Origin of the sequence: Bartonella capreoli, from assembly GCF_902813205.1 — a bacterium.
Classification (GTDB): Bacteria; Pseudomonadota; Alphaproteobacteria; order Rhizobiales; family Rhizobiaceae; genus Bartonella; species Bartonella schoenbuchensis.
On record NZ_CADDZX010000001.1, the window covers coordinates 1 to 57671 of the forward strand.

The window sequence follows — 57671 nt, forward strand, 5'->3', positions numbered from 1 at the left end:
ACCACACAGTTCCTCCATTTGCTACCTTGACACCCTGCCCCTTACCTCCATTTCCTGTGATTGTAAGGTTTTCTGCCAGAACTTTTCCCCCTTCAACCTTGATGAAGTTAGCATTAAGACCATCACTTGTATAAGTCATATTGACCCTCCTTAAAGCAGCATATCCCCCTATAAAACTGATACTATGCTCTCCCTTAAACTCTACTGATCCTCCCTCCATGCGCACAACCCCCTTTGAGATAGTCATACCTTTTGCGACATTCCTCAAATGCGTCTCTTTCAACCACATCGCTCCACCCGACATCACCACCCCCGTTCCAACATTTGAAATATCCACCCTATCCATCACCATCTTTCCCCCCTCCACCCAAACCCCCGTCCCACCCCCACTCCCACTTCCCGTAATCGTCACGCCCGTCAAATCAGCCCTCCCTGTATCTCCCACATATACCCCATAATTCCCCACAAACTCAATCCTTGTCCCATCCTTCACCGTCAAGCTCTTACCCCCCGTCATAGCTATCCCCCTCTCCACCTCCTTTATCGCCCCCCCACTAACTGTCAAATCCCCACTTCTCGCATATATCCCATCCCCCTTCCCAGTTCCCATAATCGTCACACCCGTCAACTCAGCACTTGTCACCCCACCCCCCACATATATCCCATACCCATCACTCCCCGTAAACTCAATCCTCGTCCTATCCTCCACCGTCAAACTCTCACCTTTCTCCATCCATATCCCCCTCTCAACCTTTGAAATCCCCACCTTTGTCATCACCACCTTTCCCCCCATCACCCAAACCCCCACCCCATTTCCCCCCCTTCCCTCAATCCTCACATTCGTCAAACTAGCATTCTTCACCGTTTCCCCCACATACACCCCATACCCATCCTTGCCCGTAAACCCAATCGTCCCCCCATTCACCGTCAAACTCTCACCTGCCCTCATCTCCACTCCCATTTGGACCTTTGAAATCCCCACCCTAGTCAACGTCAAGCTCCCCTTCCCCACATATATCCCCTTACTCATCCCCACCCCATTTCCCCCCCTTCCCTCAATCGTCACGCCCGTCAACTCAGCTGTCCCTCCCTCCACCATCACCCCATAATCCTTTGTAAACCGAATCTCCCCATTCTCCACCTTCAGCTCTCCACTTCCCATCGCATATATCCCCATTCCAGCCTGTGAAATATTCACCCCAATCAACGTTCCATTTCCTGACATAGCTATCCCCCTCTCAACATTTGAAACATTCACCTTCGTCATCTTCACCGTACTCCCCGTCATCAACACCCCATACCCCTTCCCCCTTCCCACAATCTCCACATTCGTCAAACTAGCACTTGTCACCGATTCCCCCACATACACCCCATAATCCTTTGTAAACCGAATCTCCCCATCCCTCACCATCAAGCTCTCACCTGCCTCCATATATATCCCCGTTTCAACCTTTGAAATCCCCACCCCAGTCATCGTCACCGTTCCCCCCATCGCATATACCCCCGTCCCCGTATTCCCACTTCCCGTAATCTCCACATCCGTCAAAGTAGCACTTGTCACCCCTGCCCCCACCATCACCCCATAAGTCCCTGTAAACCCAATCTCTCCCCCCTCCACCATCAACGTCCCACCCGTCATATTTATCCCCGTTGCAAACTTTGAAATATTCACACTTGTCAACGTCACATTAGCACCCCCCTTCACATCCACCCCCGTCCCCGTATTCCCATTTCCCGTAATCGTCAAACTCCCACCCTCCATCATCGTCACCTCTCCCCCCGTCACATACATCCCCGTCCCATCCCCCGTAACCGTAATCTTCGTCATCCCACCCATCATCGTCACCTCTCCCCCCGTCACCTCCAACCCCTTCCCTCCTGCCCCAACCTCAATCGTTGTCATCCCACTCATCATCAACGTCCCACTCTTCGCATATATCCCCGTCCCACCCCCCGCAACCTCAATCGTCGTCGTCCCCGTCACCATCACCGTCCCCCCATCCACATTAAGCCCCATCCCAACCCCCGCAACCTCAATCGTTGTCATCCCACTCATCATCAACGTCCCACTCCCCGACACACTCACCCCCGACCCACTCCCCGTAACATCAATCGTTGAATCCCCATTCAACCTCAACGTCCCCTTACTCACCCTTGCCCCCGTTTCAAGCTGCTTCATCGTCACCCCCATCATCGTCACCATCGCATTCATCCCCGTCACCTCCACCCCCGTCCCCGTATTCCCATTTCCCGTAACCGTCGTCCCCATCATCGTCACTGTCGCATTCATCCCCGACACATCCAGCCCCGTCCCATTCCCCCCAACCGTAATCGATCCACCCATCATCATCACCGTCGCATTCCCCCCCGTCACCCTTGCCCCCGTTTCAAGCTGCTTCATCGTCACACTATTCAACGTCACATTAGCCGTCCTCCCATTAATCACCACCCCCGTCCCCTTTCCCCCACTTCCATTAATATTAAGCTCCATCACATTAGCCGTCCCCTCCACCTCCAACCCCGTCCCACTACTTGCTAAATTAATCGTCGCCCTCCCTCTTACAGTAGCTATCCCCGTCGTCCCCTTAATCTTTATCCCCGTCGTGACATTCTTAAAATCCTGCCCATCCAACGTCACCGTCCCCCCATTATTAATCACCACCTCCCCATTTACATTCCCACTAACCGTCCCCACCGTCACCCACTCATTCAACATCACCTTCCCATTATTACTTACCTCAATCACAGGACCTGCATCTCTCCCTGCCCTCACCCCAATCGTCCCCTTAACAACCATAACAGAAGACCCTCTACCATCAACCACTATCCCCTTCTTCACATCTGTAACATCAACACCCCCCACCAATGCCAACTTCCCTCCCTTTTCCACCTTAATCGCTGTAGTATTCTTACCACTCTTATTCGTAACCCTCAGCTCACTCTTTATCGTAATATTTGTACTCGGCCCCGTTACCGTCACAGCAGCCTTATCAGAGTGCTTACTCATATCTATATTTCGATTCTCACCACTCAGCACCCCCCACTCCCCACTCTTCGCCGGCCCCCCCCCACTCCCCCTCCCATCTGTCGTCCCATCACACACAATTGGATCAAACGCACTATCCTTATCACCACCCAACCCCTTACAATTCTGTGCCTGAGCATAGACTTTATTCTGAGAAGTCATAAGAGCAAGACCAGCTAGAATAGCTGTCGATAACACACAGAAACAAACATGATGATTGAACACACGACGCATAACCATAACCCACTATGCTCTTGAAACCTTTCAGATTAAAAGAGAAAAACTATTCTTTAAAAAAAAGAAAATCAAAACAAAATCATACCTGAACGTCTCAAACCCCTAAACAAAATCCCCCTGAAGGCCTTCTACTCAAAACAAGAAAAAATAAACAAAACACTCACACACAATGCAAAAAAAAACATACCTGAAAACATAAATAAGTATAAACTATAAAATAAGGTTGTGTGTGATATGAATGGTAGGTTGAATAGGAAAGTAAAGGAGTAGTATGTTTGAAGAGTTTGTTTGGATGAATTAGTGATTTGAAATAAGTTTTGGCAAGAGAGTATGGAAGGTAGTTATTTAGTGGTAAGGTGTTTTTTGTGATAGAGTTGGGTGTTGTAGTGATGTTGTTTGAGTAAAGAACACAAATCTGCCCTGTATCGGCAATCTCACCAATTGCCGATGGATTATTGATCATTTTAAAAACTTTATGATTTTATGGTGTAAACAACTGTTGTATTAATAGGGCGTGTTTCTAGCGCACCTGTTGAAGAAATCGTTTCACTATGTGTGTACCAGATGAGGCTATTGTCACTTGGGTCTATTTATTGTTACAGTCTGGTTTTGGCCAATAAAAACAAAACTATCACATTCCACCACAGAATATGTATACCCTGCGTATGTGCTCCTGCTGATTAAACGGTGCACATACGCGTATGCGCTTTCAAGCTATCTTGCTGCTTCTCGGCAAATTTTCCTACCTTGGTCTATACCGCGTTCATCATCAAAACCGCGTAAAAACACCTCCCCTAAAATCGGGAATTTTAAAAGTGGTATCGCTATCTATCCTCCAATGCTCACATGTTGCTTTGAATAACCGAGGATATTTTTTGCGCTCATAACTTACACCATCACACAAAAACCAATCATTTGGTAATGCTTGCATAGCAAATATCGCAATAAACCCAGCTGGAAAAATTTTTATCTTAGGAGGTGTTTTGGGGAATTGGGTTTAATAAATACCAATCAGCAAGATTTCTTATTAATGTGCCTTATTATAGACCAGTTCATAAATTCCGCCCTTTTGCAGCTCACCACCTTCTAAGGGTAGTAACACCTGCATCGGTTTTTTATAAAATAGATCTCTCATTCAAATTACTAACAGTTACTGTTGAAGTGCTAACGTTTACGTCACTTGCTTTAAAACGTATAATAATACTATTCTTATATGTCATTATAGAGAAACTGTATTTAGTGTGATTGATATCGTTTTTTACTATTCACAATAAACCTAGATTAGTAGGACTACCATTATAAACACAAAAACTTGTCAAAATTCAATTAAGCGAATAGTTTAACCTTCTCCACCAAAACGATGCTTTACAATGTATAATTGATCAAAAAACTCTATTTTAATAAATTTTTTTATAACTTAACATCATAAACATTAGAATTTATAAGCTATACCAACGCGGAAATCATTAGTTTTGTAGCTACGCTCAACTCCACTCTTTGCGAATTGTTTTTTACCAAAATCCGAGTAACGGTATTCTGTACGCAAAATAGTGTTACCAATCATCGCAAAATCAATACCAGCACCCAAAATATAACCAATCATTGTCCTTGCTTCTTTCACCGTTTTATCCACTATTTGACCTCGTTCTTCACTCGACCTCAATAAAACATCTTGAAGCTGCGTATAAGAAATACCACCAGCGATATAAGGCATAACACGATTAGCTGTAAAACCGACACGTATCCGTGTAGCACCAGCCCATTTCTGTTTTAAAGTATGATTATAAGTTGCAAATTTAATCTTTGAAACAACGTTTTCATTATAAATACCAGGAGCAACCATCCCTTCAGAATCTCCCGCTACGTTTTTATTTCTTAACTCTTCATTTTGACTATAATCGTTTATTTTAACAGTTTTTATGTCCTTTTTATCAGACAAAACCATATCCGTATCAAAACCTAGAATAAAACTATTCCCGAGAATAACATTGGCACCTGCATAAAAACCTCCAACAAACCCTGAAAGTTTAGGCATAAAATCTTTCCTAATCAAAGCCCATTTTTCAACATCATCATTTTTAAAATGACCTGAACTTAGATCAATTTTATTCGAAAAAAAACCAATCTGACCACCAAGATAAAAACCTGTCCAAGAAAAAGAAGGAGTAACAATAACTGATGGTGTAACGGATATTGATCCCTGAGGAATTGTACCATTTTCTGCTTGTACCGTAGAAGTTGCAAGCAAAACAAAAACAGATACTGTTATTAAATATTTCATGTACATAAATTTCCTCCTTAGTTACGATAGCTTTAACAAATAGTCTTACATTACCCTTCAAAAGAACTGTAGTAAAAATGAACAAGTATAGACAGAAATTAAAGCATAAGCCCTTTTCACAAATCAAAGACAAGCAACTATCAAGCATCTTAACATCTTTATACTTGCCCAAAACTTGTCGGTGATATTAATTCAGTGTAATAAGTAGAATTTTTCACACACAACTCATCTGTATGTGAGTTTACGCTTTGTGTAAATTTTGCCTGTGTAGAGAAAGCTTTACATTGTTAAACGCCACCGCCCTATCCTTTATAGAGTCATAATGTAAATTGTTTATCGAATAGCATTCAACAGTGATTTACAAAATCGTTATTAGGCAAAAATTGTTTCAATATTGAATATAAAAACCTAAGGAATCTATTTAAACATCTTACATATTAGATAAAAACGCACCTTGATTTCCAGCCTAAAATTATGAACTAATTTACCGTTTACGTGGAAGAATGATATATTTTAAAATATTGATACAAAAACAAAAAAGCATTAGCATTTTTGCAGACGCTAAAAAATAAAGCGATATAAATTATTCTTACTCTATAAATTATATTTTCCTTGTAATTACCCTTCTTTCCAAGAAAATAGCATAGCATGTTTTTGCATTGATCAATCCTTATAAATATCTGCATTGATTAAATTTTCACGTGTAATTTCTTTTATTGCACAAGCACCAATCAATGTCATAGCCACTTGCATTTCTTTAGCAAAAAGATCAAGCAGATGAGCAACACCTTTCTCACCCGTCGCAGCAAGCGCATAAGCAAAAGCACGGCCAATCATAACAGCATCCGCCCCTTGTGCCACCATGCGTACAACATCAAGACCAGAGCGAACACCAGAGTCAGCTAAAATAGTTAAATCACCTTTTACAGCCTCTGCAATTGCCGGCAACGCTCGCACAGTTGACAGCACTCCATCAAGTTGACGCCCACCGTGATTAGAAACAACAATACCATCAGCACCAAACTGCACTGCTTCACGTGCATCCTTTGGATCAAGGATACCTTTCAGAATTATTTGTCCTTTCCAAAAATCCCGAATCCATTGTAAATCATGCCAAGCAATCGATGGATCAAAATTTTCATCAAGCCAACCAATATAATCTTCTAGTTTAATTTTCTTTTGAAGATAAGTAGAAACATTTCCAAGATCATGTGGACGCCCCATAACACCAACATTCCAAGCCCAGTGAGGATGGACAACAGCCTGTAACATACGGCGTAACTTAGCATAAGGCCCAGACATCCCCGAATGAGCATCACGATAACGTGCACCGGGAACTGGCATATCAACTGTAAAAACCAACGTACGTACACCAGCTGCCCAAGATCGCTCTAATACATCACGCATAAACCCACGATCTTTAAGAACATAAAGTTGAAACCAAAATGCATTTCCAACTGCTGTCTGTACCTCTGCAATAGAGCAAACTGAAACAGAGGATAAAGTAAAAGGAATACCTTTTGCAATAGCCGCACGTGCAGCTTTTACCTCACCACGACGCGCATACATACCAGTTAACCCAACAGGTGCAAGAACAATTGGCATACTCAATATCTGATCAAAAATCTGAGTTGAAAGATCAACCTCTCCAACATGCTTAAGAATCCGCTGACGTAATGTAAGTGCATGAAGATCTCTACAATTACGCCGCATCGTTTCTTCAGCATAAGCCCCACCATCAATATAGTGAAATAAAAAGGGAGGTAACCGACGTTTTGCTGCTTTGCGATAATCAAAAGTTGAAGAAATAATCACAGCGATATCCTTTTTCTATATATGAAATACCAAAGCTGTTTCCTCAAAAAATGAACTTATATATTTGATCAAAATCTGTATTTTCAAACTCATTTAAAATGCTTAGACAATTTTAATCCTTGTGCTTGATAATGTGAACCAATATCATGCCCATAAAGAAGTGACGGTCGATTAAGCATATGCTCATATACCAAACGACCGATCATTTGACCATGCTCTAAAATAAATGGAACCTCATGGCTACGTACTTCTAAAACCGCCCTGGCTCCTTTCCCACCTGCCTGAGTATGCCCGAATCCTGGATCAAAAAAACCTGCATAGTGTACTCTAAATTCACCAACTAAGGGATTAAATGGTGTCATTTCAGCAGCATAAAGCGGTGGAACATGGATAGATTCTTGGGAAACTAAAATATAAAACTCATCAGGATCAAGAACCAATTCCATTTCACCACAATCATAAATAGGTTCCCAAAAATCTAAAACATTAGCAACACAACGTTGATCAACATCAATAACACTCGTATGATGTTTACCACGATAACCCACAAGCCCCTCTTCGTTTCCTTTCAAGTTAACAGAAAGCCCAATACCATCGTCGCTAATATTGGGAAAATCATCCGATATAAGCATTTCGTTTCTATGCAAAGCATGTAACTCAATTCCATTCAAATAGCTTTGCCCCTTACGAAACCGAAGCTGTGATAAACGCGAACCTGTACGTACTAAAATCGGAAATGTGCGTGGACTAATTTCAAGATAAAGTGGGCCATGATAACCTGCGCAAATTTTATCAAACTCTTGAGCATTATCTGTAATCACACGTGTAAAAACATCTAACCGTCCCGTAGAACTTTTAGGATTAGCGACCGCAGAAAAAATGTTTGGCAAATCCAAATTTTCCAAAAGAGGAACAATATAAACACAACCGGTTTCTAAAACTGCTCCTTCCTGCAAATCAAATTCATGCAACTTTAACCGTTCAAGCTTATCAAAAACTTTTGTACCCAGCCCTGGCATAAAGGAAGAACGTATACGATATGCTTTTTTTCCCAAACGTAAATCAATACTCGCAGGCTGTATTTGATCGGCATCAAATGGGCAAATAGCTTTAAGAACGCTACTATCAATTAAAGCTTGTATATCACTATCTGCGAGAATACCGTTCGTGCACACCATATATCCTGCCTTTCATTTCTATTTGCCTCTTTTTGACCTAGATCATTAGTTATCGTAAGTTTTGTTAAGAATAATAAACTCATTCTTTACCGATGTATTTAACTGGTTTATAATCGCAATTAATATAATTCAAAACTATAAAGATAGAACAGTCTTTGGTAAAGTGTGATCTAAGAGTAGAGACCTTGAACATTTCAGTTATGTATTATTTCTTCCATTGAAAGTGAACAGAACCATTCTTAAAATATTATTTTCAACTTTCTCTCATTCTTAAGTACTGAGTGAATATTACTCTTTCTATACAATAAAAACGAACCTTGTTAAATTAAACTATGATCATACGCCACCTCAGCGAAACCATTATTAACCAAATTGCCGCCGGTGAAGTTATTGAACGGCCAGCTAATGTTGTCAAAGAACTTGTTGAAAATGCTATTGATGCAGGAGCAACTCGTATTGAAATTGTTACAGCAAACGGTGGAAAAAACCTTATAAGAGTAAGTGATAATGGCTGTGGTATCCCAAAAGATCAATTAACGTTAGCGATTTCTCGTCATTGCACATCTAAACTTGTCGATGATGTACATAATATTTGCTTCCTTGGGTTTCGAGGAGAAGCCTTACCTTCTATTGGTTCTGTTGCTAAACTTAAACTCGTTTCACGGACACAAGACGCTGATAGCGCCGCTGAAATTATCGTTACAGCAGGAAAAATTGAAGGACCAAAACCTGCTGCTGCCAATTCTGGGACAACTGTTGAAGTTCGTGACCTTTTTTTTGTGACACCAGCACGGCTAAAATTCATGAAAACTGATAGCGCTGAAATGAACGCTATTACAGATATGATTAAACGAATTGCTATCGCATTTCCACATATCCGTTTTTCTCTTTCTGGTAAAGACCGAACTCTCATAGAATTACCCGCAACTGAAAACAACACCCAAGGGCAATTAGAACGTATTACACAGATTATGGGAAAAGAGTTTGGCTCCAACACTATTACACTAAATGCTGAGCGTGAAACAGCTCGTTTAACTGGTTTTGCCTGTTTGCCATCTTTCAATCGTGGTAATAGCCTTCATCAATTTGTCTATGTTAATGGGCGCCCAGTGCGTGATAAATTTTTATCGGGAGCAATCCGGGGAGCTTACACCGATGTTATGGCTCCAAATCGCCATGCTGTATCCATTCTTTTTATTGATTTGCCCCCTGCTGATGTAGATGTCAATGTGCATCCAGCAAAAGCTGATGTAAGATTCCGTGACCCCGGTTTAATTCGCGGATTAATTATTGGAGCCATTCATGAGGCATTACGCCAGACTGGCATTCGCCCTAGTTCAACAGGCTCTAAAGCGATGTTAGCTGCATTTCAAAGACAATCATTCAAAACTTTTAGAAGCCCTCATCAGCCCTTTTCTTACAGCACACAACCACAGTATGTTGCACCAGGAACTACATCAGCAGATCATAAACCAGTAGATATTCCCGACTTTTCTGGGTTAAGAGAAGATATCACCCCTATGATAGAGTATGTAAACACACCTAGTAGTGACGTAGGTTTTGTAAATACCTCTACATCAGAAGAATTATACTATCCATTAGGCGCTGCAAAAGCACAAATTCATAAAAACTATATTGTCGCTCAAACCAAAAATAGTTTGATTATTGTAGACCAGCATGCTGCCCATGAAAGATTGGTTTATGAAGCCCTTAAAAATGCACTTTACTCCAAACCATTGCCTTCACAACTATTGCTTATTCCTGAAATTGTAGAACTCTCTGAAGAAGATGCAGCGTGTCTTTTAGTACATAAAGATGTTTTGCAAAAATTTGGTTTAGGAATTGAAGCATTCGGATCAGGGGCAATCGTAGTGCGTGAAACACCTACCATGTTAGGGGAAATCAATGCACAAGCTCTTATCAAAGACCTTGTCGATGAAGCGTCTGAATATGATACCACAGATAATTTAAAAGCAATGCTCAATCATGTTGCAGCAACCATGGCTTGTCATAGTTCAATACGTTCAGGACGCCTTTTGCATCCTAAAGAAATGAATGCTCTTTTACGGCAAATGGAAGCAACACCTAATTCGAGCACATGTAATCATGGTCGCCCTACTTATATTGAGCTCAAACTAGCCGATATAGAACGTCTTTTTGGAAGAAAATAAAATCTCACTCACTATTTTAACCTGAAAAAATATTTTAATTCACTCTCGACTTTATAAAGAAAGCATCTTATGGCACTTTATATGTCTTATAAGAATAGAAAGGGTCCATAGAGAATGTTTTCTAATAACGAACGTGAAGCAACTATTCAGTATTCTAGTAATGGATACAAAATTGTGAACTACGGAACCTATACTCTTTGTGCTGTCAGCGGACAAAAAATCCCTATAGATGACCTAAAATACTGGAATCATCATCGTCAAGAAGCATATGCTAGTTGTGAATTGTCCTATCGTCGTGAACTTGAATGCAATCCACATCTTCGCCAATTATTAAAAATAGCGAATGAAAACCCATAAAGCAGAAACTAGCGCTTTAAATATAGATTAAAAAGAATGCTTACGTTTCCTAAAACGGGTCATAACCTCTTCAAGCAATATACGGCAAAAATCTGCCTGAACAAAATCGACTTCAACATCAAATATGGTAAGATTTTTTAATTCCTTTTGCAAACCATTCGCTTGTATGCGAATATAATCCTTAGCAGTTGTAGCCAGCCACAAATTATGAATTCTGGCTTCTTGTGCAAGGTTCTTTAAATCCGTACTGGTAAAAAAATAGTGGTCTGGATAAGAATGAGTTTGTATAACATGACCAGACATTTCTTTAATGGATTTGAAAAATTTATCTGGGTTTCCAATACCAGCAAATGCTAAAAAAGATTTTCCAGCAACCTCATCAGTAACCAAGGGTTTAAAACGAGCATAATGCAAGGGTTTTCCAGAAACTGCTACTAAAAAAGCCACATCATTATGAGAAGCCGCATGACCAATGATTAAAACGCTATCCATTAAAGAAAACTGAGTTTCTAATGGTGCACGCAAGGGCCCTGCTGGAAAAACAGCCCCGTTTCCAAAACCACGCATTGCATCCACCACAAGTAATGCATAATCCATATAAAGGCGACGACTTTGAAACCCATCATCCATCAAAATAAGATCACAGCCCTCCTCCTTAAGGCGTTGTGCCGCCGCATAACGATCAGGCGATACTGCAACCAAAGCATAACGTGCAAGTAAAAGCGGCTCATCTCCAACATCACGTGCATTGTCATATTTCTCATTAACAAGACGTACACCTTTAGCCGTCCCTCCATAACCACGCGACACAATGCCAGGAACAAAACCAAGCTCTTTGGCTACCTTGGCAAAAGCAATCACAACAGGTGTTTTGCCCGCTCCACCTAATGTAAAATTGCCAATACACAAAACTGGCAAATCAATAACACAGGGCTGTCTTTTCATACGACAATGTGAAAAATAGCCATAAACTTTAGCAATGGGTGTAAATAAAAAACGTAAAATGCTTTTATTTTTCCACCAAAAATGGGGAGCTCTAATAAGCATACCCACTCCGACACTGACTTAAACTCGTCTGCATTACAAGTGGCTGTAAAAATGGATCAAGAAGCTTTAATGTGCGCTCAAGTGCACCTGCCATATCTGTTGCTATTTCATAAGCTTTATTAGCCATTTCTTGCCTCAATATTTCATCTTTTAAAAGCTTCTGTACTTGAAGTGCAAGCTGTGCAGTATCTTCAACCACAAAAGCTGCATCACGAGATAAAAAATGTTCAAATATATCTCGGAAATTTGCGACATGAGGCCCCGTTAAAATAGCTACACCAAGCAAAGCCAATTCCAATGGATTATGACCACCATAACCACATAACGATTTACCAATGAAAGCAACTTTCGATAAGCGAAGAAAAAGCCCTACTTCCCCAATTGTATCTCCCAGTAAAATATCTGTATTTGCATCCGGGACAGCATGCCTGCTTCTACGAACAAAATGCAAGCCTTTATCACTACATGCCTTGATAATATCTTCTGAACGTTCAGGATGACGCGGAACAACGATTGTTAATAAATCTGGCCAATAATTTTTAAGAATTTTATGAACCTCAAAAACTATCTTCTCTTCCCCTTCATGGGTTGAAATAGCAGCCCAAACTGGACGATTGCCAATAGCATTACAATAACGTGTAACCAACGATTGGTTTACAATCGGAACAACATCAGTTTTAAGATTACCAGAAAGCGCAACAGACTTTACCCCAAGCGCGTGATAATAAGCTATATCCTTTTGACTTTGACAAATAACCATATCAATATGTTTAAAAATGTGCTTAGCAAGGGGTAATCGTTTTTGCCACGCCTTAAAAGAATGTTCAGACATACGTGCGTTAACCAGAATCTGTGGAATACGCATTTTAGCAAGTGTTTTTATACGCAAAGGCCAAATTTCTGATTCACAAGTCAAGACTAAATCAGGCTTCCAATTGCTAATAAAACGACATACAGCCGATTCTAAATCCAAAGGAGCATATTGATGAATTAACCGATCACCAAAATGCTTTTTCACAAGAGTGGAAGATGTCACAGTACTTGTTGTCAACAATACATTAATTTTTAAAGATAAGATATAATTAATAAGCGGGAAAAGAGAAAGTGTTTCTCCAATACTGGCCGCATGAAACCAAATCAATGGACTTTGAGGACGCGCTTTATGACTTTTACCCAAACGTTCCTTCTGACGGCCCCGTTCTTCCTTTCCACACATAGTACGACAAAATAAATAAAAGGGCACTATAGGGCGCGAACAAGAACCAACTATTCGATAAATTGAAAGAGCTATTCGTGCTTTTAAGTCTATCATCTAAACCTTACTCACCTATTGCAAGACGGTTATAAGCTTCATCTGTTAAGCGATTCATCATATCTGTTAATTGCATGCGTTTTTCTTCTAGCAAAGCATCACTTGCATCTTTAGAAACAAAAAATGCCTCCCCAACGAGAACAATTGAACGCCCAAAAGGGAGTGGAATTGCAGTTTTATCCCATGTTTTTTCAAGAATTTTCTCTCTTGAAAAAGCATATACACAAGGAATAATAGGACGACCAGATAATTTAGCTAATAAAATAATTCCTCTCCCAGCTTCACGTGCTTTTTTATGCGAAATATCTGCAATCATAGCTGCCGTTTTTCCAGATTTAAGAGCGTTTTTTAGCGTTAACAACGCCTGCGCGCCCCCTTTATTTACGTGATGCGTTTGACCGCGCCCCCCCGAACCACGTACAACTTCAAGCCCCAATTTTTTTGCTAATTGCGCATTTATTTCTGCATCTGCAGAACGAGAAAACATAGCCATAACCACTTCATCTCGAGAACGCAGAAAAGGCGCCATAATATGGCGCCCATGCCAAAATGTGATAATAAATGGATTATGAGCATTATATGTCTTTGTAAGATCATCTGAACTTTTTAACCGCGGATTTGTCCAATAAACAAAACGTAAATAGTTCACCAATAACCATACAACAAAAACTTGGACAAACCACGTTTTCATTAATGAATGACGATTTTTTTGCCAAAATCGCTTTAAAACACTATCCTTTTTCTTTTGAATTATTTCACTCATCTTGATGTCAAATCCAGTTAATTTAATCTGACTGCTTTATTGTAGCCGAAAAATAATGTTTGAATATTTAAATTATGCATCACTTATTTCAGGATCAAGAAGTCGGTGCAAATGCACAATATAATAACGTTGTAATGCGTTATCTACACTACTTTGCGCCTTTGCCCGCCATGCTGCATGAGCTGATTGGTAGTCTGGAAAAATACCCACTACATCCAAATCATTAATATTTTTAAATTGATTATCATCAAGATTTTTTAATTCCCCACCAAATACAAGGTGCAATAATTGCTTTTTCTTGTTGGTTTCATTCATTATTGCCTCCGTATCATTAAATTTTTAGTCTTATGTTCATTTGGTTAAACTAACTTTGCTTGACGAACAACATCTATCATATTCTGACAGCAATTATTTTCACCGGCAATTAAAAAGCCATATTGACAAGGCTCAATTCTATAAGAAATAAAAGGTGCATCAAATGATATAAAACATCCACCACATTCTTGCAAAATAAGATCAGCAGCAACAATATCCCAACCATGACAATTTGGTCCAACCAACACAAGATCGATCTCACCTTGAGCAACAAGGGCAATACGGTAAGCAAGAGAGGGAATATAACGAAAAAAACTAACCTGATTTAAAAAATCGCACGGTAATTTTTGAGCAACTGATTGATCAAGAGAAATTCTATATTTCCGATTAACACAAGACGACATTAAGCGAGGCAACTTTATACCATTTAACGTCGCCCCCTGACCAATGGCAGCAGCATAAACATCACCTTTAGCCGGACACTGCAAAACACCCACAACAGGACGCTCATTTTCAACAATGGCAACCGAAATACACCAATAAACATTTCCAGAAAGAAAACCACGCGTTCCATCAATGGGATCAACCATAAAATAGCGTTCATAAACCTGTCGTTTTTGATTTTCTTCCATTTCTTCTGAAATCCAGCCATAAGTTGGTCGCGCTTTAAGAAGTTGTTCCTTCAAAAAGTGATCAACCGCGAAATCCACCTCACTGACCGGTGAATTACCATTTTTGATCCAAACTTCTTGCTCATACCCAAAATATTTCATCGCTAAATCCCCCGCTTCTCGACAAACATCAAGCAAAAGATTAAGGTCAGAATGATAATGCGCGTTATTTTCCTGCAAGTGTCATTCCTTCAATTAACAATGTTGGAGAAGCTGTTGCATAACGTCGATCAATATCAGTGGCCGGTGTTAAATGCGCTAACATATGAAGCAAATCAGAGCCCAAAGTTACTCCGCTCACTGGATAAGCGATTTCACCATTTTCAATCCAAAAACCGGAAGCACCACGACTATATTGACCGGTAACAAAATCAACCCCATGCCCAAACAATTCTGTAACATAAAAACCATTTCGTAAAGCTTTTATCATATCATGAGGTGATGCTAAACCTGGTTCAATAGCAAAATTAGTACTCGCTGGTTGAATAAACGATCCGCAACGTACACCGTGCCCATTAGTTTCAAGCCCCAATTCACGAGCTGCTGATGATGAAAGAAGCCAAGTTTTTAAAACACCATTTTCAATAATATTCAATGTTTGCCCTTCTACCCCTTCACCATCAAAAGGATGAGAAGCATTTCCACGCAATCTCAAAGGCTGATCTGTTACATTAACATCAGGTTTCATCACCCTTGTCCCTTGTAAATTTTGTAAAAGGCTTGTTTTACGAGCAACCGATGCTCCATTAACCATACATGCAATATGCCCAGCAATTTCGCGAGCCACACGCGGATCAAAAATAACATCAACTACCCCAGTAGCTGCACGAACTGCTCCTAAACGCCGAACTGCTCTTGATCCTGCATTTTTTCCAATAACCTCTGCATCTTCCAAATCAGAAAAATGTAAAGAAGTTGTATAATCATAATCTCGTTCCATTGCTGTACTTTCACCAGCAAGTGCACTACAAGAACGTGAAAAACAGCTAGAACGATACGCCTCACAAAAACCATTGCTGGTTATAAGAACAAGCCCACTATTGCCGTAAGCCGTTGTAGCACCACCAGAATTGTTGACCCCTTTAACATCAAGAGCTGCTGCTTCCATTTTTAAAGCATCTTCTGTTAAAAACTGACTTTGCGGAACAAAATCATCAAAAAGGTCAAGATCTTTAGGATGAGTGACTAAACATCCTTTATCTACCAAACCTTCAAACAAATTATCAGGTGAAGCTTTAGCCATTGCAACAGCACGTTCTGCTAATTTTTCTGGATATGATGCCAAATTAGCAGAAACACTTGCTAGTTTTTTCCCAACAAAAACTCTTAATGTAAAATCATCACTTTCTGAAGCTTCTGTCGATTCAACTTTGCCCAGATGAACCGATACACGAACAGAATGTGAATGGACAATAACAGCATCAGCAGCATCTGCCCCAGAACGCTTTGCCGCTTCAATCAATGAAACGGCTTTATCAATTTGTTCTTCGACAGTCATTATCAGCTCCTTCAAATATTTACCATTTACAATGATAAATCATTAACAAAATCATACAAAACATCATTTTTATATATTCATAGCCAAATATGCATTATTAATGCACCATTGAATTTTCAATTAATTGAGAAATTTCTCTCTTAGCTTTTTCACGAAAAGGTTCTAAACGTTGTAAAATTTCTTTGGCTTCAAGAAAATCTAAAATATGAATCCCATCAATAGGAGGCCGTAATAAAAGATCCAAGTTTGAAAACCGCAAACGTGCTGCAACAAGCGCCTGTTGCCCTACAACACTTGCAGCAATAAGGCTTTCTGCAACCGAAACATGTCCATTTTTACAATCAACTATTGGTGGCCCGATAACATCAACACCAATTGAAAGATCAACTGGTTCAATAAAGCAATCAAAAGGTACCGGATTGCAAACCGCCCCATCAACCAACAAAATATGGTTACGCAAAACTGGCTTAAACAAACCAGGAATAGCAGAGGAAGCAGCTAAAGCCGAACGCAAATCTCCTTCTTGAATAATAGCCATTTCTGCTGTTTTTAAATTTGTAGCCACAGCACAAAAAGGAACTTTTAAAACACAAAAATCTCGTGGAAAATCACGAGGTAAAAAATTCTCTAAAATAGACTCCAAATTAAATTGCAAAAAACGCAAACCACATTCCCATAGCTCTTTCCATGAAAGAGGCATCAAAGACCATAAACGACGCAGAGCATTATCCGAATGAGAAAAAGTTGAAAGACAATAATCCTCCCAATCAGCTTGTGTCATTCCAGCAGCTAAACCCGCACCCACAATCGAACCAATGGAAGACCCAGCAATAACACTTGGTTTTAAACCCAAATCTTCAAGCGCTCCAATAACCGGAAGATGACCAAAACCACGCGCTCCCCCACTACCAAACGCTAAACCAATTTTCATTTTATCTTGCCTCTTTTACTCTTCGATTTCTAAGCAAATATAAAGCAACAACCTCCTATGATTCGTGCTATCCATATTGGATCAACTCTTTAATAACAACTACCAACGTCAGTCCTTTATTTTAAAATCTTCAGCAATTGATCTGACTTGATCAAATATAACAATACTGATTATATTTTAGTGCATCTGTATATAACTAATCAGCAATCCCCAATCTTAGTCTTCATATACTTTACCATAATGTCAGAAAGTGCCATTATATTTTTGTATCACATAAAAACCAACTGCACTTCTATTGTCTAAGTTTACTTGCTCTAACTTATACCTATTAACTATTTTTACCTTAAACAGAGGCCATAGAAAACACCCTATGTATGTAACGATTGTTACTATGATATATTATTAAAATAGCGTACCTTTTTGGGAAATTGAAAGCACATTTGTTTTCATTTTAGCAGTAATCGTTCATCATATCTACGTCTTTTAAACTATTAAAGAAAACGCACTCTCTAAAATAAGGCGACATTTCATACACTTACTAACAATCAATCACCACCACACTAAGTTCTATCCATTAAAAAATATTATTTAGAAATAAACTCATGAAAATTATGATTATCTTTTTAAACATTTAGATAAATAAGTTTAAAGGCGAATATAACCAATTATTATGAAGAATGACTTTTCTCAAAGTCAAAGATTATGATTGAAGCTTATAAATACGTATGACTGTCTCACTATAAAAACGTTCATCATCTAAACGCAATATATCAGGTAAATTAATAACTGCCTCTTTCATTTCTTCGAGCACAAAAAGTGCTCCATCTTTTGCCCATCCACCTTTAAGAACCTCTATAAAAGCTTTTTCACCCAGACAATAACCATAAGGAGGATCTGCAAAGACAACATCAAATGGAAGCATTGTTCCAATATTACCAAGTTTAGTAGCATCACGACGCAAAATTCGCCCAATTGCTTGCAATCCAAAAGATTCAATATTTTTTTGAATTAAGCCGCGCCCTTCAACTGAGTTTTCAACAAAAACAGCAGCTTTTGCACCACGTGAAAGTGCTTCAATGCCCAAAGCACCAGTGCCAGCAAACAAATCAAGAACACGTTTATTTGCCCAAAATTGTTCTTCTCGACTCACAAGAATATTAAAAAGGCTTTCGCGTATACGATCACTGGTCGGGCGAATGGATTGACCAAGAGGAGATGATAAAATACGCCCTGCAAATTTACCGCCAATAATCCGCACATCAGCCTCCAGATAATTTAGATTGTTTTTATTCCATGTCTTACAGGTTTAAACTTGCTCACATTACCACTAAAAAACTTACCTTTTCGCTTGCTATCTGAAAAACGCTTATCATAATCGCCCTTAATAACCTTCCCCTTCTTTTTAAAACGCTGATCTTCCTTGCCGCAAGCACGTGTTGCGTCATAAGGTACTTTGCTATGTTTTTTATTAAAACTAACGGATTTTTCTTTTCGTAATTGGCCCTCTAATAATTTTTCTTTTTCTCTACCTGAAAATCTTTTACCAACATAATCACTTGAACGATTATGATAACTGCCTTCATTATAGCAAAACTTCTTACGCTCAACCCGTGGACGCGCGCCAGGAGCCATCCAAACATTAGAATGGCGTGAACGCAGCGACAAATTCTTTGTTTTACCCATAGATTGTTCATCAGATTTCGTATTCAATCGTGCCCGACGACCTTCACAAAAGCCACTTTGCTTTTCATGGCGTGTATCATTTACACGAGAAACAACCTCATCATCACCTGCTAAAAAAAGCTTTTTACTGTTCTGTTTTTTTACAGAAACCACAGAGTTTGAAAATGGTTTAAGAATAGGAGAATCAAAATCCGCATTGGCTTGTGCAATCAAACGTTCACCCAATTGATCACGCAATACCCGGCCTCTTAACTCACGAACTGCCCCTTTATCTAAATCAGCAAGTTGAAATGGACCATAAGATATACGAATTAAGCGATTAACCGATAACCCTAAAGCTCCTAAAACATTCTTAATTTCACGATTTTTTCCTTCACGCAAAGCCACAGAAAGCCATATATTTGCCCCCTGCTCACGTTCAATTGACGCTTCAATCGAACCATAAAAAACACCCTTAATCGCAATACCATTTTTAAGGCTATCAAGTTTACTCTGTTTAATTTTTCCGTGGGCACGCACCCGATATTTTCGCACCCACCCCGTTATAGGGAGCTCTAATATACGTGCTAAACCACCATCATTAGTCAATAACAAGAGCCCTTCTGTATTAATATCAAGCCGACCTACAGATAAAACACGGGGCATTTCTTTCGGCAAATTATCAAACACTGTTGGTCTTCCCTCAGGATCACGGTTAGTTGTAACAAATCCTGCTGGTTTGTGGTAAAGCCATAACCGTGTCCGTTCCACAGGAGGCAAAGATTTACCATCAACTGTAATAACATCAGAACACGTAACATTAAAAACAGGCGTAGTTACAACTGCCCCATTAACAACAACACGTCCTGCAATAATCATCATTTCCGCATCACGACGCGATGCTACACCAGCACGTGCTAATTTTTTAGCAATCCGCTCACTTTCACTGTTTTCATCCATTTTCTTCTTATTTTGCTCCCCCTCAGATCGTTTAGAAAATTTATCACGTGTATCATATCGTTTATCCTGAAAAGAGGGAGTAGTACTATCGTTCATCATTTTCTATCCTTTAACAGCAACAATATGCATCTGTTTATTTTCAAATTAACTGTAAACACTTTTAAAGAAATGATAAAATCTCTTTTATCATAAATTTAAGTATAAGACGTTTAATTACTTCACAGAAAACTTCTATAACTATTTGATTACCTATTCTCTACATAGAAAGAAAAATATGACTCTTACTCCTATGGAAATAGCCCTCTTAGAAGCACAATTGGCAGCAAAGAAAGACGAAATCCCTGTAGGCGCTGTTATCATGCGCGGTAAAACAATCATTGCACGTGTTGGAAACTATACAAAAACTGCATGTGACCCTACAGGACATGCAGAAATACGCGCTATTCGTATAGCTTGTGAAATGCTCCAAAGCGAAAGAATCCCTGATTGCGATCTCTATGTAACACTCGAACCTTGTGCTATGTGCGCTGCAGCCATTTCATTTGCACGCATACGACGCCTCTATTACGCAACAAGCGACCCAAAAGGCGGTGCTATTGAACACGGACCGCGCTTTTATCAACAGCCAACTTGTCATCATATACCTGAGCTCTATTCTGGTTTCAAAGAAAAAGAAGCAAGCCACTTACTTAAAGAATTCTTCGCTCAAAAGCGAAATCAAAAACACACTTTATTTCCGCCCCAAACACCTACTCTTTAAACAATAGCCCTTAAAAAGGCCACAAGCTCTTCTTGTCACCAGATTTTGCTTTTCTTGCAGCTCGTTTCCTTTTACGCTCTTTCACTGATTCATCTTGCCCCTTTTGACCAACAGGTGCTGTTTTTGCTGGTTGACGATAAATTAAAGGCGGCTCACTGAGATCTCTCTGGTAATTTACATATCCTTCACCTGCTGTTTGTCGACGGAACAAATATTTCTTACGTCGTTGTTTCACATTCACCTGTGGGAAGCTCCCTACATTATCTGCTCGAGGCAGAGGTAGAATTGCACGCGAATCCGGTCCTGGATATACAAGCTGAGGGCGTTGCTTCATAACAGGTTTATTATTATCTGTTGAGCTAGATGGAACAAGGCGCACAATATCATGAACAAATTGTAATGACACCGCCTTATCTGTCCCATAAGTAGGAGCAGGCACACGGCACCCTGTCAAAATAAAGCATACGCTGAGGGTGCTCATTAATACTATTTTGACTTTACGCTTTTTCACTGCTTATCCATTTTTCAAACGGTATGATTTACCTATATCCACTCCGATTAACTAGGAACTAGTTATCTACGCACAAACTTGCCTATCTATGGACATAAACGTGTTTTGCACTTAACATAAAAAGCCCCTCCTCAGCAATGACAGAATTCACATGGTAAAAACTGTTTTGAATACAGATTACTTCAATTATTCCAACTTAGAGCCTTTAGCAATTTTCGTCAAGCTCCTGCAATTCCCGCAAAACAGCCGCATCACGAGCAGAGACATCAGGATAAGCTGGATCACTTCCAACATCTTGTGTATAACGCCATGACCTGGCGCATTTTGCACCTAAAGCCTTATTTGAACACACACCAACACCTTCAACATCATCTAAAATAAACGCATTCGAAGGTGGTATATCCTGAACAATTGTTAGAGCACTGGTGATACAAATTTCTGCCATATCTAAATTGTCTAACGCTTCCAATAAAACTGGATTAGAAATAAAGACAACAGGCGCTGCTTCTAAAGATGATCCAATACGCTTTTCTGCCCGTTCAAGTTCTAAGGCACCTGTAACAACTTTCCGAACTTGCCGAACTTTTTTCCAACGCTCAGCTAATGCTCCATTCTTCCACTCTTCTGGAGCAAAACGAAATTGCTCTAAATGCACTGAACAACTTTCCGGATAACGCCCCAACCAAGCCTCTTCCATTGTAAAAGGCAACATCGGAGCAAGCCATGTCACCATTCGTTCAAAAATCTCACGGACAACCTGTAAAGAAGCTTTACGTTTTTGTGATGAAGGTGCATCACAGTAAAGACAATCTTTGCGGATATCAAAATAAAATGCAGATAACTCAATGATCGAAAAATCTAATAATGCACGCATAATTTTTTTAAAATCAAACGCATCATAAGATTGATTAATCAACCGATCGAGCTCATAAAGCCGATGCAGTATGAACTTTTCAAGATCCGGCATAGCACAATAAGGTATTTCTTCCCCTGTATCATGTGCTAAAGTTCCAAGCATCCAACGAATTGCATTACGCAGCCTACGATACAAATCCACATTTGTCTGAAGGATCTTTTTGCCTAAACGCTGATCTTCCCAATAATCAGTCGTCATCACCCAAAGACGAAAAATATCAGCGCCAGAGGTTTTAATAACATCTTGTGGAACAACTGTATTCCCCAAAGATTTAGACATTTTTTTGCCATTTTCATCCAGAGTAAAACCATGTGTAATCACCGTTTTATAAGGCGAACAAGCACGTGTCCCACAACTTTCCAAAAGAGAAGACTGAAACCAACCACGATGCTGATCCGACCCTTCAAAATAAACATCAGCAGGCCATTTTAAATCAGAACGGCCTTCTAATACAAAACTATGGGTCGATCCAGAATCAAACCAAACATCTAAAATATCACGTACCTGGTACCAAGACTCATGCGCACGCTCACCTAAAAAACGTTCACGCGCCCCTTGTGCAAACCACGCATCGGCTCCTTCCGCTTCAAAAGCCTGCAAAATACGCTCATTGACTTGTTCATCTTTCAGAACAACACCATCTTCATTAGCAAAAATACAAATCGGAACACCCCAAGCTCGCTGACGAGAAAGTACCCAATCAGGACGATCTGCTATCATAGAAGCTAAACGATTTTGACCAGAAGATGGAACAAAACGCGTTATCGAAACAGCTTCTAAAGCTCGGCTTCGTAAAGTTGAACCATCACCCAAATCTTTATCCATTGAAATAAACCATTGCGGTGTATTACGAAAAATTACTGGTTTTTTAGAACGCCAACTATGAGGATATGAATGCTTTAAACGACCACGTGCAAATAATCGATCCTCTTGAATTAAAGCATCAATAACCTCTTTATTTGCATTACCCATTTTACCATTATCATCAATAATGCGGGCAGCTCCCTCTTTACGCTCTGGCCCAAAACCAGGTGCATCTTTTGTATAAAAACCAGCATCATCAACGGGAAAGGGAATAGTCGTATCAATACCAGCCTGCTCCAATGCAGGTTTATAACTATTCCAAATCTCAAAATCCTCTCGCCCATGGCTAGGTGCTGTATGGACAAAACCCGTACCAGAGCTATCCGTTACATGGGGACCATCAAGCATCGGAACTTTATAGAAATATCCTCCAGCTAAACCTTTCAATGGGTGGGAAAGAACTAGAGATTTAAGTTCATCATCTAAAACAGAGCGCAAACGCTTAAGAACAAGTTTCGCTTTTTCTGCACAACTATCAACCAAAGCATCAGCAAAAAGAAGCTTTTCACCAGCTTGGGGGCCAAAAGCATTTTCTGCACTCTCAATCTCATAAACACCATAAGAAATTTTAGAAGCATAACTAACTGCACGGCTTCCAGGAATTGTCCATGGTGTTGTTGTCCAAATTACCACAAACGCATCATGTAAATCATGAGAAGAAGAGTGTAAAATAGGATATTTAACCCAGATAACTTCAGACTCATGATCGTGATATTCAATCTCTGCCTCAGCCAAAGCCGTGCGCTCCACCACAGACCACATCACAGGCTTTGAACCACAATAAAGTTGATCTGACATAGCAAATTTTATCAATTCACCGGCAATGCATGCTTCTGCGTGAAAAGCCATTGTCGTGTAAGGATTTTTAAAATCTCCAACAATACCAAGACGTTTAAATTCTTCACTCTGAATGGTGACCCAATATTGTGCAAATTCACGACACTCTTGACGAAATTCGTTAAGGGGTACATCATCCTTATTTCTCCCCTGTGCACGGTATTTTTCTTCAACTTTCCATTCAATCGGCAGCCCATGACAGTCCCACCCGGGGACATAATTTGCATTAAAACCACGCATTTGGAATGAACGCACAACAACATCCTTTAAAACTTTGTTTAAAGCATGCCCAATATGAATATTGCCATTTGCATAAGGCGGACCATCATGGATAACATAAAGTGGACGATCTTTTGCTTGTTGACGCAAACGGGTATAAAGATCCATCTTTTCCCACCGAGCCATTAATTCTTGCTCTTTTTGCGGCAACCCTGCACGCATAGGAAAATTTGTTTTTGGTAAATAAAGAGTTTTTGAGTAATCTATTGTTTCATTTTTCACAGTCATTGTGAAACGTTCCTGTCCACTTATGATTTTATTTTTCATAATTCCCCTAAACCCTGCAACCATGGTTGTTTAATTTATGCGGAAGGCCGAATTAATAATTCGTATGAAGCAACGATTAAGAAGAAAATATCATCACGCGTCAGGGCTTTATCACAAAACCAGTAAAAAAAGAAACCCCAAAATAAATTTATCGAAAAAATAAAGGCCCTGCCAAAGACAGAGCCTTTAAAAAACTTAAATCTTACAACAAATTAGAATTTGTATGCTACACCAACGCGGAAATCATTGGTCTTAAGATCAACTTCAGCGTTGTTACTGATAAATGATTTTTTACCAAAGTCTGAGTAACGGTACTCTGCACGCAATATAACACTGTCAGTCATTGCAAAGTCAATACCGGCACCAAGAGTGTATCCAACCAATGTTTTTGAACCTGACAATTGTTCAATAACTGTTTCTACGCCTTGCTTTTCTTGTGCAACCGAAGCTTTAATCTGCGAATAAGCAATACCACCAGCAACATAAGGCATAATACGGTCAAAAGCAAAACCAAGACGAACCCGTGTAGCACCAGACCATTTATCGCTAAAAGTCACACTTTCAGTTACACGAGAAACATTATTGTCAGTTTTTTGAATAAGAGCAGGGGCTCTTGTAGATCCTCTAGCCTGCGCTACAACTCTTATCTCATCACCAGTTTCAGACAAAGAGACGCTTGATGCTTTGGCTTTAGCTCCAGACCAAATAATGTCCGTGTCAATACCCAAAATAAAACCATTGCCGAAATCAACATTAGAACCTGCGTAAAGGCCCCCTACAAAGCCTGAAAACTTAGGAAATACCTCATTGTATCCAAAAATCCCTCGTATGTCACCAGAAGTCTGCACCCAATTACTGTTACCTGAAAAACCACCGATCTGACCACCAAGGTAAAAACCTGTCCAAGAAAAAGCAGGAGCAACAACAACTTGTGGCAACATTGTTATTGGTCTTTCCTGAACTGGCATATCTGCTGCTTGAGCTACAGAAACTGAAACTAAAGCGAAAATAGACGCTGTCATTACACATTTCATATTCATAATTTACTCCATAGCTAATGTGTGAATATGGAATTTATATAAATCACATTCGCTAAATATCTGTAGCAAAAAAGACACACTTCTCAATTAAACGCTAAGAGTTCCATTAAAAATAAATTTATCAAAAGATAAAGGCCCTGCCAAAGACAGAGCCTTTAAAAAACTTAAATTTTACAACAAATTAGAATTTGTACGCTACACCAACGCGGAAATCATTGGTCTTATGATTAACTTCAATACTGTCATCGATAAATGTCTTTTTACCAAAGTCTGAGTAACGGTACTCTGCACGTAACATAACACTATCAGTCATTGCAAAATCAACACCGGCACCAAGAGTGTATCCAACCAATGTTTTTGAACCTGATAATTCTTCATCAATTTTCTCTGCGCTTGCCGCATCAACTTTTTCTGCAACCGAAGCTTTAATTTGAGAATAAGCAATACCACCAGCAACATAAGGCATAATACGGTTAAAAGCAAAACCAAGACGAACCCGTGTAGCACCAGACCATTTATCGTTAAAAGTTACATTTCTAGTTACATTAGAAGCACTATTGCCAGTTCCTAGCGTAAGAAGAGGATCTGTAGCTATCTCAGCCCGCGCTAACGCCTGTGCACCAACGGTCTGAGGCAAATCATAGCTTCCTGATACTTTAGCTTTTTCTCCAGACCAAACGATGTCTGTGTCAACACCTAAAACAAAGCCATTGCCAAAGTCAACGTTAGAACCTGCGTAAAGGCCCCCTACAAAACCTGAAAATTTAGGAAACGCTTTATTATCAACAAGAATCTCTTCTGTTTCACCATAAGTCCGTGCTGAACTGCTCTTACTTGAAAAGCCACCGATCTGACCACCAAGGTAAAAACCTGTCCAAGAAAAAGCAGGAGCAACAACAACTTGTGGCAACACTGTTGTTGGTCTTTCCTGAACTGGCATATCTGCTGCTTGAGCTGCAGAAGCTGAAACTAAAGCGAAAATAGACGCTGTTATTACACATTTCATATTCATAATTTACTCCATAGCTAATGTGTGAATATGAAACTTATATAAACTACTTTCGCTAAATATCTGTAACAAAAAAGACACACCTCTCAATTAAACGTTGAGAGTTCCACTAAAAATAGAATTCTTTATCAATTAATCTTAACAAAAAGTTACAATTTGTATGCCACACCCACACGCAAGTCATGGGTGCTATAACTAACGTTTACCGGACTCTCCATAAATTTCTTTTTACCAAAATCTAAATAACGATATTCCCCACGAAGAATAACATTATCACTTACTGCAAAATTAACCCCTGCACCAAAAGTATAACCAATCATCGCCTTTTTTTCTGTCATTAAATTTAAAGGATTCGCTGAATTAACCAAAAACCAGGGGATAATTTGAACCTTTGTATAAGCAATGCCGCCGGCAATATAAGGCATAATACGATCAACAGCAAAACCAATACGAATCCGTGTGGCACCAGCCCATTTTTCTTTACGAGTGGTATTATAAGTTACCTCATCACCCACTTTAACCAAGCCAGATTTTTTATGCCCAAAACGACTAACAAGTGCGTTATGTACAAGAGCTGATTGATCACCCACAATCACCCGCTTACCAAATTGTACATTCTTTTGGTTAGACCAAACGATGTCTGTATCAACACTTAAAATAAACCCATTATCAAGCCTAAGGTTGGAACCTGCATAAAAACCACCTATAAAACCTGCAAGATTATGCTTATCACTCGAAACTATTTGAGATTTTTTACTAACAGTATTTTTACCAGAAATAACACGAGAACTTACAGAAAGTTTGCCCAATGCCCCACCAATTTGTCCACCCAAATATAAACCTTCCCAAGAAAAAGTAGAAGGAACAAAAACCGGTATTGGTTCTTGAACAACCATATAACCCGATGCTCGCACAACAGAAGTTGAGAATAAAGTAAGAGCACATATAATAATAAGGCATCTTATCATAGACTGATCTCCATAATACGATTCAAAATGTATTTTATAATATTTTATTTCAATTATCTATAGAAAAATAATTCTCGGCTCTTCATTAACAAGAGGGCACATATTATAGAAATGAATCTAATTAAGTTATTTTTTGTTTATTATTGATAATAATCGACTTAAAGACCTGCCAACAGCAATATAGTCTAAAAAGATAGCGATAATGGAAAGATATTTCACTATTTGACAGAAAAAAGCGTGACAAGCACCCCACCTAATAAAACCATAAATAATAAATTCAGCATCTTGTTAAATACATAAAAAGTTTGATATGTTTGAAACATTACATAACACTGTATTATAATTGTTATGTATATCCTTATATTATCTAATAAATTTTTTCCCGAGGTTTCATCAACCTGTTCACTACAATACCCCACCTCCCCTTAAATAAGTAGGATAATAAAAAATATTGGCTCTTAAAATAAGTGCACCATCAAGAATAGAGACACAATCTCTTTAACGTCTCAATACATGAGATTTATAAGCTACAATAGCCCAGTAATCGTGTAGCACACTTGTAAATTTAAGCTTCTGTTCAAATGTCTACCGAAATCCAAATGCTCATTACACAAATAACACTCGTTCAGAATGAACCACTCTCACCGCCCAGCAGAAACATAAATAAATGACGCTTTTCGTGCTATCTATTAAATGACTAGAAATAATCCAATCATCCATTTCTACGGATTGACTAAGCTTAAAATAATACTCTGAAGTCCCAAATAGCTAATAACGCAAACAATACTAGATAAAGTGCACGAAAGTGCAAATACACTCACCTCACTTTCATTACTCTTGTTCAAAACATCACTGAAGCAGCTTCATTATTAATTAAAAACTCAACGAATGTATTCTACTATGTAGTCGCCGTAATTGTTTACTTAACCGTCCTGTATTTCGTCTGCTTCCACCGCTTCTAATCAAAGAAGTTGTATATCTCTGTCCATAATTTGTTTTCCATCTGTTTTGATCAGTACAAGAAATATTTAGGAAAGAACCATTCGTAGTATCACTATCCTGCTCACCAAAATGCAAATCCTTAGAAGAAGAAATGTTAGTAACATTCTGTGCTAACCCTTTCACACTCACAAGACTAGTTCCCTGAACTGAAGAAGTTGAACCAAAAGCGAAAAAAAATATAAACCCGAAATGTTTTATGTTCATAGATTGACCTCCATACAAAATATCCAAAACGGATTTTCATATATAATTATTTCACTCCAAATATCTATAGGAAAATCAAGAAAAAAGTGAAAGATTCATCAAAATAGGGTATTTTAACAATGTAATCCCCCATAAATGAGGATTGTGCATGGTGCATACCAACATAAAAAGCATTGATTTGACAACCAAACCGAAACCTTGTTTTTTGCAAATTTCTTTTTCTTGAAATTCAAATATTAATCTTTTGTACGGAACTATAATTTTATCAGTTACTGAATATTCAATACCAGTTCAAAGTTATAATCAAAAAACACCTTAACCCACCCATTACTCACAATGGACTTATAGCACCTTTAATGTATCTCAAATTTAAAATACCTTAAAACTATACATAATCACGCCTTCACGATACTAGGTATTAATGCGTGATTAGGAGTCAAATAAAGTTGCACACAAGTTGTTACTAGCCCACTTCTCTAGAAAAGTACCACTATAGCTATCATAGAGCCAACAATAACTCTTCTTGGAGATACCCATTCTGATCTTCAACGTATATCAATAGCCCCTTACTTCTATCTACTGCTATACCCTGTAAACCCTATTTTGTATTTTTTGATCTCACATAAGGGCATGTCTTATATTATCGTAAAGAGTACATATTTGTGATATAATTTTTAAATCAAATAGATTGATTTATAAAAACTGTTCTATAAAATTTTTCAAAAACAATATATTGAGAAAAATAGGAAAATAAAAAATGCCCGTAAAATACAGGCATTTTATTTTATTAACTTTTTCTGCTTAGATTAAAAACAAATTTTTAAACTCAACTATGTGCAAAAATATCAGTCTCTGGCCATCCCAAAAGATCGAGTTTTGCTCTTGTTGGTAAAAATTGAAAACACGCTTTTGCAACATTTTCTCGCTCTTCACGTTTTAAACGTGTTTCAAACACATTTTTCAAACGATGTAGATATAAAACATCAGATGCCGCATATTCAATTTGTGCGCGCGACAAAGTTTCTGTCGCCCAATCTGAGGATTGTTGCTGTTTAGAAATATTAATATTCAGCAATTCGCTACAAATCTCTTTCAAACCATGCCGATCAGTATAAGTGCGCGTAAGCTTTGATGCAATCTTTGTGCAAAAGACAACATCTGGCATAATTCCAAAAGTATGCGCTAAAATGGCAAGATCAAAACGCCCAAAATGGAATATTTTGGTAATTGCCTTATCTTCAAGTAATTTGACCAAATTAGGAGCGCTACTTTGCCCTTTAGCAATCTGTATAATATCAGCAGTGCCATCCCCAGAAGAAAGTTGAACAACACACAAGCGATCACGATATGGTTGCAACCCTAAAGTTTCAGTATCAACCGCAATAGCATCAACGTGATAATTATCTAAATTTGGCAAATCACCTTGATGAACACGAATTTCTGTCATTTATTCTCCTATTTGCAAAAGTTTCAAGAATACGCGCCCAAGACCGCTGTCCTTTATGAAATGACTTTAAATTATATTTTTCATTAGGTGAATGAGCCCCATCATCAGCTAATGCGTATCCAACCAAAATGCTTTCCATACCAAGAACTGATCGAAAGCTTTCAACAATTGGAATTGAACCACCCATAGCAATTAATAAAGCTGACTTCTCCCATTCTTGTGTTAAAGCATCCTTTGCTGCCTCAACAAAAGGTGAATCAGGAGATAACTGAATAGCTGGAGCAGCACTATGGTCCTTAAATGTAACTGTACAATCTGCTGGAATAAGGCTGCGCACATAATCACGAAAAGCCTGACGTATTTTTTCAGGATCTTGTTTATGGACTAAGCGAAAAGAAACTTTTGCACTAGCTTGAGAAGGAATAACCGTTTTAAACCCTTCACCTGCATAACCCCCACTAATACCATTGATTTCCGCTGTAGGACGAGCCCATACTTGTTCTAAAATACTACGCCCCTTTTCACCGGCAGCAATAGAAAGACCAAAGGGACGAAGCAACGCTTCTGCACTACTACTAAGCTCATTCCATGATTGCAAAACTTGTGGAGGTGTTTCCTCTACACCATCATAAAATCCAGGAAGCGTCACCCTACTATTTTCATCATGAAGCCCACCCAAAATTTTAGTTAAAATACGGAGAGGATTGGCTGCAGCCCCCCCAAAACCACCAGAGTGCAAATCACGATTAGCTCCCGTGATAATGACTTCTTCCCCTAACATTCCTCGAAGACCAATACAAACTGATGGTGTATTTGCATCCCACATTGGTGTATCGCAAACCAACGTACAATCAGCCTTAAGCTCATCAGCATTTGCTTTTAAAAAAGGAATAAGTGAAGGAGAACCACTTTCTTCCTCACCTTCAAATAAAACAGTTACCTTAACAGGAAGCTGGCCTGTTTCCTTCTTAAACGCACGACAAGCTTCAATAAAAGTCATAAGCTGACCTTTATCATCTGAAGATCCACGGGCACAAATAACCTTTTCTCCATTCCGTTCTTTTAAAGAAGGTTGAAATGGATCATCATGCCACAAATTTAAGGGGTCAACTGGTTGAACATCATAATGCCCATAAAACAGGACATGCAAACAGTCATCCGAAGGCCCTGGATGATGCCCAACAACCATCGGGTGGCCAGGTGTATCGCGGCGTGAAGCTTCAAAACCTATAGTTTTTAAATCTTCCACCAACCAATCAGCTGCTTGACGACATGCATCCTTATAAGCTGGATCTGTAGAAATTGAATGAAAACGTAAAAGAGAAAAAAGACGTTCAAGACTCTTATCTATATTTTCATCAAGATGTGTAAGCACTTTATCAAGCATAAAAATCTCTCCATTCTAATGAAAGCCATTCACGACTTTAAGCTTATTGTAAGATTTTGCAAGATGTTTATTCATTTCTGACACTTTGGGCAGTAAAAACTTGAGCGCCCAGCCTGCAAAATACGTACAATAGGCACCTCGCATTGCAAACATGCCTTTCCTTCTCTTCCATAAACCGAAAAATTGTGTTGAAAATAACCAAGTGAACCATCTGTATGCACATAATCACGTAAAGAAGACCCACCAGCAATTATCGCTTCAGAAATTACATCACGTATATTTTGTGCTAGACAATTTGCCAATTCGTATGCACACGCATTTTTTAGTGCCAATGTAAACGCACTACGCTTTGGAGATAAACGGCTACGCCAAAGTGCTTCACAAACATAAATATTCCCAAGTCCTGCGATAATAGATTGATCAAGCAAAGCCATTTTAAGAGATGTCTTTTTATTAATAAAAGCCTTTTGCAAATAAGAACCAGAAAGCGCATCCCCCATAGGCTCAACCCCTAATTTTTTTAAAAGTGGGTGCTCATTAAGCCTTATTGTGTCTATTAAAAGTATAAAACCAAAACGACGAGTATCATTATAAATGATATGATAAACGTTACCATCTTTTGCTCTAACGTCCATTATAAAATGATCATGTGCAACTAATTTGCCCATAGAAGCATACTCTTTTTTTAAAAGCTTATCTTCTATGCGCCACGTTCCTGACATTCCCATATGACCTAAAATTGTTTCATTTTGCGAAAGATGAAACAATAAATATTTTGCACGTCGATCAAGTTCTATGATCCTTCTGCCAACAAGCTTCTCAGAAAACTCTTCCGGAAAAGGGAATCGCAAATTTTTACGATTAAGTGTCACAGATATAATTTTTGCACCAGTCAAAACTGGTTCAAGACCACGACGAACTGTTTCTACCTCAGGAAGTTCCGGCATTCATCTTCCTAATATATGACACATATTCAAATAAAATACTCCTAAAATTCATCACATTAACTCAATTGTTCCTAACAAAACACTAGGAACTGCTATGCCAATTTGAGTAAGACTACCTATGTTGATTACCCCTTCCCAATTACCCAATCAACATAAAGCATATTTTACAGCTACAATACATTGCAATCTTTTTCACTATAAACAATGCGCTACTAAAAAGCATTTGAAAGAACATTCTTTAAAGCAACGTAACGTGCAGTATTTTCATCAACAAGGTATTATAAAAAACCAAACCTCTCTTTAAAATAAGCAAAGAATGCAAAACAAGAGCAATCTCATCCAATCAACTAACCTTCTTATTATTTGGAATAATTTTTTGATTTATTAAAGCATGTGCAGCAACGATACATCTCACTTCAAAACCTACTTAACATTACTAATCAATACTCTTCTGACAGAAAAGTAGTCTCATTGAATGTATATAATTTCTAGTCTTATAAATATGAGGAAAGTTTCAGCACTTCTTCAGCTAAAATATGAAGATTATAAATAACGCCATTTTGCATGATAGAAGCCTTTGTGCTCTCTTAACATCTGTTAAACAAGCGGTTAAATCAGTATTTTTTACTCTGTAAAACGCAAAGCAGCAAAATGCTCTTTTACAAAATCATAATCAAAATAGTCAGCACAAGGCCTTGCTTTTTTCGTAGCTTAAGCCACACTCCTACCATAACTTCTGTAAAATGATAAAGTATTTCACGCAAAATACCGCATGAACGCCACAACACATCATTTACAGCCCTTTTAAATTATGAAAAAATTATCGGGCTCTGTATTGTTTTTCTAACATTGCAACAACTGTATTTAACTTATCCAATGATGGCGCAGTATATGCTATAACTGGTGTAGTTTCCTGTGTCTTAGCAATACGATTAGGTGCAGGTGTAGGAATAGGGATCATGTCAGGTTGTGTAACAACAAAAGGTACAGAATTAACTTGCGCAACTTCTATTGAAGCAGATGCTATTTGTATTTCTTCTACTTTTGTTCCCTTGTTCTTTAAGCCCATATCTATGAAATTTGGTACATCGCCTTGATCTTGGGCAAAAGCAAAAGCAACATTATAAGGACGATCATTAACAGGAACTTGAAGTGATCCATCACGCGCCCGCTTTTCATAAAAAGCGTTGCCTCCGGCAACACGAACATAGTGCATATTCTTATAGGGGAAAGACAACCCAGCTGTATGAAAAAACATGGCGTTTTTACTCTTCTTATCCCGTTCACCACGTAAAACAGCATCTGCAGCCTCTTTAACGCGAGCAACAGATGCTTTCTCAGTCATAGGACGTGTTAAAACACCAGGAGCAAATTGTTTGGGCTGACCAACAACTCCACAAATCGTTTTCGGATAGGCACTTGAATTAACACGGTTCATAACGACCGTTCCAACCGCAATCATTCCCTCACGGCTTGAACGATTTGATTCAAAATACATTGCACGCATAAGACATTGACGCTCTGTCAATGAAGGTGCCGTCATTTTAGTTACCTGATTATTGGCTACCTTCTTAATGTTTAAATGATTTGATGTACAACCCACAGTAACTAGCGGTATTATAGAAACAGCGATACGTACAATCCATCGATTTTTTTTTATTTTATACAGTAGATTCATATGTTTTAAAACATTCAAATTTTAAATAAGTTTTAAATATGCAATTAAATAACACTATGCCGTTAATTGTTTACCTATCAGTAAACCCTTAACATATAATAGGTATTAAAAGAGATTTACACGAAAAAACAATAAGAAAATCTTAATTTAAAGCACATCTTATTTCTTTAACTATGCAAATCAATCAATCTTTCCATTTTTTATCATTCAATGTACTTACTGATCTGCACAGCCAAAACAAGATTATCCATTAAATATCATACTCTGCAAACATGATTTGAAACTTCAATCTGTTTTCTTATCACCTACTCCAACTGTATACGTAAGATCATCACGAGGACGATCAAAAGACATATGATGGCCCGTTATAATATAATGCAGCGTTTCAGCAATATTGGTAACATGATCACCAATCCGTTCAATACTCTTTACACAAAAAAGCAAATGCGTACAAACCGCAACATTATGTATATCTTCTGTCATATAATTTAAAAGCTCACGAAAAAGAGAAGTATATAAAGCATCAATTTCATTGTCACGCTCGCGTACCACATCAATACGATCTAACAAGCGCTTAGTATAAGCGTCCAGCACTTCCTTTAACTGATTGAGCGCCAAAATTGTAATCGTTTCAAGTTTATAGTAAAAAGCCTCAGGTTGGCGTATTTCTGAAATAGCAGCTGCCCGTTTGGCAATGTTTTTTGCCATATCCCCAATGCGCTCAAGATCAGAAGAAATGCGAATAGCTCCAACAATTTCACGCAAATCAACAGCCATTGGTTGGCGTTTACAAATAATAGTAATCGCTTTTTCATCAATGTCGCGTTCTGCTTCATCCAAAAATAAATCATCAGCAATAACCGCAGTAGCAAGCTGAAAATCATCATGAATAATTGATGCTATAGAGCGCTCGATCATTCTTTCTGCGCAACCACCCATTTCCACAATCTTTTCTGCCAAATATTTTAACTCTGCATCATAAGAACGGACAGTATGGCTTGTAGGCATATTTTATACTCCTAAATTAACTTACCCAAAACGCCCTGTAATATAGTCTTGCGTACGTTGCTCCTTTGGTGAAGTAAATATTACTTCAGTTTCATCAACTTCCACCAAATGCCCCAAATGAAACATAGCCGTGTATTGAGAAACACGTGCAGCTTGCTGCATTGAATGTGTTACAATGACGATTGTGTAATCTTGTCGTAACGAATCGATAAGCTCTTCAATACGTGCCGTTGCAATCGGATCAAGAGCTGAACACGGTTCATCCATTAAGATAACTTCAGGATTCACAGCAATAGCACGCGCAATACACAAACGTTGTTGCTGCCCTCCTGATAAACTTGTTCCTGGTCCATGGAGACGGTCTTTAACTTCGTCGAATAATCCTGCTTGCATCAAACTTTTTTCAACCACATCATGTAATTCAGTACGTGATTTTACTAAACCATGAATACGTGGTCCATAAGCAACATTGTCAAAAATAGATTTTGGAAAAGGATTAGGCTTTTGAAAAACCATTCCCACACGCGCTCGTAATTCTACAACATCAATGTGCGAATCATAAATATCTTCCTCATCTAAGGTAATCAAACCTGTTACTTTAGCACCTTCAATCGTATCATTCATACGATTAAAACAACGTAAAAAAGTTGACTTTCCGCAGCCTGAAGGGCCGATTAACGCAGTAACTTGATGCTCAGGGATATCAAGAGTAATACCATGGAGTGCTTCTTTACCTCCATAAAAAACCTTAACATCTTGACCACGCATTTTGATCTTCATTATAGACCTAACCTTATCTTGATGTACACACTTTACTGAAGTTATAAACGTCGTTCAAATCGTCGACGCAAAAGAACAGCTGAAATATTCATGACAGCAAGAAAAACCATCAATACAATAATGGCGCCTGATGTTTTTTCAAAAAAAGCACGTTCTGCTTCACCCGCCCACATAAAAATTTGCACAGGCAAAGCAGTCGCTGGATCCATTGGTGTAATAGGAATATTCGCAACAAAAGCGACCATTCCAATCAAAAGTAAAGGAGCAGTTTCACCTAGCGCTTGTGCCAAACCAATAATCGTGCCAGTCAGAATACCGGGCATCGCTAAAGGAACAACATGATGAAAAACCATTTGCGTCTTTGATGCACCTAATCCTAAAGCTGCTGTACGAATAGATAGTGGAACAGCTCGCAAAGCAGAGCGTGTAGCTATAATAATTGTTGGTAACGTCATAAGAGTTAAAACAAGCCCACCAACAAAAGATGCAGAACGTGGCATGCCTAAAAAATTAATAAAAACAGAAAGCCCTAAAAGACCAAAAATAATTGAAGGAATAGCAGCAAGGTTATTGATATTAATCTCTATAAAATCTGTAAACGTATTTTTACGTGCATATTCTTCAAGATAAAGAGCCGTTGCTACCCCTATGGGCAACGCAACTGCTAAGACAATAAACATCATATAAAAAGAACCAATTATTGCAACACCTAATCCTGAAGTTTCAGGACGACTTGAAGCACCAAATGTAAAAAAGCCGCGATTAAATGTTTTATAAAGCGTATTGTCATCAATTAAGCGTCTAATCCATTCTACCTGTCGATTAGAAACCTTGCGCTTTTCCTCTGCCATTTGCAAATTAATCTGTCCTTTATAAACTAAATCAACATCTGCCGCCGCTAAAATTTTAATTTTTTGCGTTGTACCAATCAAGTTTGGATTTTTTACTACCATATCACGTAACTGCACGCGAACATTACCCGAAAACATACGGTTAATATCGCGCATAGCTGCCCGATCATTGTAATCCACTCCAAGTTTTGTAGCCAAAGCATTACGTACAAGAAGTGGATAATTTGCAGTTATTAATACCTTTGGATTAGTTGCACGTTGACCACCCGGATCAATCACCTTTTCATCCAAATAAATTGATAACGTCATTTCACTATGAAAAAAGGCTGTATAGCCCTGACTGACAATAGACCATAAAAGAATAATTAAAAAAAACAAACTAATGAAAATAGCAACAAGACCATAAGCACGAAAACGGCGTTCAGCCCAATAACGACGCCTCAGACCAATATTACGACGATACGAGACAAAATCTCCATTCATTCATATTGCTCCCGATATTTACGCACTATATAAAGAGCAAAAATATTCATCAAAAGAGTCAAAATAAAAAGTGTCATTCCCAAAGCAAAAGCTACAAGAGTTTGCGGTGAATTAAACTCAAAATCACCTGTTAATTGATTAACAATTTTAACCGTCATTGTAGTCATTGCCTCAAATGGATTAAGAGTCAAATTGGCTGCAACACCTGCTGCTAACACAACAATCATTGTCTCCCCAATTGCCCTGGATGCTGTTAATACAAGTGCTCCCACAATACCAGGAAGTGCCGCTGGTATAATGACTTTTTTAATGGTCTCAGATTGCGTTGCTCCCAAACCGTAAGAACCTTCACGTAATGAACGGGGAACAGCAGTAATAATATCATCTGATAAAGATGAAACAAAAGGAATCAACATAATTCCCATAACCAAACCAGCGGTCAAAACACTATGGGCCATAATAAAACCGGCCCCACCAGAAAGAGAAATAGAAAGGTCGCGCAAAAAAGGCCCAACAACCATTAAAGCAAAAAAACCATAAACAATAGTGGGAATACCAGCAAGAACCTCCAATAATGGTTTTACAATTGATCGCAATTGGCTTGAAGCGTATTCTGCCATATAAAGAGCAGCAAACAACCCAATAGGAACAGCAAAAAGCATTGCCACAAACGCAATATAAAGCGTGCCAGCCAACAGTGGTATAAAACCAAATTGCCCTATCTCACCCCCTGAACCATTGGTTGAAAAACGAGGATCCCAAACTGTTCCCCAAAAAAAGTTTAAAAACGGTACAGATTGAAAAAAACTCACCGTCTGGAATAATATGGAAATGACAATGCCTATCGTTGTTATAACTGTAATCGCAGACGCACAAATTAACCCAATAATAATGAAACACTCAACCTTATTGCGTGCACGCTGTTGTGGAGAAACATGTATAATCCCAAAAATAAAACCACAAAATGAAATTATAAAACATAAACCATAACCAATAAATTGCAGTTTTTTAGAAGAAAAATACCATGATCGCGCTATCTTCAAGGCATAACCTGGTATCTCCATAGGCAAAATAAACCCTTTTTTCGACAATTGCTTGTGTAAATCTGCGTAAGAAATTGTCATCAAATCCCCTTCAAAATGATGAATAATTCTAGCCAAATCACGAATTATCTCTAAAATAAGGTCATGATTTTCTATTTCCATCGCACCTACTATAGACATCTTAACTGCCTGCGAAGCATTATATTCTAAATAAACTGCACTCCCAGCGTTCCAAAAAACTAAAAACACAAAAGCTGGGATAACAGTTATTAACAATGTCCACCAACCGTAATAATACACACGAGAGTGCATCTTGAATCTCATAAACTCAAGAAAACGAGCTCGCATATAAGAAATGCAAAAGCCAACAAAACCAAAAATCAATAAGAGAAAAATAACAAAAGAAATGGGCATATTGTCTTTCAATTTTTACAAAAAAGCAGCACAGAGAAATCCTACATCATCATTTAGAAAATTATTTTAAAGTCATCACTGTACCAGCACAAAAAGAAGCACGCTGCGCTTGCCGCTCTTCTTTAGAAGCAGCAACTAAACCATAATCCGCTAATGGACCATCTGGACCAATCATTTGATCGGAAAGAAAAAAGTCAACATATTCCCACAAACCTGGAACAACACCAAAATGCGCTTTTTTAACATAGAAGAAAAGTGGACGTGAAAGGGAATATTCACCATTAGAAATTGTTTCACTACTTGGAGCAACACCATTAATGTATGCAACTTTAAGTTTGTCAGCATTATTCTCGTAAAAAGATAAGCTCAAAACACCAATACCTGTTTTATTAGACATAAGATGAGCAAATGTTTCAGAATAATCGCCATCAATATCAATGGCCTTCCCATCCTTACGTACAGCAATACAAGTAGCATTAATCTCCTTCTCATTCATTCCCAAAGCTTCCATTGCCTCAACTGCCCCACTAGCCTTACAGCCTGCGGCTAATAATTTTTTTTCAAAAACTTCACGTGTTCCATGTTTTTCACCAGGTATATAAACTGTAATCTCCCAATCAGGAAGAGCATTATTGACTGTATTCCACTTCGTAACTTTATTTAACTGCAGTTTCCCATCAACCACAACTTGAGCAGCCAATGCTCTATATACATCTACAGAGTGTAATTCCCAGTCAGGTCCACTGCTATTTGTTGCAAAAACAATGCCATCATACCCAATGCGCATTTCTTCAATATCTTTTACACCAGCATTAAAACAGGACTGTAATTCACCTGATTTCATTGGTCGTGAACTATTAACGATATCAATCGTCTTATCTCCAATACCACGGCAAAACTCTTTAATACCAGCACCTGAACCACCAGACTCGATAACGGGAATTTTAAAATTAGGGTAAATTTCTCCAAATACCTCAGAAACGATTTTTTCATAAGGTAAAACTGTTGATGAACCCGCAATCTTAATCTGATCGCGAGCATTACCAATATCAACCAGCAACGCAGTAACGCACATCAGCCCCACTCCAACTGATAACAACTTACTCATTCATACACTCCCTAAGACCCAAATTCTAGTTTACATTTGTAGAATCACAAAATAAATTTAGTAATCTTCTTAAATAAATTAACCTGAACGCTTACGTTCAACAATGTCCCAAAAAAGAGAGGCGATATCCGCACCTCCAAAGCGTTTAATTTCACGAATCCCAGTGGGAGATGTAACATTGATTTCTGTTATATAGTCTCCAATTATATCAATTCCTACAAGAAGAAAACCTCGTTTCTGCAAAGTAGGACTAATGCGTGTACAAATTTCATAATCACGTTCAGTCAAGCCAATAGTTTCTGCTCGACCTCCAACATGCATATTGGAACGAGCATCCATTTCTGCCGGAATCCGATTAATCGCCCCCACAGGTGTGCCATCAAGTAAAATAACCCGCTTATCCCCTTTTCGAACGACATCTAAATAACGCTGAACAATAAAAGGTTCACGATAACTGTGTTCAAACATTTCTACAAGCGATGTTAGATTGCGATCATCTTGTTTTAAATGAAAAACACCCGCCCCTCCACTACCATAGAGTGGTTTAATAATAATATCACCAACCTTATTTCTAAACGATTTTATTTCTTCAATATCTTTTGTAATTAATGTTTCTGGCATTAAATCAGAAAATTCAGTAACAAAAATCTTTTCTGGACTATTACGTACCCATGTTGGATCATTTACGACAAGTGTCTTAGGGTGAATACGCTCTAATAAATAAGTTGTGGTGATATAATGCATATCAAAAGGTGGATCTTGACGTAAAAGAACTACATCCATATCCATCAACGGCGTATATACAGGCTCCCCCAATTTATAATGACTCCCCTCTTCATCACGTACAATTAATGGCTCTAACCGTGCAATCACGCAATCACCACGCATAGATAAACAATCTGGTGTATAATGAAAAAGAGAGTATCCACGTTTTTGCGCTGCTAAAGTAAGCGCAAATGTAGTATCTCCCTGGATCTGGAGCGTTGAAATATGATCCATCTGAATAGCAATTTTCATAAATAAAACCTCCTATCACTAAAAACAGACTGGCTAATGCGCCATAAATTTATTAAATCATAAAAAAACTATGACAAGAGAAAATCTATGATACAAAAAGGTGATACAAAATTAAGCAAAGAAGAAATTGAACGTTACGCACGTCATATTGTTTTACCCGAAATCGGTGGCGCGGGACAGCAAAAGCTTAAAACTGCTCGTGTTCTTGTCATAGGTGCAGGTGGTCTTGGCTCCCCTGTTCTTACTTATCTTGCTGCAGCAGGTGTTGGAACACTTGGAATTGTTGATGATGATATTGTTTCACTTTCCAATTTACAACGTCAAGTCATTCATAACACAAATACAATCAATCAATGCAAAACCATTAGCGCTGAAGCCACTATAAAAGCGATAAACCCTCATATTATAGTTGAAAAACATAGTCTACGTTTAGATGAAAATAATGTAGATAAACTGCTCAACGCTTATCATATTGTTATCGATGGAAGCGATAATTTTGCAACACGTTATCTACTTGCTGACCATGCTGCTCAATGTGCTAAACCTTTAATAAGTGGTGCTATAAACCGATTCAATGGCTCACTGACAGTGTTGATGCCTTATAAAGACAATAATCCCCACTATCGCGATTTGTTTCCTAACCCACCTGAAACTGGCGTCATACCCACATGTTCTGAAGTCGGAATTATTAGTCCTCTGCCCGGAGTTATCGGGACATTACAAGCAATGGAAGCTATTAAACTGATCACAAACATTGGTGAACCTTTAGTAGGAAAAATCCTTCTCTATAATGGATTGTCAGCGCAATTTGATGTGATTATCTATAAACGGCCAGATTCTAATGCAAATGCTGCAGCCATTAAAGCTTGCGTATAAGAATTTTGGGGACAAGAAAAAATACGATCTGCACAATCATACTCAACTACTTTCCCTTTATGCATTACAAGTACTTCATGAGCAAGCGCTTTAACGACTTTTAAATCATGGCTAATAAACAAATAACCCAAATGATATTTTTTTTGTAAACGATGCAAAAGATCAACAATCTGTGCTTGCATACTCATATCAAGAGCAGATGTTGGCTCATCAAGCATAATAAAGCGAGGCTTAAGAATAATTGCACGTGCAAAAGCAATTCGCTGTCTTTGCCCACCGGAAAATTCATGGGGATAACGATAGCGCACAGCAGGATCAAGATCAACCTCACGCAAAGCTTCAATCACGCGATCATTACGTTCACAATCAGAAAGATATGGTTCGTGAATCGACAACCCTTCAGTGATAATCTCACTTACAGACATACGTGGTGAAAGCGAACCAAAAGGATCTTGAAAAACAATTTGAATATGGCGGCGTAAAGAACGCATCTGATTGAAAGTAAAATTGCCAATATCAACACCATCAAAATAAATCTGACCTTTGGAAGAAATCATTCGTGTCAGTGCAAGCCCTAATGTTGTTTTCCCTGAACCTGATTCACCAACAACACCAAGTGTCTGACCAGTACGAACTGTAATATCAACATCTTGAACAGCTTTTACATAATCAACTGTTCGCCGCAATAAACCTTTTTTAATTGGAAACCAAACATGTATTTTCTTACCTTGCATCAAAACGGGTGCATTATCATTAGCCTGTAGGGGATAACCTTGAAACTCTGCCGCTAATAATTTCTTTGTATAGGAATGCTGGGGATTGTTAAAAATTTCACTCGTGGTACCATTTTCAATAATTTTCCCCTCTTTCATAACATAAACGCGCTCTGCAACACGACGCACAATAGCCAAATCGTGAGTAATCAAAAGCATTGACATATTGCAGCTTTTTTTAAGCTGCATTAAAAGCTCAAGAATTTGTGCTTGAACTGTCACATCAAGTGCAGTTGTTGGTTCGTCGGCAATTAATAATTGTGGCTTATTTGCAAGCGCCATTGCAATCATCACGCGTTGCCGTTGACCACCTGATAATTGATGTGGGAAAGAACCCAAACGTTTTTCCGGCTCATCAATTCCCATTTGATTCAGCAAATCAATAATACGTGTGCGTAATAATTTACCAGATATGTTTGAATGTATTTTAAGAACTTCACCTATTTGCTGTTCCACAGTATGCAAAGGATTAAGAGAAATCATTGGTTCTTGAAAAATCATAGCAATATCTTTGCCACGAACTTTACGCAAATCCTCTTCTTTCTGTTTCATTAAATCTTGATTATTAAAAAGAATTTCACCTGATTGATAAAGTGTTTTTACACAAGGTAAAAGTTGCAAAATAGATAGTGCTGTTACCGATTTTCCAGAACCAGACTCCCCTACCAGAGCAACTATCTCTCCCTTTCCAATATCGAAAGAAATTTGGTCCACAACGCATTTTTTTTCTTCCGCTTGGCAAAATGCGACCGACAAATTACGTACCGAAAGCATCTTTGTCATTGCAATGTCTTTCGTGGATCAAAAGCATCCCGCACTGCCTCCCCAATAAAAGCCAACAAAGCCAATAAAGTAGCAATAACAACAAAACCTGTAATACCAATCCAAGGAGCGTTTAAGTTAGAAGTAGCCTGCCGCATTACCTCTCCCAAAGAAGGATAACCAGGCGGAAGACCAAACCCCAAATAATCAAGTGATGTCAGTAAAGAAATACCTGATGTTAATAAAAATGGCATATAAGTTAAGGAAGCAACCATAGCATTTGGCAGTAAATGACGTATTATAATAATGCGATTAGGCACACCTAAAGCGCGTGCAGCAGTAATATAGGTAAAATTGCGCGCACGTAAAAATTCTGCACGCACCACACCAACCAATGCAACCCACTGGAAAAGAAGCATAACGCTTAACAATACCCAAAAACCCTGTGCCAAAACAGCAGCCATAATAATAATTAAATAAAGCGACGGTACAGAAGACCATATTTCAATCAAACGTTGACAAATTAAATCAACCCAACCACCAAAATACCCCTGAACTGCCCCTGCTATAACACCAATAATAGTTGAAATAGCTGTCAAAAGAATACTAAAAATTATCGATAATCGAAAGCCATATAAAACCCGCGCAAAAACATCACGTGTTAGATCATCTGTCCCAAGCCAATTCCATCGACTTATCGTGCATTCCGGATCAGCGCTTCCTTGTGCATAATTGATACAACGCTCTTCTTTACTTTGAAGCCAAAAAGGAGGTGATAATGCTACAGTTTTATTACCTACTACTGTATTATAGGAATAACGAACTAGTGGCCACACCGCCCAACCATGTTTTGCAATTTCATTTTGAATTAAAGAATCTCGAAAGTCCGCTACGGCTAAGTTCCCACCAAATTTTTCATCGGAATAATCAAAAAAAACAGGGAATAGCAACTCCCCCTTATAAGAAGCAACAATAGGGCGATCATTGGCAATAAATTCTGCTGAAAAAGAACAAAAACATAAAAATAAAAAAAGCCACAATGAACACCAACCGCGACGATTTTGTTTGAAATTACGCCAACGACGCGCACTCAATGGAGAAAAAAAAGATCGTTTTTGTAACTTCGAGTCACAAAATTGATCATATTTTACCTTTTCCATCATAAATCTTTTCTATCAAAATCAATACGTGGATCAACCAGCATATAAATGATATCAGAAATAAGGCTCACAACAAGACCAATCAGAGAAAAAATATAAAGACAGGCAAATACAACAGCGTAATCACGATTAACAATAGATGTATAACTTAAAAGCCCCATACCGTTTAATGAATACAGCATTTCAATCAATAAAGATCCGCTAAAAAATGAACCCATAAAAGCTGCAGGAAAACTGGCAATTACAATCAATATCGCATTGCGAAAAATATGACCATAAAGAATAGAGCGTTCGCTTAAACCCTTCGCGCGAGCTGTAATGACGTATTGCTGACGAATTTCTTCCAAAAAACAATTTTTCGTTAACAAGGTTGTTGTCGCAAAAGAAGAAATGACCATCGCTGTTAATGGTAAAATTAAATGGTACAGATAATCTAATATCTTGCCTCCAAAGGATAATTTATCAAAATTATCCGAAGTCAAATGACCTAATGGAAACCAATCAAAAAAAGATCCCCCAGCAAAAAAAACCATTAAAAAAATTCCAAAGAGAAAATTAGGAATTGCATAGCCAATAACAATAATAGCACTCGTCCATACATCAAAAGCAGAGCCTTCTTTAAGTGCTTTACGGATTCCTAACGGTATGGAAATAGCATAAGAAATCAGCAAATTCCAAAAACCAAAAGAAAGAGAAACAGGTAGAGCACTCTTAATCAACTCAATAACTGAACGCCCTTGTATATAAGACTCCCCAAAATCAAAACGTATATAATTGCCACACATCGTCAAATAACGCTCCAAAGGTGGCTTATCAAAACCAAATTGCCGTTCAAGTTTGGCAATAAATTCTGGATCCAACCCTTGTGCTCCACGGTATTTAAAACTCCCATAAGCAGATAAATCAGCATGCGCGCCATCAAAAACGCTATCAGAAGAAAGACTAAGATCGCTACCACCAACCATCCGTCCTACAGCATCACCACCCATTCCTTGTAATTGAGCAATAATATTCTCAATAGGTCCACCGGGTGTAAATTGCACAATGACAAATGTTACTGTCAAAATACCAATCAGTGTCGGTATAATTAGTAAGAGACGCCATAGAATATAGGCCACCATTTCCTATTTTACCTTTTGATCAAATCACACCAAATCACTTTAAATAATACATCGCTTACAATTCTTTTGATAACTCGATAAAACCCAAATCACAAATAAAGCTAACTACACATACTTTTAAAGTCAGAACTTCTGGCACAAACTAATCTTGTTTAGCATCTTCATTATCCAGTGGTAAAGGAACAGGGTGATCAGATAGACTGCGTAAATAGAGTAAAAGATCAGCACGATCTTGATCATTTTTAATCCCACGAAATGACATAGTTGTCCCTGGAAATGCTTTACGAGGTGATTGAAGATAGCGATCTAAAGTGGGAAAATCCCATTTTTTATTAGAATTTTCACGTAACACTCTTGAATAAGTAAAATCTTTTGCATCCGCAAAAGGGCGATTTACTATCTCCCAAAGTGTCGGGCCAAGAACACGGTTAGAATTATCACGCCCAGAAGTATGACATAGAGCACACTGACGAAAAATTTTACGCCCATTTTCAAGATCACCTTGTTGAAGACGCTCATTTAACGATAAATAATGGTGAGATAGATCCTGTTTTTCTTTAAGCTCATCATTATCTGCAGTATAAGAATGTTGAACTGATGCAAAATAATTATAAATTACATCACTAAAAATGAAAACTCCCCCCGCAATAATGAGCAAAAACAGAGAAGCACAAATAAAATAGGTAAATGTAGATCGTTTCATTAAAATCTAAATATTCAATTTTTATCATTTTCAGTTTAAGGCTTTTCCTTATAGTATATCATACTAAATATATCAAATATACAACATTTGGAACTCTAGTGATGGCTTTTAAACCACTCATTCTTATTCCCGCTCGCATGGGTTCATCTCGTCTTCCAGGAAAACCTCTCGCTGAAATCGCTGGAAAACCTATGATTATTCATGTAGCTGAACAAGCAAAAAAAGCTGCATTAGGACGTATCATTGTTGCAACGGACCACAATACCATCGCTCAAGCTGTGACAGCTTACGGACATGAATGCATCATAACACGTAGTGACCATCAATCAGGATCTGATCGCATCTATGAAGCTTTAACCATCATTGATCCTGAGCGACACTACAATATCATTGTAAATCTACAAGGTGATTTACCAACAATAACCGCTCACGAAATTATTAGTGCTCTACAGCCTTTAGAAAATGACTTAACTGATATTGCAACTCTGGGTGCTAAACTTATTGAAGAAGATGAAAAAACAAATCCCAATGTAGTCAAAATTATTGGTACACCGCTTTCTCAAAATCGTTTGCGTGCTCTTTATTTCACCCGTGCAACTGCACCTTACGGAAACGGTCCTCTTTACCATCATATTGGATTATATGCTTATCGACGTGAAGCACTTGAACGATTTGTAACTCTTGCACCATCCACGCTCGAACAACGCGAAAAACTTGAACAATTACGTGCATTAGAAAATAATATGCGTATCGATGTAGAAATAATTGATACGATTCCCTTAAGTGTCGACACACAGTCTGATCTTGATAAAGTACGCAAAATCTTAACATAAAGAAATCAACTCTTTGTAATCATATTAACACTTTTGCACCACGTTAAAAATTATCATTAACAATAGCCACACGGCTTATTGTTTCTATTCACATTACCACATAAAGAAAAAAGACATTATCTTTAAAAGCATCTAATTTCTAAGTGTAAACTTCTTTTTATGAAAACGCTGTAGTTTTTAAATGCCATAAGTAAAAAGCTATTAAGATAGACTTGCATTATAGAAGATTACGCTTGGTAATAAGGTATTGATAAGAGCTCCAAATGTATAGAACTTACTCAGTTATTTGGAAAAATGCTTCTTTAAAATCGGATTTGCAAAACACCCTCAATTCAGTTTGAGTAATTTTATACTTCCACATATATTCAATGAAATTCGAATATTGTATAGATTTTCCAACAGATTGGATAACCGAACTTTTAAAAAGAAAAATTAATTTTCACATTAATTAGTGGCGCTCACTTTTATAGCCTAATCACCCCGTAAATTATAAGCTACATTGCAAACAAACATAGAAATAAGAGAAAACTTTGATCAAGAATTACCTATAACAAAGCCAATATTTTATCTACTTCAAACAAAAACATAGGCTACTTTATTATAAAACAAATTTCTTGCATATTCAGCAACCTGCAGTACAAAAATAAAATCATTCAAAAACCGCAAATCACAAAATGTTAAAGAAAAACCAAAAATATTTCTTATGCTAAATATAAATTAAATTCAAAAGAAAGCTTTTTAACTATTCTTTCTACGTTTTTTGTTTCAAAGCTTGATTTTCTTTTTTAAATCGACAATATAAAATTGGGAGGTTGGTGATGGACGAACTACTCGCCAACCGGGTCAGGTCTGGAAAGAAGCAGCCCTAACGAGCTCTGGTACGGGTCATCGTGCCGACCTTCCACTTTTATTAAATGGAATCACGCCTTTGCTATTTTATAAATCTTCGTGATAAGATAAGTGCTCTGCCTCCCAAAAATAAAGAAATCTTGGGTGTTTTTAAGAAATGATTCTATTTTCTTAAAATAAATTGATTGAGAAAAAATCCTTTTATAGTAAAGTATATTTTTAATCTGTGTTTTCATGTCATTGTAATATACTTACAAGAGCTTTAAAAATTGGAATCATTGATGGAAAAACTGCCTGCAGCAACGACTTATCGTGTTCTCGCTCGCAAATATCGGCCTCAAAATTTCTCTGACCTCATTGGTCAAGAAGCAATGGTGCGCACCCTTACTAATGCTTTTGAGACAGGACGCATTGCACAAGCGTGGATGTTAACAGGAATTCGTGGAGTAGGAAAAACCACAACAGCACGCATTTTAGCGCGTGCGCTCAACTACAAAACAAAAAATATCGACCAACCCACTATTGCACTTAATACACTTGGTGAACATTGTGCACAAATTATTGAAGGCCGCCATATTGATGTTATAGAAATGGATGCTGCCTCGCACACTGGTATTGACGATATTCGTGAAATTATTGAACAAATACGTTACCGTCCTGTTTCTGCGCGCTATAAAATTTACATTATCGACGAAATTCATATGCTTTCAACACAAGCATTTAATGGCCTGTTAAAAACGCTTGAAGAACCACCACCCCATATAAAATTTATTTTTGCAACAACAGAAATTCGCAAAGTCCCTATTACAATCCTTTCACGCTGCCAGCGTTTTGACTTACGGCGTATTGAATCAAAAGTTTTAGTAGAGCATTTGCGTAAAATTGCTAAACATGAAAAAATTAAAGTAGAAGATCAAGCTTTATCTCTAATCGTTCGTGCTGCAGAAGGGTCTGCGCGTGATGCTTTGTCTATTTTTGACCAAGCTATTGCCTATAGCAATGGTAAAGTCAGTACTGTTTCAGTACGCACAATGTTAGGGCTAGCTGATCAAGCGCGTATTATTGATCTGTTTGAATTTGTTATGAAAGGAAATATTGTCAGTGCATTGAGTGAATTACGTAGCCAGTATGACGCAGGTGCCGACCCTTTTATGATATTAACAGAATTATCTGACTTCAACCATTTGGTCACACGGTTGCGTTTGACACCAGAGATAGCTGGAGATCTCTTCTTAACAGAAGAGGAACGTTTAAGAGGTTTGGACTTTTCACAAAAACTTTCTATTCCCGTTCTTTCCAGAACCTGGCAAATTTTGCTCAAAGGCTTACAGGAGGTCAATAAAGCTGCACGCCCTATTCAAGCTGCTGAAATGATATTGATTCGCCTTACCCACACTGCTGATCTGCCAACTCTTGATGAAGCGTTGAAAAAACTCACGCAAGAAAAAACATCTCTCACAATTACCGAAAATAATTCCCATCAAGAAGCCAACAATGTAAACCATAGCGTAAAAACTGGTGGTGGACAGACTCACTCTTTCTCACAAATTTCAAACTCACAGCAAAACCAACATAACTTAAAAACAACCGTAACTAATCAACCCAGCCTTTCCGTTCAACCAATAGAATCATTAAAAATTCAAGCTCCTGAAAATACAGATTCTTTTAAAACAACAGAAAGTCTTGATAACATTCAAACTATCGAATCTTCTAACAATGTTGTTCATTTACCGTACGCTTCTTCTCAACCAGAAACGGAAACAACAGAACAAAAATCCTTAAATATAAACTCCCTACATGATATCGTTAATTTAGCTGAACAACACCGTGAAACACATTTCAAATTGCTCATCAAAGAATTTGTTCATCCTGTTTCTTTTGAACCAGGGCATATAACATTAAGACTTGCTGAAAATGCTCCGCGTTCACTAGCTCGTGATATAAAAAAAATGTTACATCAATGGACTGAAAAAAAATGGACAATAACTTTCGTCACTGAAGGGGGAGGACCAACCTTACAAGAAGAAAGCGCAGCCGCTCAAAAGGCTCTTTTTTCTGATGTAGAAACAGATCCTGATATCGCAACAATTCTCAACCATTTCCCAGGAGCAAAAATTGTCGATATTCGTCTGAATAAACAAGAAAATGATCTTGATTTAACTCCTCATATCTTCGACAATGAAAACAATGATCATACAAATGATGAATAAGGAAATTAATTACTATGCGTGATATGATGGGCATGATGAAAAAAGCCAAAGAAATGCAAGAAAAAATGCAGCAAATGCAAGATGATTTGGCTAATTTGCATATAACAGGTACAGCCGGCGGCGGGCTCGTTAGTATCACCTTAAATGGTAAAAATATTATATCAGCAATCAAAATTGACCCGTCACTAATCAATCCTGAAGAGGTTGAAATACTTGAAGATCTCATTATGGCAGCTCATAATGAAGCTAAAGCAAAAATTGAAACGGCTATAGCAGAAAAAACACAAAGTATAACAGCAGGTTTACCGATTCCACCAGGTTTCAAGCTTCCGTTTTAATAAAGTGGCTTTAATTTAATCTTTTGGAATAATGGTATGTCTCAACACATTGCAGGCCCTGAAATTGAGCGCCTCATTCAACTTTTAGCGCGAATACCAGGTCTTGGACCGCGTTCAGCACGCCGTGCTGCCCTTCATCTCATCAAGAAAAAAGAAATACTATTGGAGCCATTAGGGGCAGCAATACAAGAAGCTGTAAACAAAGTAAGCATTTGTTCTATTTGTGGCAATGTGGATACAACTGACCCTTGTTTGATTTGTACAGACCCTCGCCGTGATAATACAACGATTATTGTTGTTGAAGATATTTCTGATCTCTGGGCTCTTGAACGAGCCGGAATTTTACCAGCACGTTATCATGTATTAGGTGGACGACTATCCCCATTGGATGGAATAGGCCCAGATGAACTCAACATTACTTCTTTAATAAACCGTGTTATTAATGATTCAATTACAGAAGTTATTCTAGCTGTTAATGCAACTGTTGAAGGGCAAACAACAGCGCATTATATCACCGATCAACTGTCTAATTTTTCAATTAAAATTACCCGACTTGCCCATGGAGTACCAGTTGGTGGTGAACTAGATTACCTCGATGATGGAACTTTAGCTGCAGCCTTACGAGCGAGAACCAATCTTTAAAATGTATTCTTTTTACTTCTTGCTATTTTTGCTATTTACTCTTATCTTGCTATTTCTGCTATCATATTTAAAGGAAAAAAGGCCAAAATGTTAAATAAAAAATTACCGTTTCTCATTAATTTTGGTCCTGGCATTTTAATATGCATATTTGTATCAGCGTTAGCTTATAGTTTAGAAATCATAGAAAAACAACTTTTTACAGAACTGTGGTTTGAAAGTCTTGTTTTGGCAATTTTATTAGGGTCTATTATTCGTAGTTGTTTTATTCTCCCAGAATCTCTGCAAAGAGGTATAACCTTTTGCTCAAAAACACTTCTCGAAATTGCTATTGTACTCCTAGGTGCAAACATTAGTATTCATACTGTTTTTTCAGCTGGTTGGAATCTACTTGTTGGCATCTTATTCGTCATATTTATAACTATTCTTATCAGTTTTGCCATTGGGCGTCTTTTTGGGCTTTCTTCACATTTAGCAATGCTCATTGCATGTGGTAATGCTATTTGTGGTAATTCAGCTATTGTAGCAACTGCATCCACTATTAAAGCTAAAAATACAGATGTAGCCGCATCCATTGCTTTCACTGCTCTCTTAGGGGTTATTGTTATTTTTACTTTGCCCTTTTTGCAGCCACTTTTGAATTTATCATTTAATCAATATGGTGTTCTTGCGGGCATGACTGTCTATGCCGTACCACAGGTTTTTGCAGCAACAGCCCCCATATCTTTTGTAAGTGTTCAAATTGCAACAATTGTAAAGTTGGTACGGGTTTTAATGCTAGGTCCTCTTATTTTTATTCTATCAATCATCTATCGCCAACCAGGACAAACACACTTACGCTTACATACTCTTATTCCATGGTTTATTATTGGTTTCATTATGATGATGCTTACACGCTCAGCTGAACTGATCCCTACAATGGCTCTCAACCCTATTAATTTCACTGCTCAAATATTTACTGTCATTTCAATGGCAGCAGTAGGATTGGATGTTGATATTCGTTCATTAAAAAAAGCAGGATGGAGCGTTATTTCTACTTCAACCCTCTCTATATTCATCCTCAGTACTCTTAGCTTTCTCATGATAAAACTTATTAATCTCAATCATATAATATTTTAAAATTTGGCCAGTCTTCATAGTGCCAAACATTTCAGATTAATAATTGCCTTCTATAAAACTATCATGACCTAAACATCCGAACAATTTTAGATCTTCTATATTATCCATGCTTTTCTTAACGCTGCATATGAACTTTATGGTTCTTTTTCGGTTACTCCTTGATAATTGTAATATTTTTAGTGATACCCTTGCGTACACTTTTACCATGCTATAAAAAACACACATTAAACATTAATCTAGTCTGAATAAAATATTTCCAAAAACGTAATGTTTATTAATATTGCAATTGTCTTCAAACATTGCAAAATATAAAAATACTCAAAAAGTTATAATTAATTCTTTATCTGTTGTTATATCCAGTCAAAATGCGTTCATGTTCATCCTTGCTATAGACACCGCTTCAATTTATTGTGCCGTTGCACTTACCCATCATCAAGCTGTTATTGCGCGTATCAGCGAATGCATTTCCAAAGGCCATGCTGAAAAACTCATCGGTCAAATTGCACAAATAATTGACCAAACCGACATCACATTTGATCAAATTGATCGGATCGCCATTAATATCGGACCTGGATCATTTACAGGTGTACGTACAGGTGTTTCGACTGCAAGAGCTTTAGCATTAGCACTAGAAGTACCAGCCATTGGGGTGAGTACACTTGAAGCATTAGTAGTACAAGCAATTAACAAAAATACTATGTCACCAATCACTGCTGTCATTGAAGCTGGTAGAGGAATGTTCTATTATCAAAATTTTAACAAAGACCTTACAGCTTTATGTGCACCTGGCTTACAAACACTCGAGAATATCGTCGCAGCTTTACCACAACAAACAGTATTAACGGGTCCAGCTGCCGATATTATTGCTTTGCACATCACAAACAATAAAATAAACACCACAACTATATCAGATCTCATTCCATGTGAAGCGGCTGATGTTTTAACCTATGCTCACCTTGCGGCAAACAAACAGCCACAAGCTGCACCTCGCCCACTTTATTTACGCGATGCTGACGCAAAACAAAACGCCAGTTTTGTCTTACCACGAAAAAATAATGGCTAAACTTTCATCCATAAAAAAACATTTTGAGATTGCATCGCTACAAACTGATGATAGCGCTCTTCTTCATCAAATTCACCAAAATTGTTTTATTCCGGTTTGGGAAGAACAAACATTTGATACTTTTTTAAAAGATCATTCTATTTTTGGCTACAAAGTTTACCTTATTAATCAGCCTGATCAAATTTTAGGATTTTGTCTATGCCGTCTTATTCTTGATGAAGCAGAAATTATTACAATTGCTGTCCAACCTCATTACCAAAGACAAGGAATTGGTTCTTTGCTTGTCGATAGTGTACTTTGTTATCTTCAACATGCGCGTGCCGCAAAGCTATTTTTAGAAGTTGAAGAAACCAATCTTTCTGCCTTGGCTCTTTATCAGCATTTTGAATTCAAAAAGATTGCTAAACGTCTTGCTTACTATCAATCAACAAATGGCCGCAAAAATGCAATCATCATGCAAAAAACTTTTAAGCAAACAGATTGAGATTTATGCAAAAAGCGTTTAGGAATGCATCATGAAGCAGTCGCATCTTAAGAATACACTTTCTATTTCTCCCCAAAAGGTTTTTATCAAAACCTATGGCTGTCAAATGAATACTTATGACAGCCAACGAATGAACGATAGTCTTAGTGCCGAAGGTTATGTAACTACACAAACACCAAATGATGCTGACCTTATTCTTGTTAACACCTGCCATATTCGTGAAAAAGCAGCAGAAAAACTTTATTCTGATCTTGGTCGCTTGCGGATGATACGTCAAAAACGTGCACCTGATAAACCTTTAATAATTGGTGTGACGGGCTGTGTTGCACAAGCCGAAGGAGATGAAATCTTGCGTCGTGCACCAACAGTAGATCTTGTTGTTGGACCGCAAATGTATCATCGCTTGCCAGAGTTATTAAAACAAGCCAAACAAGGAAAAAAAATTGTTGAAACGAATTATGCTGTTGAAGATAAATTTACTCATTTACCACCTCATAATAAACATGCTGTGCAAAAACGGGGTGTTAGCGCATTTTTAACAATACAAGAAGGATGTGACAAATTTTGCACCTTTTGTGTTGTTCCTTATACACGGGGTGCTGAAACATCACGACCTGTTGAACAAATTACTCATGAAGCCATCCAACTTATTGAAGCTGGTGTCAAAGAAATTACGCTTTTGGGGCAAAATGTAAATGGCTGGCATGGACAAAGTGCTAATGGAAAAACTTGGCGCCTTGGTGACCTTCTTTATCATCTTGCCAAACTTGATGGTTTAAAGCGCTTGCGTTATACAACCAGCCATCCACGCGATATGGATGACAGCCTTATTGCTGCACATCGCGATCTTGATATGCTTATGCCTTATCTGCACCTTCCTGTCCAATCTGGTTCAGATCGTATCTTAAAAGCAATGAATCGCCAACACAAAAGTATTCATTATCTTAAACTTATTGAAAAAATTCGTACCGCACGACCAGATATTGCTTTTTCAGGCGATTTTATTGTGGGATTCCCAGGTGAAACTGATGAAGATTTTGAAGAAACCATTAAACTCATTAAACAAGTGGGTTACAGTTCAGCTTATTCTTTTAAATATTCCCCCCGTCCTGGAACACCTGGTGCAACAATGAAAAACCATGTCGATGAAACTGTGAAAAATTCTCGCCTTCAACGTTTACAAGCACTCCTTCTTGACCAGCAACATACATTTTTACGTTCTAAAATTGGTCAAAAAACCAATATCCTTATTGAAAAATCTGGTCGCCATCTTGGGCAAATGGTAGGTCGCTCTCCTTGGCTTTTACCTGTTGTTGTAGATGCACAAGTCTCTACAGGCACTATTATGGAGATTCATATTAAAAATGCGAGTTCAAACAGTTTCGTCGGAGAAAAAGTGAATATTTAAAAACACTCCTAAAGTTTTGTTCAAAGTATTAACTCAAAAAACTCTTTTATTTTTAAAGAAAAAAATTATATCTTAAATGTATCATACTTAAACAACACAGGAGAATAGGTTGAAAGTATCAACCGAAAAACCAAAACACATCAAAAAGGCAATAAATGCCTCCCCCAAAAACATTAATATCTTTGAAAAAACGAGCTTATCGGAAGCTGATCATATTGTTTTAACTTTTGAAAATAACAACTATGCAAAAATGGTTTTTGGAAAATTCGATGAAAATCTTTCTTATATTGAACAAAAACTCGGACTTAACATTTACCCACGTGGTAACAAAGTTTCAATCCGTGGAAGTGCTGCTGCTACAAAACACGCGCAATATGCATTAGGCCAGCTCTACAAACTAGCAAAAACACGTCAAGAGCTTACTTTATCAGATACAGAAAGTGCACTCACTATGGCAAATTTGCCAAATGAAAAGCAAAAGTCTCCAAAAACAATTCAATCTGCGACAAAACATGTACCAATACAATTGAGCACTCATAAAAAAACAATCTACCCTCGCACCCAAATGCAAGAGGCTTATCTGCGAGCAATGGAGTGTTCTGAACTCGTTTTTGGTATAGGTCCAGCAGGAACCGGCAAAACATATCTTGCTGTTGTTCACGCTGTAACGCTCTTAGAACGCGGTATTATTGAACGAATTATCCTCTCACGTCCTGCAGTTGAAACTGGGGAACGTCTTGGTTTTCTTCCTGGTGACCTCAAAGAAAAAGTTGATCCTTATTTACGCCCGCTTTATGATGCCCTTTACGATATGATGTCTGCTGAAAAGATAGAGCGCATTTTAGCTTCTGGAATCATAGAAATTGCTCCTCTCGCTTTCATGCGCGGACGGACACTTGTTCATTCAGCTGTCATCCTTGATGAAGCACAAAATACTACACCCATGCAAATGAAAATGTTCCTCACACGTCTTGGAGAAGGAGCGCGTGTTGTTGTTACAGGTGATATAAGCCAAATTGATCTTCCGGCAGGGCAAAAGTCAGGTTTAACGGAAGCAATTCGCATTCTTTCAGATATAGAAAATATTTCGATCGTTCGTTTTGACGAAAAAGATATTGTACGCCATCCTCTTGTTGCTGCTATTGTCCGCGCTTATGATCGCGATTCTGGCAAACAAGCAAAAAAGTATCATTCTAATGATCTTGATTAAAAAATGAATTAAATCCACCATGATTACTATTGATATAACTATTGAAGATTCTGAGTGGGATAATGAGGACGTACTTTATGACATCACCACAAAAGCATTAACCACCACAATGCATCATTTATCATTAAACCAAGTAACAAGTGAACTCAGCTTGCTTTTTACAAATGACGATCACATAGCACAAATCAATGCACAATGGCGCTCTCAAAACAAATCCACCAATGTTTTATCCTTTCCTGCTTTTCCTCTCAAAGTTGGACAAAATCCTAAACCTATGCTTGGTGATATCATCATTGCAAGGGAGACTATTATGAGAGAAGCAAAAGAAGAAGGGAAATCATTTCAAGACCACCTGACGCATATGATCGTTCATGGCCTCCTCCATCTTCTTGGTTACAATCATGAAACAAATGATGAAGCTAATCAAATGGAAACGTTAGAAAGAGAAATCCTCAGCAAGCTTTCCATAAAAAATCCCTATACTGAGTTACTTTAAAATGATAAAAATCAAATTTTAAAAACCGATATTACATAATAAAGCTTAAAGCATCTTATGCGTTATATTATAAAAAGAAGGCTTAGAAAATCTTAGGACCATGGTGGATAAAATCAATACACACAATAATAATCAAATATCTTCTCATACTGAAGGAGCCTCCTCTCAACGAACAAATCATATAGAAAAAAATTCATTTCTGAGCCATTTGTTTTCATTCTTACGTGGACGTAACTCCACATCACTGCGTGATGATTTAACTGATGCCCTTGCTGCTCAAAATGAAGATGACGCAACACTCTTCTCACCCGAAGAGCGTATTATGCTGCACAATATCTTACGCTTGCGTGAAACACGCATTGATGACGTAATGATCCCACGCTCTGAAATCGAAGCATTAGAAATAAATACCCCTCTTGGGGAAGCTCTCGAATGTTTCGAAAAAATTGGTTATTCTCGTATGCCTGTTTATGCTGAAACTTTAGATGATCCACGAGGTATAATCCATATTCGTGATATTCTTAGTCATATAACCCGCTTTATTACCAGTTCAACTTCCAACAAAAATGGGCAAAAATCTGTTC

50 protein-coding genes and 1 other RNA gene (1 of these 51 running past the window's edge) are annotated in these 57671 nt (G+C 38.0%); 16 read left to right on the plus strand and 35 right to left on the minus strand.

Annotation, left to right across the window (positions count from 1 at the left end; genetic code table 11):
* The 5 genes from J7R05_RS00005 to J7R05_RS00025 all read right to left on the minus strand — a co-directional run.
* Positions 1-3259: right-handed parallel beta-helix repeat-containing protein (locus J7R05_RS00005; protein ID WP_208540662.1), on the minus strand; the 3259-nt coding region annotated here is incomplete at its 3' end.
* A 772-nt stretch (positions 3260-4031) separates the two neighbouring features.
* The gene (locus tag J7R05_RS09605; protein ID WP_208540663.1) at positions 4032-4193 is read right to left on the minus strand and encodes a phage tail protein; all 162 of its coding nucleotides are present in this window, start codon (positions 4191-4193) and stop codon (positions 4032-4034) included.
* Between the two features lie 501 nt (positions 4194-4694).
* Positions 4695-5549 (minus strand): outer membrane protein, encoded by an 855-nt coding sequence (locus tag J7R05_RS00015; RefSeq protein ID WP_208540664.1) that lies wholly within the window; start codon positions 5547-5549, stop codon positions 4695-4697.
* 657 nt (positions 5550-6206) lie between these two features.
* The gene (lldD, locus tag J7R05_RS00020) at positions 6207-7358 is read right to left on the minus strand and encodes an FMN-dependent L-lactate dehydrogenase LldD (protein ID WP_208540665.1); all 1152 of its coding nucleotides are present in this window, start codon (positions 7356-7358) and stop codon (positions 6207-6209) included.
* 89 nt (positions 7359-7447) lie between these two features.
* Complete coding sequence (locus J7R05_RS00025; RefSeq protein WP_208540666.1) at positions 7448-8536, minus strand: 2'-deoxycytidine 5'-triphosphate deaminase; 1089 nt, start codon at positions 8534-8536, stop codon at positions 7448-7450.
* A 332-nt stretch (positions 8537-8868) separates the two neighbouring features.
* Here J7R05_RS00025 and mutL point away from each other — a divergent pair, with 332 nt between their 5' ends.
* Together mutL and J7R05_RS00035 are read left to right on the plus strand one after the other, a co-directional pair.
* Positions 8869-10707 (plus strand): DNA mismatch repair endonuclease MutL, encoded by a 1839-nt coding sequence (mutL, locus tag J7R05_RS00030; RefSeq protein WP_208540667.1) that lies wholly within the window; start codon positions 8869-8871, stop codon positions 10705-10707.
* A gap of 114 nt (positions 10708-10821) precedes the next feature.
* On the plus strand, positions 10822-11064 hold the full coding sequence (locus tag J7R05_RS00035; protein ID WP_078689392.1) for a DUF2093 domain-containing protein: 243 nt from the start codon (positions 10822-10824) through the stop codon (positions 11062-11064).
* 27 nt (positions 11065-11091) lie between these two features.
* Here J7R05_RS00035 and lpxK read toward each other — a convergent pair whose 3' ends face one another.
* The 9 genes from lpxK to J7R05_RS00080 all read right to left on the minus strand — a co-directional run bounded on the left by lpxK (position 11092) and on the right by J7R05_RS00080 (position 20223).
* On the minus strand, positions 11092-12111 hold the full coding sequence (gene lpxK / locus J7R05_RS00040) for a tetraacyldisaccharide 4'-kinase (RefSeq protein WP_208540668.1): 1020 nt from the start codon (positions 12109-12111) through the stop codon (positions 11092-11094).
* A complete protein-coding gene (gene waaA / locus J7R05_RS00045) occupies positions 12101-13423 on the minus strand; it encodes a lipid IV(A) 3-deoxy-D-manno-octulosonic acid transferase (protein WP_208540669.1) in 1323 nt (440 codons plus the stop codon). Before waaA ends, lpxK begins: the two co-directional genes overlap by 11 nt.
* A 7-nt stretch (positions 13424-13430) precedes the next feature.
* Positions 13431-14186, minus strand: a complete 756-nt coding sequence (locus tag J7R05_RS00050) for a lysophospholipid acyltransferase family protein (protein WP_208540670.1) — start codon at positions 14184-14186, stop codon at positions 13431-13433.
* Between the two features lie 72 nt (positions 14187-14258).
* Entirely contained in the window at positions 14259-14501 is a 243-nt protein-coding gene (locus J7R05_RS00055; protein WP_010703331.1) for a DUF4170 domain-containing protein, read from the minus strand.
* 44 nt (positions 14502-14545) lie between these two features.
* Complete coding sequence (locus tag J7R05_RS00060) at positions 14546-15352, minus strand: 3'(2'),5'-bisphosphate nucleotidase CysQ (RefSeq protein ID WP_208540671.1); 807 nt, start codon at positions 15350-15352, stop codon at positions 14546-14548.
* Positions 15339-16670 carry a TldD/PmbA family protein gene (locus tag J7R05_RS00065; protein ID WP_208540672.1) on the minus strand — a complete coding sequence of 444 codons (1332 nt, stop codon included), beginning with the start codon at positions 16668-16670 and terminating at the stop codon, positions 15339-15341. Before J7R05_RS00065 ends, J7R05_RS00060 begins: the two co-directional genes overlap by 14 nt.
* A gap of 97 nt (positions 16671-16767) precedes the next feature.
* On the minus strand, positions 16768-17601 hold the full coding sequence (locus J7R05_RS00070) for a patatin-like phospholipase family protein (protein ID WP_208540673.1): 834 nt from the start codon (positions 17599-17601) through the stop codon (positions 16768-16770).
* Positions 17602-18301: 700 nt separating this feature from the next.
* Positions 18302-18859 (minus strand): 16S rRNA (guanine(966)-N(2))-methyltransferase RsmD, encoded by a 558-nt coding sequence (gene rsmD / locus J7R05_RS00075; protein ID WP_208540674.1) that lies wholly within the window; start codon positions 18857-18859, stop codon positions 18302-18304.
* A gap of 17 nt (positions 18860-18876) precedes the next feature.
* A complete protein-coding gene (locus J7R05_RS00080; RefSeq protein WP_208540965.1) occupies positions 18877-20223 on the minus strand; it encodes a pseudouridine synthase in 1347 nt (448 codons plus the stop codon).
* Between the two features lie 274 nt (positions 20224-20497).
* On the opposite strand from J7R05_RS00080, the gene J7R05_RS00085 reads away from it, so the two are divergent.
* The gene (locus J7R05_RS00085) at positions 20498-20983 is read left to right on the plus strand and encodes a nucleoside deaminase (protein WP_208540675.1); all 486 of its coding nucleotides are present in this window, start codon (positions 20498-20500) and stop codon (positions 20981-20983) included.
* Positions 20984-20993: 10 nt separating this feature from the next.
* On the opposite strand, the gene J7R05_RS00090 is transcribed toward J7R05_RS00085, so the two are convergent.
* The 17 genes from J7R05_RS00090 to gshB all read right to left on the minus strand — a co-directional run bounded on the left by J7R05_RS00090 (position 20994) and on the right by gshB (position 41043).
* Entirely contained in the window at positions 20994-21494 is a 501-nt protein-coding gene (locus tag J7R05_RS00090; protein WP_208540676.1) for a hypothetical protein, read from the minus strand.
* 205 nt (positions 21495-21699) lie between these two features.
* Positions 21700-24618 carry an isoleucine--tRNA ligase gene (gene ileS, locus J7R05_RS00095; RefSeq protein ID WP_208540966.1) on the minus strand — a complete coding sequence of 973 codons (2919 nt, stop codon included), beginning with the start codon at positions 24616-24618 and terminating at the stop codon, positions 21700-21702.
* Between the two features lie 251 nt (positions 24619-24869).
* Positions 24870-25697: an outer membrane protein gene (locus J7R05_RS00100; RefSeq protein WP_208540677.1), complete on the minus strand. Its 828-nt coding sequence runs from the start codon at positions 25695-25697 to the stop codon at positions 24870-24872.
* Between the two features lie 181 nt (positions 25698-25878).
* Positions 25879-26709: an outer membrane protein gene (locus J7R05_RS00105; protein WP_208540678.1), complete on the minus strand. Its 831-nt coding sequence runs from the start codon at positions 26707-26709 to the stop codon at positions 25879-25881.
* 146 nt (positions 26710-26855) lie between these two features.
* The gene (locus tag J7R05_RS00110; RefSeq protein WP_208540679.1) at positions 26856-27674 is read right to left on the minus strand and encodes an outer membrane protein; all 819 of its coding nucleotides are present in this window, start codon (positions 27672-27674) and stop codon (positions 26856-26858) included.
* Positions 27675-28547: 873 nt separating this feature from the next.
* Positions 28548-28805 (minus strand): hypothetical protein, encoded by a 258-nt coding sequence (locus tag J7R05_RS00115; protein ID WP_208540680.1) that lies wholly within the window; start codon positions 28803-28805, stop codon positions 28548-28550.
* Positions 28806-29706: 901 nt separating this feature from the next.
* Complete coding sequence (locus tag J7R05_RS00120; protein WP_208540681.1) at positions 29707-30327, minus strand: ribonuclease D; 621 nt, start codon at positions 30325-30327, stop codon at positions 29707-29709.
* Positions 30299-31714 (minus strand): M20/M25/M40 family metallo-hydrolase, encoded by a 1416-nt coding sequence (locus tag J7R05_RS00125; protein ID WP_208540682.1) that lies wholly within the window; start codon positions 31712-31714, stop codon positions 30299-30301. Before J7R05_RS00125 ends, J7R05_RS00120 begins: the two co-directional genes overlap by 29 nt.
* A gap of 71 nt (positions 31715-31785) precedes the next feature.
* Complete coding sequence (mutM, locus tag J7R05_RS00130; RefSeq protein ID WP_010703316.1) at positions 31786-32661, minus strand: bifunctional DNA-formamidopyrimidine glycosylase/DNA-(apurinic or apyrimidinic site) lyase; 876 nt, start codon at positions 32659-32661, stop codon at positions 31786-31788.
* 659 nt (positions 32662-33320) lie between these two features.
* Positions 33321-33449 carry a hypothetical protein gene (locus J7R05_RS09505; RefSeq protein ID WP_281388182.1) on the minus strand — a complete coding sequence of 43 codons (129 nt, stop codon included), beginning with the start codon at positions 33447-33449 and terminating at the stop codon, positions 33321-33323.
* Between the two features lie 32 nt (positions 33450-33481).
* A complete protein-coding gene (locus J7R05_RS00135; RefSeq protein WP_208540967.1) occupies positions 33482-34321 on the minus strand; it encodes a cell wall hydrolase in 840 nt (279 codons plus the stop codon).
* Positions 34322-34624: 303 nt separating this feature from the next.
* Complete coding sequence (phoU, locus tag J7R05_RS00140; RefSeq protein ID WP_208540683.1) at positions 34625-35347, minus strand: phosphate signaling complex protein PhoU; 723 nt, start codon at positions 35345-35347, stop codon at positions 34625-34627.
* A 21-nt stretch (positions 35348-35368) separates the two neighbouring features.
* Complete coding sequence (gene pstB, locus J7R05_RS00145; RefSeq protein ID WP_208540684.1) at positions 35369-36127, minus strand: phosphate ABC transporter ATP-binding protein PstB; 759 nt, start codon at positions 36125-36127, stop codon at positions 35369-35371.
* 41 nt (positions 36128-36168) lie between these two features.
* The gene (gene pstA, locus J7R05_RS00150; RefSeq protein WP_208540685.1) at positions 36169-37461 is read right to left on the minus strand and encodes a phosphate ABC transporter permease PstA; all 1293 of its coding nucleotides are present in this window, start codon (positions 37459-37461) and stop codon (positions 36169-36171) included.
* Positions 37458-38918 (minus strand): phosphate ABC transporter permease subunit PstC, encoded by a 1461-nt coding sequence (gene pstC, locus J7R05_RS00155; protein WP_208540686.1) that lies wholly within the window; start codon positions 38916-38918, stop codon positions 37458-37460. Before pstC ends, pstA begins: the two co-directional genes overlap by 4 nt.
* 61 nt (positions 38919-38979) lie before the next feature.
* Complete coding sequence (locus J7R05_RS00160; protein ID WP_208540687.1) at positions 38980-40026, minus strand: PstS family phosphate ABC transporter substrate-binding protein; 1047 nt, start codon at positions 40024-40026, stop codon at positions 38980-38982.
* 78 nt (positions 40027-40104) lie between these two features.
* Positions 40105-41043 carry a glutathione synthase gene (gene gshB, locus J7R05_RS00165; RefSeq protein WP_208540688.1) on the minus strand — a complete coding sequence of 313 codons (939 nt, stop codon included), beginning with the start codon at positions 41041-41043 and terminating at the stop codon, positions 40105-40107.
* A gap of 87 nt (positions 41044-41130) precedes the next feature.
* Here gshB and J7R05_RS00170 point away from each other — a divergent pair, with 87 nt between their 5' ends.
* Positions 41131-41919 carry a molybdopterin-synthase adenylyltransferase MoeB gene (locus J7R05_RS00170; protein WP_208540689.1) on the plus strand — a complete coding sequence of 263 codons (789 nt, stop codon included), beginning with the start codon at positions 41131-41133 and terminating at the stop codon, positions 41917-41919.
* Here the strand turns inward: J7R05_RS00170 and J7R05_RS00175 are convergent.
* The 4 genes from J7R05_RS00175 to J7R05_RS00190 all read right to left on the minus strand — a co-directional run bounded on the left by J7R05_RS00175 (position 41865) and on the right by J7R05_RS00190 (position 46438).
* Positions 41865-43475 (minus strand): ABC transporter ATP-binding protein, encoded by a 1611-nt coding sequence (locus J7R05_RS00175; protein ID WP_208540690.1) that lies wholly within the window; start codon positions 43473-43475, stop codon positions 41865-41867. The two genes, J7R05_RS00170 and J7R05_RS00175, sit on opposite strands and share 55 nt — an antisense overlap.
* Positions 43472-44617: an ABC transporter permease gene (locus J7R05_RS00180; RefSeq protein ID WP_425490144.1), complete on the minus strand. Its 1146-nt coding sequence runs from the start codon at positions 44615-44617 to the stop codon at positions 43472-43474. Before J7R05_RS00180 ends, J7R05_RS00175 begins: the two co-directional genes overlap by 4 nt.
* Positions 44614-45735, minus strand: a complete 1122-nt coding sequence (locus tag J7R05_RS00185; protein ID WP_208540691.1) for a microcin C ABC transporter permease YejB — start codon at positions 45733-45735, stop codon at positions 44614-44616. The genes J7R05_RS00180 and J7R05_RS00185 overlap by 4 nt, the downstream gene beginning before the upstream one ends.
* Positions 45736-45877: 142 nt before the next feature.
* Entirely contained in the window at positions 45878-46438 is a 561-nt protein-coding gene (locus J7R05_RS00190) for a c-type cytochrome (RefSeq protein WP_208540692.1), read from the minus strand.
* 101 nt (positions 46439-46539) lie between these two features.
* On the opposite strand from J7R05_RS00190, the gene J7R05_RS00195 reads away from it, so the two are divergent.
* From J7R05_RS00195 to J7R05_RS00250, 12 genes are all read left to right on the plus strand, one after another.
* The gene (locus tag J7R05_RS00195; protein ID WP_208540693.1) at positions 46540-47271 is read left to right on the plus strand and encodes a 3-deoxy-manno-octulosonate cytidylyltransferase; all 732 of its coding nucleotides are present in this window, start codon (positions 46540-46542) and stop codon (positions 47269-47271) included.
* A gap of 807 nt (positions 47272-48078) precedes the next feature.
* An RNA gene (gene ffs, locus J7R05_RS00200) (signal recognition particle sRNA small type) lies at positions 48079-48176 on the plus strand.
* Between the two features lie 225 nt (positions 48177-48401).
* Complete coding sequence (locus tag J7R05_RS00205) at positions 48402-50330, plus strand: DNA polymerase III subunit gamma/tau (RefSeq protein ID WP_208540694.1); 1929 nt, start codon at positions 48402-48404, stop codon at positions 50328-50330.
* Between the two features lie 14 nt (positions 50331-50344).
* Complete coding sequence (locus tag J7R05_RS00210) at positions 50345-50668, plus strand: YbaB/EbfC family nucleoid-associated protein (RefSeq protein ID WP_010703301.1); 324 nt, start codon at positions 50345-50347, stop codon at positions 50666-50668.
* A gap of 36 nt (positions 50669-50704) precedes the next feature.
* Positions 50705-51310, plus strand: coding sequence for a recombination mediator RecR (gene recR / locus J7R05_RS00215; RefSeq protein ID WP_010703300.1), 606 nt, complete (start codon positions 50705-50707; stop codon positions 51308-51310).
* An 87-nt stretch (positions 51311-51397) separates the two neighbouring features.
* A complete protein-coding gene (locus tag J7R05_RS00220; protein WP_208540695.1) occupies positions 51398-52426 on the plus strand; it encodes a YeiH family protein in 1029 nt (342 codons plus the stop codon).
* Between the two features lie 373 nt (positions 52427-52799).
* The gene (gene tsaB / locus J7R05_RS00225) at positions 52800-53489 is read left to right on the plus strand and encodes a tRNA (adenosine(37)-N6)-threonylcarbamoyltransferase complex dimerization subunit type 1 TsaB (RefSeq protein ID WP_208540696.1); all 690 of its coding nucleotides are present in this window, start codon (positions 52800-52802) and stop codon (positions 53487-53489) included.
* Positions 53482-53973, plus strand: a complete 492-nt coding sequence (rimI, locus tag J7R05_RS00230) for a ribosomal protein S18-alanine N-acetyltransferase (protein ID WP_208540697.1) — start codon at positions 53482-53484, stop codon at positions 53971-53973. The genes tsaB and rimI overlap by 8 nt, the downstream gene beginning before the upstream one ends.
* 31 nt (positions 53974-54004) lie before the next feature.
* Complete coding sequence (gene miaB / locus J7R05_RS00235) at positions 54005-55381, plus strand: tRNA (N6-isopentenyl adenosine(37)-C2)-methylthiotransferase MiaB (RefSeq protein WP_010703297.1); 1377 nt, start codon at positions 54005-54007, stop codon at positions 55379-55381.
* A gap of 109 nt (positions 55382-55490) precedes the next feature.
* Positions 55491-56591: a PhoH family protein gene (locus J7R05_RS00240; protein WP_208540698.1), complete on the plus strand. Its 1101-nt coding sequence runs from the start codon at positions 55491-55493 to the stop codon at positions 56589-56591.
* 19 nt (positions 56592-56610) lie between these two features.
* Positions 56611-57087, plus strand: a complete 477-nt coding sequence (ybeY, locus tag J7R05_RS00245; RefSeq protein ID WP_208540699.1) for an rRNA maturation RNase YbeY — start codon at positions 56611-56613, stop codon at positions 57085-57087.
* A 100-nt stretch (positions 57088-57187) separates the two neighbouring features.
* Positions 57188-57671: the beginning of a hemolysin family protein gene (locus J7R05_RS00250; RefSeq protein WP_208540700.1), read on the plus strand. Its footprint extends 545 nt past the window's final position; the window shows 484 of its 1029 coding nt (coding positions 1-484); it begins with the start codon at positions 57188-57190; its stop codon lies off the right edge, out of view.

Excerpts from the sequence above, each read along its gene's own strand:
- J7R05_RS09605 (WP_208540663.1), bottom strand. The coding sequence starts at position 4,193 with ATGCAAGCATTACCAAATGATTGGTTTTTGTGTGATGGTGTAAGTTAT.
- J7R05_RS00015 (WP_208540664.1), bottom strand. The coding sequence starts at position 5,549 with ATGTACATGAAATATTTAATAACAGTATCTGTTTTTGTTTTGCTTGCA.
- J7R05_RS00025 (WP_208540666.1), bottom strand. The coding sequence starts at position 8,536 with ATGGTGTGCACGAACGGTATTCTCGCAGATAGTGATATACAAGCTTTA.
- mutL (WP_208540667.1), top strand. The coding sequence starts at position 8,869 with ATGATCATACGCCACCTCAGCGAAACCATTATTAACCAAATTGCCGCC.
- J7R05_RS00035 (WP_078689392.1), top strand. The coding sequence starts at position 10,822 with ATGTTTTCTAATAACGAACGTGAAGCAACTATTCAGTATTCTAGTAAT.
- lpxK (WP_208540668.1), bottom strand. The coding sequence starts at position 12,111 with ATGCTTATTAGAGCTCCCCATTTTTGGTGGAAAAATAAAAGCATTTTA.
- waaA (WP_208540669.1), bottom strand. The coding sequence starts at position 13,423 with ATGATAGACTTAAAAGCACGAATAGCTCTTTCAATTTATCGAATAGTT.
- J7R05_RS00050 (WP_208540670.1), bottom strand. The coding sequence starts at position 14,186 with ATGAGTGAAATAATTCAAAAGAAAAAGGATAGTGTTTTAAAGCGATTT.
- J7R05_RS00055 (WP_010703331.1), bottom strand. The coding sequence starts at position 14,501 with ATGAATGAAACCAACAAGAAAAAGCAATTATTGCACCTTGTATTTGGT.
- J7R05_RS00065 (WP_208540672.1), bottom strand. The coding sequence starts at position 16,670 with ATGACTGTCGAAGAACAAATTGATAAAGCCGTTTCATTGATTGAAGCG.
- J7R05_RS00070 (WP_208540673.1), bottom strand. The coding sequence starts at position 17,601 with ATGAAAATTGGTTTAGCGTTTGGTAGTGGGGGAGCGCGTGGTTTTGGT.
- J7R05_RS00080 (WP_208540965.1), bottom strand. The coding sequence starts at position 20,223 with ATGGATGAAAACAGTGAAAGTGAGCGGATTGCTAAAAAATTAGCACGT.
- J7R05_RS00085 (WP_208540675.1), top strand. The coding sequence starts at position 20,498 with ATGACTCTTACTCCTATGGAAATAGCCCTCTTAGAAGCACAATTGGCA.
- ileS (WP_208540966.1), bottom strand. The coding sequence starts at position 24,618 with ATGACTGTGAAAAATGAAACAATAGATTACTCAAAAACTCTTTATTTA.
- J7R05_RS00100 (WP_208540677.1), bottom strand. The coding sequence starts at position 25,697 with ATGAATATGAAATGTGTAATGACAGCGTCTATTTTCGCTTTAGTTTCA.
- J7R05_RS00105 (WP_208540678.1), bottom strand. The coding sequence starts at position 26,709 with ATGAATATGAAATGTGTAATAACAGCGTCTATTTTCGCTTTAGTTTCA.
- J7R05_RS00110 (WP_208540679.1), bottom strand. The coding sequence starts at position 27,674 with ATGATAAGATGCCTTATTATTATATGTGCTCTTACTTTATTCTCAACT.
- J7R05_RS00120 (WP_208540681.1), bottom strand. The coding sequence starts at position 30,327 with ATGACAGAAATTCGTGTTCATCAAGGTGATTTGCCAAATTTAGATAAT.
- J7R05_RS00125 (WP_208540682.1), bottom strand. The coding sequence starts at position 31,714 with ATGCTTGATAAAGTGCTTACACATCTTGATGAAAATATAGATAAGAGT.
- mutM (WP_010703316.1), bottom strand. The coding sequence starts at position 32,661 with ATGCCGGAACTTCCTGAGGTAGAAACAGTTCGTCGTGGTCTTGAACCA.
- phoU (WP_208540683.1), bottom strand. The coding sequence starts at position 35,347 with ATGCCTACAAGCCATACTGTCCGTTCTTATGATGCAGAGTTAAAATAT.
- pstB (WP_208540684.1), bottom strand. The coding sequence starts at position 36,127 with ATGAAGATCAAAATGCGTGGTCAAGATGTTAAGGTTTTTTATGGAGGT.
- pstA (WP_208540685.1), bottom strand. The coding sequence starts at position 37,461 with ATGAATGGAGATTTTGTCTCGTATCGTCGTAATATTGGTCTGAGGCGT.
- pstC (WP_208540686.1), bottom strand. The coding sequence starts at position 38,918 with ATGCCCATTTCTTTTGTTATTTTTCTCTTATTGATTTTTGGTTTTGTT.
- J7R05_RS00160 (WP_208540687.1), bottom strand. The coding sequence starts at position 40,026 with ATGAGTAAGTTGTTATCAGTTGGAGTGGGGCTGATGTGCGTTACTGCG.
- gshB (WP_208540688.1), bottom strand. The coding sequence starts at position 41,043 with ATGAAAATTGCTATTCAGATGGATCATATTTCAACGCTCCAGATCCAG.
- J7R05_RS00170 (WP_208540689.1), top strand. The coding sequence starts at position 41,131 with ATGATACAAAAAGGTGATACAAAATTAAGCAAAGAAGAAATTGAACGT.
- J7R05_RS00175 (WP_208540690.1), bottom strand. The coding sequence starts at position 43,475 with ATGACAAAGATGCTTTCGGTACGTAATTTGTCGGTCGCATTTTGCCAA.
- J7R05_RS00180 (WP_425490144.1), bottom strand. The coding sequence starts at position 44,617 with ATGATGGAAAAGGTAAAATATGATCAATTTTGTGACTCGAAGTTACAA.
- J7R05_RS00185 (WP_208540691.1), bottom strand. The coding sequence starts at position 45,735 with ATGGTGGCCTATATTCTATGGCGTCTCTTACTAATTATACCGACACTG.
- J7R05_RS00190 (WP_208540692.1), bottom strand. The coding sequence starts at position 46,438 with ATGAAACGATCTACATTTACCTATTTTATTTGTGCTTCTCTGTTTTTG.
- J7R05_RS00195 (WP_208540693.1), top strand. The coding sequence starts at position 46,540 with ATGGCTTTTAAACCACTCATTCTTATTCCCGCTCGCATGGGTTCATCT.
- J7R05_RS00205 (WP_208540694.1), top strand. The coding sequence starts at position 48,402 with ATGGAAAAACTGCCTGCAGCAACGACTTATCGTGTTCTCGCTCGCAAA.
- J7R05_RS00210 (WP_010703301.1), top strand. The coding sequence starts at position 50,345 with ATGCGTGATATGATGGGCATGATGAAAAAAGCCAAAGAAATGCAAGAA.
- recR (WP_010703300.1), top strand. The coding sequence starts at position 50,705 with ATGTCTCAACACATTGCAGGCCCTGAAATTGAGCGCCTCATTCAACTT.
- J7R05_RS00220 (WP_208540695.1), top strand. The coding sequence starts at position 51,398 with ATGTTAAATAAAAAATTACCGTTTCTCATTAATTTTGGTCCTGGCATT.
- tsaB (WP_208540696.1), top strand. The coding sequence starts at position 52,800 with ATGTTCATCCTTGCTATAGACACCGCTTCAATTTATTGTGCCGTTGCA.
- rimI (WP_208540697.1), top strand. The coding sequence starts at position 53,482 with ATGGCTAAACTTTCATCCATAAAAAAACATTTTGAGATTGCATCGCTA.
- miaB (WP_010703297.1), top strand. The coding sequence starts at position 54,005 with ATGAAGCAGTCGCATCTTAAGAATACACTTTCTATTTCTCCCCAAAAG.
- ybeY (WP_208540699.1), top strand. The coding sequence starts at position 56,611 with ATGATTACTATTGATATAACTATTGAAGATTCTGAGTGGGATAATGAG.